This window comes from Fibrobacter sp. UWH6 (assembly GCF_900142465.1).
GTDB lineage: Bacteria > Fibrobacterota > Fibrobacteria > Fibrobacterales > Fibrobacteraceae > Fibrobacter.
The window spans coordinates 1-56639 of sequence record NZ_FRAX01000002.1; the positions used below are offsets into that span (position 1 = coordinate 1).

General features: G+C 50.4%; 57 protein-coding genes and 1 tRNA gene (1 of these 58 running past the window's edge). 21 read left to right on the plus strand and 37 right to left on the minus strand.

Features of this window, described 5'->3' with window-relative positions:
- Window positions 1–339: 339 nt before the first annotated feature.
- The 4 genes from BUB73_RS01885 to BUB73_RS01900 all read right to left on the minus strand — a co-directional run bounded on the left by BUB73_RS01885 (window position 340) and on the right by BUB73_RS01900 (window position 1937).
- On the minus strand, window positions 340–723 hold the full coding sequence (locus BUB73_RS01885) for a hypothetical protein (protein WP_073283188.1): 384 nt from the start codon (window positions 721–723) through the stop codon (window positions 340–342).
- 54 nt (window positions 724–777) lie between these two features.
- Entirely contained in the window at window positions 778–1290 is a 513-nt protein-coding gene (locus BUB73_RS01890; RefSeq protein ID WP_083539624.1) for a DUF3791 domain-containing protein, read from the minus strand.
- Between the two features lie 129 nt (window positions 1291–1419).
- Window positions 1420–1686, minus strand: coding sequence for a Txe/YoeB family addiction module toxin (locus BUB73_RS01895; protein ID WP_073283192.1), 267 nt, complete (start codon window positions 1684–1686; stop codon window positions 1420–1422).
- Complete coding sequence (locus tag BUB73_RS01900; protein ID WP_073283194.1) at window positions 1671–1937, minus strand: hypothetical protein; 267 nt, start codon at window positions 1935–1937, stop codon at window positions 1671–1673. The genes BUB73_RS01895 and BUB73_RS01900 overlap by 16 nt, the downstream gene beginning before the upstream one ends.
- 112 nt (window positions 1938–2049) lie before the next feature.
- On the opposite strand from BUB73_RS01900, the gene BUB73_RS01905 reads away from it, so the two are divergent.
- A complete protein-coding gene (locus BUB73_RS01905) occupies window positions 2050–2400 on the plus strand; it encodes a hypothetical protein (RefSeq protein ID WP_139259081.1) in 351 nt (116 codons plus the stop codon).
- 85 nt (window positions 2401–2485) lie between these two features.
- Here BUB73_RS01905 and BUB73_RS01910 read toward each other — a convergent pair whose 3' ends face one another.
- Window positions 2486–3913 (minus strand): sulfatase-like hydrolase/transferase, encoded by a 1428-nt coding sequence (locus BUB73_RS01910; protein ID WP_073283198.1) that lies wholly within the window; start codon window positions 3911–3913, stop codon window positions 2486–2488.
- 57 nt (window positions 3914–3970) lie between these two features.
- Window positions 3971–4453, minus strand: coding sequence for a type IV pilin protein (locus BUB73_RS01915; RefSeq protein WP_073283201.1), 483 nt, complete (start codon window positions 4451–4453; stop codon window positions 3971–3973).
- A gap of 354 nt (window positions 4454–4807) precedes the next feature.
- Here BUB73_RS01915 and BUB73_RS16775 point away from each other — a divergent pair, with 354 nt between their 5' ends.
- Window positions 4808–5089, plus strand: coding sequence for a hypothetical protein (locus BUB73_RS16775; protein ID WP_139259082.1), 282 nt, complete (start codon window positions 4808–4810; stop codon window positions 5087–5089).
- 135 nt (window positions 5090–5224) lie between these two features.
- Here the strand turns inward: BUB73_RS16775 and BUB73_RS16780 are convergent, their stop codons facing one another.
- Complete coding sequence (locus BUB73_RS16780) at window positions 5225–5470, minus strand: hypothetical protein (RefSeq protein ID WP_139259083.1); 246 nt, start codon at window positions 5468–5470, stop codon at window positions 5225–5227.
- Window positions 5471–5565: 95 nt separating this feature from the next.
- Here BUB73_RS16780 and BUB73_RS01930 point away from each other — a divergent pair, with 95 nt between their 5' ends.
- From BUB73_RS01930 to panB, 3 genes are read left to right on the plus strand one after another with little or no spacing between them, the layout of a single operon-like run.
- Window positions 5566–5922, plus strand: a complete 357-nt coding sequence (locus BUB73_RS01930) for a histidine triad nucleotide-binding protein (RefSeq protein WP_073155514.1) — start codon at window positions 5566–5568, stop codon at window positions 5920–5922.
- A gap of 30 nt (window positions 5923–5952) precedes the next feature.
- The gene (gene recO, locus BUB73_RS01935) at window positions 5953–6795 is read left to right on the plus strand and encodes a DNA repair protein RecO (RefSeq protein ID WP_254794992.1); all 843 of its coding nucleotides are present in this window, start codon (window positions 5953–5955) and stop codon (window positions 6793–6795) included.
- Window positions 6795–7517, plus strand: a complete 723-nt coding sequence (gene panB / locus BUB73_RS01940; protein ID WP_254794993.1) for a 3-methyl-2-oxobutanoate hydroxymethyltransferase — start codon at window positions 6795–6797, stop codon at window positions 7515–7517. Before recO ends, panB begins: the two co-directional genes overlap by 1 nt.
- Before the next feature lie 101 nt (window positions 7518–7618).
- On the opposite strand, the gene BUB73_RS01945 is transcribed toward panB, so the two are convergent.
- Window positions 7619–9853, minus strand: coding sequence for an OmpA family protein (locus BUB73_RS01945; RefSeq protein ID WP_139259084.1), 2235 nt, complete (start codon window positions 9851–9853; stop codon window positions 7619–7621).
- Between the two features lie 141 nt (window positions 9854–9994).
- Here BUB73_RS01945 and BUB73_RS01950 point away from each other — a divergent pair, with 141 nt between their 5' ends.
- The 5 genes from BUB73_RS01950 to BUB73_RS01970 all read left to right on the plus strand — a co-directional run bounded on the left by BUB73_RS01950 (window position 9995) and on the right by BUB73_RS01970 (window position 16966).
- Window positions 9995–11128, plus strand: a complete 1134-nt coding sequence (locus BUB73_RS01950) for a dTDP-glucose 4,6-dehydratase (protein WP_073283211.1) — start codon at window positions 9995–9997, stop codon at window positions 11126–11128.
- 193 nt (window positions 11129–11321) lie between these two features.
- Window positions 11322–13727, plus strand: coding sequence for a Tex family protein (locus BUB73_RS01955; RefSeq protein WP_073233469.1), 2406 nt, complete (start codon window positions 11322–11324; stop codon window positions 13725–13727).
- Window positions 13728–13967: 240 nt separating this feature from the next.
- Window positions 13968–14561: an AgmX/PglI C-terminal domain-containing protein gene (locus tag BUB73_RS01960; protein ID WP_139259085.1), complete on the plus strand. Its 594-nt coding sequence runs from the start codon at window positions 13968–13970 to the stop codon at window positions 14559–14561.
- Between the two features lie 120 nt (window positions 14562–14681).
- On the plus strand, window positions 14682–15542 hold the full coding sequence (locus tag BUB73_RS01965; RefSeq protein ID WP_073155497.1) for a TIGR02147 family protein: 861 nt from the start codon (window positions 14682–14684) through the stop codon (window positions 15540–15542).
- Complete coding sequence (locus BUB73_RS01970) at window positions 15542–16966, plus strand: LamG-like jellyroll fold domain-containing protein (RefSeq protein ID WP_073283217.1); 1425 nt, start codon at window positions 15542–15544, stop codon at window positions 16964–16966. The genes BUB73_RS01965 and BUB73_RS01970 overlap by 1 nt, the downstream gene beginning before the upstream one ends.
- A 351-nt stretch (window positions 16967–17317) precedes the next feature.
- On the opposite strand, the gene BUB73_RS01975 is transcribed toward BUB73_RS01970, so the two are convergent.
- A complete protein-coding gene (locus BUB73_RS01975; protein WP_073155492.1) occupies window positions 17318–17521 on the minus strand; it encodes a ferredoxin in 204 nt (67 codons plus the stop codon).
- A gap of 181 nt (window positions 17522–17702) precedes the next feature.
- On the opposite strand from BUB73_RS01975, the gene argB reads away from it, so the two are divergent.
- From argB to BUB73_RS01990, 3 genes are all read left to right on the plus strand, one after another.
- Entirely contained in the window at window positions 17703–18494 is a 792-nt protein-coding gene (gene argB, locus BUB73_RS01980) for an acetylglutamate kinase (protein WP_073155489.1), read from the plus strand.
- Window positions 18495–18594: 100 nt separating this feature from the next.
- Complete coding sequence (locus BUB73_RS01985; RefSeq protein WP_073283220.1) at window positions 18595–19788, plus strand: aspartate aminotransferase family protein; 1194 nt, start codon at window positions 18595–18597, stop codon at window positions 19786–19788.
- A 438-nt stretch (window positions 19789–20226) separates the two neighbouring features.
- Complete coding sequence (locus BUB73_RS01990) at window positions 20227–21090, plus strand: hypothetical protein (RefSeq protein ID WP_073155484.1); 864 nt, start codon at window positions 20227–20229, stop codon at window positions 21088–21090.
- A 279-nt stretch (window positions 21091–21369) separates the two neighbouring features.
- Here the strand turns inward: BUB73_RS01990 and BUB73_RS01995 are convergent, their stop codons facing one another.
- Window positions 21370–22881, minus strand: a complete 1512-nt coding sequence (locus tag BUB73_RS01995; RefSeq protein WP_073283223.1) for a B12-binding domain-containing radical SAM protein — start codon at window positions 22879–22881, stop codon at window positions 21370–21372.
- Between the two features lie 78 nt (window positions 22882–22959).
- Between BUB73_RS01995 and BUB73_RS02000 the strand changes: the two genes are divergently transcribed.
- Complete coding sequence (locus tag BUB73_RS02000; RefSeq protein ID WP_083537958.1) at window positions 22960–23577, plus strand: toxin-antitoxin system YwqK family antitoxin; 618 nt, start codon at window positions 22960–22962, stop codon at window positions 23575–23577.
- 30 nt (window positions 23578–23607) lie between these two features.
- Here BUB73_RS02000 and BUB73_RS02005 read toward each other — a convergent pair whose 3' ends face one another.
- The 12 genes from BUB73_RS02005 to BUB73_RS02055 form a co-directional block, all read right to left on the minus strand.
- Window positions 23608–24441 (minus strand): metallophosphoesterase, encoded by an 834-nt coding sequence (locus BUB73_RS02005; protein ID WP_073155477.1) that lies wholly within the window; start codon window positions 24439–24441, stop codon window positions 23608–23610.
- Complete coding sequence (locus tag BUB73_RS02010; RefSeq protein ID WP_073155475.1) at window positions 24438–25157, minus strand: pseudouridine synthase; 720 nt, start codon at window positions 25155–25157, stop codon at window positions 24438–24440. Before BUB73_RS02010 ends, BUB73_RS02005 begins: the two co-directional genes overlap by 4 nt.
- A 27-nt stretch (window positions 25158–25184) precedes the next feature.
- Window positions 25185–26363, minus strand: coding sequence for a Ppx/GppA phosphatase family protein (locus tag BUB73_RS02015; RefSeq protein WP_073283226.1), 1179 nt, complete (start codon window positions 26361–26363; stop codon window positions 25185–25187).
- A gap of 13 nt (window positions 26364–26376) precedes the next feature.
- Window positions 26377–26802: a hypothetical protein gene (locus BUB73_RS02020; RefSeq protein WP_073233457.1), complete on the minus strand. Its 426-nt coding sequence runs from the start codon at window positions 26800–26802 to the stop codon at window positions 26377–26379.
- A gap of 84 nt (window positions 26803–26886) precedes the next feature.
- Entirely contained in the window at window positions 26887–27441 is a 555-nt protein-coding gene (locus BUB73_RS02025) for a hypothetical protein (RefSeq protein WP_175552182.1), read from the minus strand.
- A gap of 375 nt (window positions 27442–27816) precedes the next feature.
- Window positions 27817–30117: an NADP-dependent malic enzyme gene (locus BUB73_RS02030; RefSeq protein WP_073283228.1), complete on the minus strand. Its 2301-nt coding sequence runs from the start codon at window positions 30115–30117 to the stop codon at window positions 27817–27819.
- A 107-nt stretch (window positions 30118–30224) separates the two neighbouring features.
- A complete protein-coding gene (locus BUB73_RS17145; RefSeq protein WP_158236558.1) occupies window positions 30225–30392 on the minus strand; it encodes a hypothetical protein in 168 nt (55 codons plus the stop codon).
- Window positions 30393–30494: 102 nt separating this feature from the next.
- Window positions 30495–30800, minus strand: coding sequence for an HU family DNA-binding protein (locus tag BUB73_RS02035; protein ID WP_073155467.1), 306 nt, complete (start codon window positions 30798–30800; stop codon window positions 30495–30497).
- Window positions 30801–30918: 118 nt separating this feature from the next.
- A complete protein-coding gene (locus tag BUB73_RS02040) occupies window positions 30919–32046 on the minus strand; it encodes an AI-2E family transporter (RefSeq protein WP_073155465.1) in 1128 nt (375 codons plus the stop codon).
- A gap of 11 nt (window positions 32047–32057) precedes the next feature.
- Window positions 32058–32825: a hypothetical protein gene (locus tag BUB73_RS02045; RefSeq protein ID WP_073233451.1), complete on the minus strand. Its 768-nt coding sequence runs from the start codon at window positions 32823–32825 to the stop codon at window positions 32058–32060.
- Window positions 32818–33540 carry a hypothetical protein gene (locus tag BUB73_RS02050; protein ID WP_073283231.1) on the minus strand — a complete coding sequence of 241 codons (723 nt, stop codon included), beginning with the start codon at window positions 33538–33540 and terminating at the stop codon, window positions 32818–32820. The genes BUB73_RS02045 and BUB73_RS02050 overlap by 8 nt, the downstream gene beginning before the upstream one ends.
- 29 nt (window positions 33541–33569) lie before the next feature.
- Window positions 33570–34085, minus strand: a complete 516-nt coding sequence (locus BUB73_RS02055) for a hypothetical protein (RefSeq protein WP_101478675.1) — start codon at window positions 34083–34085, stop codon at window positions 33570–33572.
- Between the two features lie 72 nt (window positions 34086–34157).
- Between BUB73_RS02055 and BUB73_RS02060 the strand changes: the two genes are divergently transcribed.
- Complete coding sequence (locus BUB73_RS02060; protein WP_073283234.1) at window positions 34158–34982, plus strand: tetratricopeptide repeat protein; 825 nt, start codon at window positions 34158–34160, stop codon at window positions 34980–34982.
- A gap of 16 nt (window positions 34983–34998) precedes the next feature.
- Here BUB73_RS02060 and BUB73_RS02065 read toward each other — a convergent pair whose 3' ends face one another.
- The gene (locus BUB73_RS02065) at window positions 34999–35679 is read right to left on the minus strand and encodes a hypothetical protein (RefSeq protein ID WP_073283237.1); all 681 of its coding nucleotides are present in this window, start codon (window positions 35677–35679) and stop codon (window positions 34999–35001) included.
- Window positions 35680–35706: 27 nt separating this feature from the next.
- On the opposite strand from BUB73_RS02065, the gene dusA reads away from it, so the two are divergent.
- Window positions 35707–36729: a tRNA dihydrouridine(20/20a) synthase DusA gene (gene dusA, locus BUB73_RS02070; RefSeq protein WP_073283240.1), complete on the plus strand. Its 1023-nt coding sequence runs from the start codon at window positions 35707–35709 to the stop codon at window positions 36727–36729.
- Between the two features lie 339 nt (window positions 36730–37068).
- Window positions 37069–38013 (plus strand): ornithine carbamoyltransferase, encoded by a 945-nt coding sequence (gene argF, locus BUB73_RS02075; protein ID WP_073155439.1) that lies wholly within the window; start codon window positions 37069–37071, stop codon window positions 38011–38013.
- 151 nt (window positions 38014–38164) lie between these two features.
- Here the strand turns inward: argF and BUB73_RS02080 are convergent, their stop codons facing one another.
- The 3 genes from BUB73_RS02080 to BUB73_RS02090 all read right to left on the minus strand — a co-directional run bounded on the left by BUB73_RS02080 (window position 38165) and on the right by BUB73_RS02090 (window position 41764).
- Entirely contained in the window at window positions 38165–39409 is a 1245-nt protein-coding gene (locus BUB73_RS02080; protein ID WP_073283242.1) for a carboxypeptidase-like regulatory domain-containing protein, read from the minus strand.
- An 8-nt stretch (window positions 39410–39417) separates the two neighbouring features.
- The gene (locus BUB73_RS02085; protein WP_083539604.1) at window positions 39418–40308 is read right to left on the minus strand and encodes a DUF4423 domain-containing protein; all 891 of its coding nucleotides are present in this window, start codon (window positions 40306–40308) and stop codon (window positions 39418–39420) included.
- 226 nt (window positions 40309–40534) lie between these two features.
- Window positions 40535–41764, minus strand: a complete 1230-nt coding sequence (locus BUB73_RS02090; protein ID WP_073283245.1) for a fibrobacter succinogenes major paralogous domain-containing protein — start codon at window positions 41762–41764, stop codon at window positions 40535–40537.
- A 94-nt stretch (window positions 41765–41858) separates the two neighbouring features.
- Here BUB73_RS02090 and BUB73_RS02095 point away from each other — a divergent pair, with 94 nt between their 5' ends.
- Entirely contained in the window at window positions 41859–42761 is a 903-nt protein-coding gene (locus BUB73_RS02095; protein ID WP_073233718.1) for a DMT family transporter, read from the plus strand.
- Window positions 42762–43072: 311 nt separating this feature from the next.
- Here the strand turns inward: BUB73_RS02095 and BUB73_RS02100 are convergent.
- The 4 genes from BUB73_RS02100 to BUB73_RS02115 form a co-directional block, all read right to left on the minus strand.
- Window positions 43073–43156: transfer RNA gene (locus tag BUB73_RS02100), tRNA-Leu, on the minus strand.
- 64 nt (window positions 43157–43220) lie between these two features.
- Window positions 43221–44000, minus strand: coding sequence for a hypothetical protein (locus BUB73_RS02105; protein WP_073155428.1), 780 nt, complete (start codon window positions 43998–44000; stop codon window positions 43221–43223).
- A gap of 3 nt (window positions 44001–44003) precedes the next feature.
- The gene (locus BUB73_RS02110; protein WP_073283248.1) at window positions 44004–44525 is read right to left on the minus strand and encodes a hypothetical protein; all 522 of its coding nucleotides are present in this window, start codon (window positions 44523–44525) and stop codon (window positions 44004–44006) included.
- A gap of 8 nt (window positions 44526–44533) precedes the next feature.
- Window positions 44534–45343 (minus strand): hypothetical protein, encoded by an 810-nt coding sequence (locus BUB73_RS02115; RefSeq protein WP_083537946.1) that lies wholly within the window; start codon window positions 45341–45343, stop codon window positions 44534–44536.
- 33 nt (window positions 45344–45376) lie between these two features.
- Between BUB73_RS02115 and BUB73_RS02120 the strand changes: the two genes are divergently transcribed.
- Together BUB73_RS02120 and pheS are read left to right on the plus strand one after the other, a co-directional pair.
- Complete coding sequence (locus BUB73_RS02120) at window positions 45377–46705, plus strand: toxin-antitoxin system YwqK family antitoxin (RefSeq protein ID WP_112132546.1); 1329 nt, start codon at window positions 45377–45379, stop codon at window positions 46703–46705.
- 77 nt (window positions 46706–46782) lie between these two features.
- Window positions 46783–47805 carry a phenylalanine--tRNA ligase subunit alpha gene (pheS, locus tag BUB73_RS02125; protein WP_073155423.1) on the plus strand — a complete coding sequence of 341 codons (1023 nt, stop codon included), beginning with the start codon at window positions 46783–46785 and terminating at the stop codon, window positions 47803–47805.
- Window positions 47806–47940: 135 nt separating this feature from the next.
- Here pheS and BUB73_RS02130 read toward each other — a convergent pair whose 3' ends face one another.
- The 7 genes from BUB73_RS02130 to BUB73_RS02160 all read right to left on the minus strand — a co-directional run bounded on the left by BUB73_RS02130 (window position 47941) and on the right by BUB73_RS02160 (window position 55245).
- Complete coding sequence (locus tag BUB73_RS02130; protein WP_073283251.1) at window positions 47941–48525, minus strand: outer membrane beta-barrel protein; 585 nt, start codon at window positions 48523–48525, stop codon at window positions 47941–47943.
- Window positions 48526–48635: 110 nt separating this feature from the next.
- Window positions 48636–50015, minus strand: a complete 1380-nt coding sequence (locus BUB73_RS02135; protein WP_073155417.1) for a mannose-1-phosphate guanylyltransferase/mannose-6-phosphate isomerase — start codon at window positions 50013–50015, stop codon at window positions 48636–48638.
- Window positions 50016–50050: 35 nt separating this feature from the next.
- Window positions 50051–51193, minus strand: a complete 1143-nt coding sequence (locus tag BUB73_RS02140; RefSeq protein ID WP_073155414.1) for a polysaccharide biosynthesis/export family protein — start codon at window positions 51191–51193, stop codon at window positions 50051–50053.
- Window positions 51194–51211: 18 nt separating this feature from the next.
- Window positions 51212–51658, minus strand: a complete 447-nt coding sequence (locus BUB73_RS02145) for a low molecular weight protein-tyrosine-phosphatase (protein WP_073155412.1) — start codon at window positions 51656–51658, stop codon at window positions 51212–51214.
- A gap of 28 nt (window positions 51659–51686) precedes the next feature.
- A complete protein-coding gene (gene rfbC, locus BUB73_RS02150; protein ID WP_073155408.1) occupies window positions 51687–52250 on the minus strand; it encodes a dTDP-4-dehydrorhamnose 3,5-epimerase in 564 nt (187 codons plus the stop codon).
- Window positions 52251–52258: 8 nt separating this feature from the next.
- The gene (gene rfbA / locus BUB73_RS02155) at window positions 52259–53146 is read right to left on the minus strand and encodes a glucose-1-phosphate thymidylyltransferase RfbA (RefSeq protein WP_073283254.1); all 888 of its coding nucleotides are present in this window, start codon (window positions 53144–53146) and stop codon (window positions 52259–52261) included.
- Window positions 53146–55245 (minus strand): polysaccharide biosynthesis tyrosine autokinase, encoded by a 2100-nt coding sequence (locus BUB73_RS02160; RefSeq protein ID WP_073155403.1) that lies wholly within the window; start codon window positions 55243–55245, stop codon window positions 53146–53148. The genes rfbA and BUB73_RS02160 overlap by 1 nt, the downstream gene beginning before the upstream one ends.
- Before the next feature lie 91 nt (window positions 55246–55336).
- Here BUB73_RS02160 and BUB73_RS02165 point away from each other — a divergent pair, with 91 nt between their 5' ends.
- Window positions 55337–56639, plus strand: partial view of a DEAD/DEAH box helicase gene (locus tag BUB73_RS02165; RefSeq protein ID WP_073283256.1) — the 5' portion only. 1292 nt of this gene lie beyond the right edge of the window; only the first 1303 of its 2595 coding nucleotides appear in the window; the start codon lies at window positions 55337–55339; the stop codon falls past the right edge of the window.

The following is a 56639-nucleotide window of genomic DNA, read 5'->3' on the forward strand; positions in this document are numbered from 1 at the left end:
TGTAGATGTACAGATAGCCTACGAATGGGAATCGGAATCGAGAGAATCATCTAGCAAGGCTGCCTAAATGCTTCCACACATGTTGATGATGCCTCTTTTATTTATACTATTTTGCTTTATTTTTGCGACGGCTCCTGGAATGCCTCATACGAAGATTCATTTTTTCAGGCTTGTGGAGACGTATACATGTTCTAGGCAATTCTCGTTCCGAGCATGGGCAGACTCTCTACTAAAACTAACAATGTAATCCAGACTTTGCAGTAATAGAAAGAACGTAAACAAAAAAGGCTGCTCCTTCGTAGGCGCGGCCTTTTTTACGCTGTAATAGTGATTTTATGCTTAGTTTGCAGTACCGAGGCTTTCAAAGTTCGGGGTCAAGCCCTTGCAGTCGGAAGCAGCAGTTGCGGTCCACTGGTATTCACCTGCAGAACTTCCACTAGCCTGAGAAACCTGAAGAACCCAGTTAGGAGTAGTTCCCTGAACGCAATCGTTAAGTTTAACCTTGTTATTTGCAGTCCAGACAGTTGTTGCTGTTGCAGACAGAGCAGCAGTGTGCTTGCTTGCATCGTAGGAACCAGCCTGTGCAAATTCGAAGTTATTGGTGGTACCAGTACAAGCGGAGTTGTCACAGGTAGCGCCCTTCTTGCCGATTGCATAGCCAATAACGTCCCAAGAACCATAGTATGCGCCAGTTTCTGCAGTGAAAGCGTCCTGCAACTTCACGTAGGTTTAGTGTGATTTCTGAAAATCATTCTGAAAAAACACAGGTTGCCTATATCAGATTTCTTCCTGAATAAACTTACCGTTTCTGATTTCCGAAGACAACAATTCGTAATCATAGGCAGAGCTTTCTTGATATAGGCTAGTCTGCGGATTCTGCAGTTTTTCAAAAGTTTGCGAATTATAAATAACGTTTAGTGCTTCTGATAATGATAGGGATCGATCCTGGATGAGCCACAGAGCCATTTCACTTACAATACATTCTGCGAGGTATTGTTGCTTCGGGTTCATATTGACAGCCCCATCACCTCGTCTGATCGAAATATTCAAACGCTCCGTTTTTTTCTCTATAAAGTCGAATTTGACAATTGATTCGTTTTGCGAACAGATTGCAATCAAATCTTCAACAGTATCATCAAAGGATAGCAGATGTTCTGCACCATAGTGCTTTTGCAGAAACTCTATTCCTTTGAACAAGTTTAGGTAATTAAAAGCCTGTTTGATTGTAAGTTTTTTCGCTTTTGCGAATTCGCTTATAGCAGCTACGGTCCAAGAAATTTGCTTTTCCATGGTTTGGAATACTAAAAAATATTGCCAATCGGACAATGCTTTGTACTTTAAAATACAGATTACTGCGTGAAACTGCAAAGGGCTCCGAACAGGAAGCAAACCGATAAGTAATAGTTCAACAGCTTGAATTTAGTAATGTCCGTAGACAGATATAACCAGAACTTGAACTACATCATCGTGGATTTGGTAGACAAGCCTGTGTTCTTTTGTTATGCGACGAGACCAAGTCTCTTCACTATAATGGCGCAGCTGTTCTACTTGGCCTGTTCCTGTTCGCGGATGTTCTCTTAGCTCATCGAGTAACTTCGCGAGTTTTTTTAAAGCTTGCGGAGCAGACCTTTGAAGATTTTGTAAATCTTCAGTAGCTTTGGGAGTAAAATTTACTTCGTATGGCATAGAATTCTATCCAAAAATTCCTGACCTGATTCATTTGAAAGCATGCGGACTGTTCTGCCACGCTTTGCTGACGCTACTGAATCATCAAGTTTTTTGAAAAATTCCTGCTGGGTCATACGAACCTTCGGTTTGTTGACAGTAACAGATGACACACCCTTTAGCATGGAAATCGCCTGTTTTATCGACTTCAAAAGCGAAGCGTCTTCCACATCGACCACCAATTGCTGAACTGCATTTGCTGAAGTTATCATAAAAAACCTCTTTCTTAAGGAATATACAATTTGAAAACAATCGTTTCAAGGGTAATTCTTCGCATGCTATCTGAAAAAAGACACTACCTACGTGAAGTTGCAGGACGCTTATGTGAGCGAAGTTGGTGTGTACGTTGGTAACTGGAAGGCTATTGGCTATAAGATGGACCCTTCCTCCAATTTCAATTACTCCGAACCCGCTGCAAATACTTCTTGGGATAAGAACACTACTACTCTCAACGCAACTCAGGTTCAGGGTTGGGAAGCAACAAATGTTGCCGCATTGAACGATTGCGGTAACGGTGCAAAGTGGCAGATCTATGTTGAACAGAATGGAACCACTGGTGGTGCAGCTCTGTATGACGCAAAGATTGTTGCTGGCGCAGCAGGCACTGCTTCTGACTGTGAAGTCTTGAATGCAAGCTTCGTCAAGATGGACACCAAAGATAAGTCCATTAATTAGAGGCGATTTCCCCAAAAATTGAAGAAGGCCTCCCATTGGGAGGCCTTCTTCAATTTTTTGAAATGCCTAAATAAAATTTTAAACTCTACCTGTTCAAAATAACCAAAGGCACCCATTTAAAATAGAATGACGCGACAAAACCAGATTCTTCCATAGACCCCATCGGGCGATGGTCTCCTTTTAGAATAAATCGATATTCAGGGTGATTTTTCGCTAATTTCTTTATGAATCTAATAGTATTGCTCTGCCTGGTTAAATAAACGCATTCCGTATTGCTTAAGGAGTTATTTTTGCAAATATTATTCTCGTCATTGACGTGTTGTCCTTCATAAGGTGGATGCGCATCAAGAGTTGTCCAATAAACAAATTTTGGTTTTCCGGACAAAAGAATTTTGTCCAACCAGTTCACAATGCTAGAATCACAAATTCCAGAGAAACCATAACTACACCCCTGCAAAGAAATGTTTAAAAAATGTTCCTTAAACATTAGCGAGTCGAATCCCATATTTCCATAGGAAGACTCTCGATGGTAAAAGTCCCCGTCATACCCATGAATGAACCAGGTTTCAAAACCACGGTCTTTAAATATTTGAGGAATCGTTTTATTTGAAGGATTATCTTTGTCAAAATCTTCCCATTCCGCACCTTGGGTAAATGAGCTAAACCTTGAAGATATGCCGACAAATTCGGCATTTTCATAGGAACCATCAAAACCATTAACAATAAGGTCTGTAAAAGAAATTTTTTGATTCACGCCCCAACTTTCCATAAGAATGAAAACAGTTGGCCGATTAAAATCAAAGATATTGTCTTCTAAATTCCAGATGTCAAAATGATCCTTTGTATCCTTATTCAGTAGTGAACTATGGCTAATCACACCTGGAGTGCAAACTCGCCAAAAAAATTTAGGCACGGAAAATTCCAAAATTGGCTGACGTTGCTGCATTTCATTTGCAACAAAATGTAATCCCAAAATTCCGATTAAAGCCGTTAACGCAAGCCTACATGATAAAAATTTAGGTTTGGATAGTAAAAATCTATAGGAAAAAAACACATTCAAGGCGACAACTATCAACGGAGTCCCAATAAATAGTAGAATTCCCCACCAATAGAAAGACGCAGAATCCCATACATTGCCTAAATCCATTGATAGTGTTGAAAACGAAAAATTTTCTGCAGCGAAAATGGACAACAGTAAATAAAAGAATATTGATAACAGGAATTTTACTTTTATGCAGCTGAAAATAATGGTGAGAATTAAAATAAATCCATAAAATAGGCTGCTTGCATAGGATTCTGGAGTACCGCAAATTAACATATATGCTAAAATTCCCCCAAAGAAAGGAAGCCTATAAGCAATTTTTCCTTGAGGCAAAAGAATCGTTAGCAAAAAGAGAAATACTTCTCCTGACGCCAATCCGTAAGACTCTGGTGAAGCGAATAGTTCCTGAACCAATAAAAGCGGAACAGAGAATAAGATTGCAAGAAATGATATGGAAAGAATGCGTTTCATAAATCAAAAAAGGGAACCCCGAAAGGTTCCCCTACTTTATATTCCCTAATACTTAAATTAGCGAGTCAGCTTCTTGAAGCTCGGAGTCAGAGGATCGCATTTGGATCCTGCGCTATAAACGGCTTCATAAGTAACTGCACCACCGGAAGAAGAGTTGCCAGAAACCTTGATGGACCAAGTAGCATCCTTCGGGCAATCATTCAAGGCTGCGATGGCCTTTGCCTGCCAACCAACTTTTCCAGAAAGACCCACAATGGAAGTTGTTCCATTGGTGCCGGTTTTGAGATCAATGTCATCGTAGGTAAACACGGTGGTATTACCCATCGTATAGCCAATCTTGGCCCAGTTACCAACGTACACGCCAGTTTCAGCAACGTATGCGTCCTGCAACTTCACGTATTCACCGGCTGCGGGGCCGACTTCGGAGGCCTTGGACTTTGCGATCATGCCGAACAGCTTAGGAACTGCAACAGCGGCCAGGATGCCCATGATAACGATCACGACCATCAATTCAATAAGGGTAAAACCTTGCTTCTTCATAGTGTACTCCTTGTTATTGTGACACATTCTTTTGAGATTCACAGCTCTTGAAGCGTTTGTGTTTCAGAGTGTTTACTCTCGTTTACATTGATAAATATACCTCAATTTTTTCGAAAGTCAATAGTTTTGTCAAACTTTTTTGCACTTTTGTCAAAGTTTTTTCACGTTTCTGTCATAGAACTGTCATGAAATTTTACTTTGTACCAAAAGAAGTCTTCCAAAACCGTCTAAATTTCTTAAAAAACGGGGGATTTCCTCAATTTTTTTGATGGACTTAAGTATACAAATATTTTTCATCTGTGTGAGGCATTCATAAAAAAAATGTGAGAAAAAGTTATTCTTATTTGGAATATTGTGAAGTTTTTCACACAATTCCCATTTTACGCTTTCGTTCAAAATGCACTCGATCCGATAAATAGCCCTCAAAAAGTTCTTTTAAACCGCCCTATATCCTGCGAATTCGCATCAAAATATCTTTTAATTTCCATCGGCACGATCGATAGCGCATCAAAATATCTTTTGATTGACTTTGTATCCGACAAAAGCGAATTAAAAGTTCTTTTTATCCACTTTGCATCCGGCAAAAGGGCTTTAAAAGTTCCTTTAATCGGCATCGGCACGATAAATACCGCCTAAAAATTTCTTTTGATTCGCCCTGCATCCGACAAAAGCGGGTTAAAAGCTCTTTTAACCGGCATCGGCACGATAAATAGCCCTCAAAAAGTTCCTTTTAAGCGCCTTGCATCCTGCGAATTCGCATCAAAATATCTTTTAATCCCCTTCGGTACGATAAATAGCGTTCCAGAAGTTCTTTTTAAGCGCCTTGCATCGGATTAATCGAATTTCAGCAATTCCCGGCAAGGGCATAGCCATCGACACCATCCAGCACGCCACATTTTTGACCGCAATTGCTTTCGATAATAAACAGCATGAAAGTTCACCCAGGAACAAATCATCGGATTCCTTGTTATTCCCCCATTCCCTTCTAGAACCAAGAAAAGCTCTTCTTGATTTCACACCAAGGCAATAGTCCGAAATTAGACGAGATTCCGAAACAAGTTCGGAATGATGTTTTACTGGAGTCCTCCTTTATTTTCTATTATATAGTCACTATGAGTGAAAACTGCCTTTTTTGCAAGATTATCAAGGGTGAAATCCCTTCCAAGAAGATTTACGAAGATGACGATGTGTTCGCCTTCTACGATATCGCCCCCCAGGCACCGGTTCATTTCCTGGTGATTCCCAAGAAGCATATTTCCAGCATCATGGATATGCAGGCCGAAGACTGCGAACTGGTGGGTAAGCTTTTGTTCCAGGCTCAGCGTATCGCCAAGGAGCTTGGTCTCGAAGAATCCGGCGCACGTTTCGTGTTCAACTGCAAGGCTGACGCAGGCCAGACCGTTTTCCACATCCATCTGCATGTGGTTGGCGGTCAGGTGATGGGCTGGCCTCCGTTCCCGGCTAAGTAGAATCCGGCCATTCGAGCGGGCTGCGCGATTATGATTGTCAAGTCCCGGGCCATTGTACTGCACCGGTTCCCTTATAGTGATTCCAGCTGGATCGTGAAGGTTTTAACCCAGGAATGCGGCGTGGTTTCGTTTATCGTAAAGGGAGGCAAACGCAAGGAGTCTCCTTTTAAGGGCGCTATGGATCCGCTGTCGCTGTGCGAGGTGGTTTTTAACCAGAATCCACAGAAGGCGGGTGGCGGGGACTTGCAGTTCATAAAGGAAGCGACGCTTCTTGACTGGCATGCGGGTTTAAGGGCGGACCTGATGAATCAGGCGGTGGCCCAGGTGATGACCGAGATTCTGCTGAGGTACGCTCCCCAGGGGGTGCCGCTGCAAGACGAGTTCGAACTGTTGGAACAGGCGCTTAGGGACTTGAATTCTGGCGAAGGCTCCAACGGCGCCGCGACGGAATCGCGGGAAGAACTGCAGCCGCGAAGGGTGCCTTCGGATGAGGTTTTCGCCCGGTGGCTGCTGGATACTTGCGACTTGTGGGGTTACCACCTGGATCTGGATGTCTGCAGCCGTTGCGAACGCCCTCTAGAAGAGCCGGCGGCGGACTTTCACCCGGAAACGGGCGGCTTGATTTGCAAGGCCTGCCTGGGCGTGGATTCTGCCAGGGCCAAGCCCGAAACTTTGCTGGGTTTATGGAAGCTTAGGGGCGGAACTTCCCCCAACTCCCCTGCCCTATCTTTAAAGTCTGCTGGGTTCGCCCGCGTATTCGTAGAAAATGCGCTCCTGGCCTACCTGCGGAATCATATCGGTTTCTTAAAAGAGATTCATTCACTAACGCATTTACAGGAGATTCGGAAATTATGCTCAGTCCAGTCGACATAATGGCAAAGAAAGCCCGTGGTGAAAAGGTTTCAATGATTACGTCTTACGACTACGCTTTCGCGCAAATGGCGGAGGCTGCAGGCGTAGACCAGATTCTTGTTGGCGATAGTCTGGCCAACACCATGTTAGGTTATAAGAAAACCAGCGAGATCGGTATGGCCGAGATGCTGATTTTCGTGGCGGCGGTTTGCCGTGGCGCGCCAAACACCCATGTGGTAGCCGACATGCCGTACCTGAGCGACAAGGATCCGCAAACGGCTTATGACAACGCCCGTCGATTCCTGGATCTGGGAGCCGCTTCGGTAAAGCTGGAAGGTACGCCCGAGGGCGTGATTGAATTTTTGCGTGCCCACGATGTTCCGGTGTGTGCCCATCACGGTTTGCTGCCCCAGACTGCGGCGAACTTCAAGCAGAAGGGTCAGACCGATGAAGAGGCTGCAGCCATCATGGCGGCGGCGAAGTTCACCGACGAACTGGGCTGTTTCGAGATGGTGCTGGAGCATATTCCCGAAGCCTTGGGTACGGCTATCACTCAGCAGGTGAAGGGCGTTACCATCGGCATTGGCGGCGGCAAGTTTACCGACGGACAGGTGCTGGTAATGCACGACGCCCTGGGCATGCACAGTCGCAAGAATCCCCCCTTCGCCCCGAAGTTCGTAGACATGTACACGCTGGGTGTAGAAGGCTTCAAGAAATACATTGACAGTGTGAACGGCAAGTAAGGCCGTCAAACGATTTTGTAACAAAGCAAAAAGCCCCGCTTTTAAAGCGAGGCTTTTCTGCTATTTAGCCGACCCCGAGAGTCTCGGGGTGAACAGCCAGATTACTTCTTCTTGCCCTTCTTAGCAGGCTTCTTTGCGGACTTCTTGGAAGCCTTAGCAGCCTTCTTGGACTTTGCGGGCTTTTCGGCAGCAGGAGCTTCTGCGGCAGGAGCGGCAGCAGGTTCTGCAGGAGCGGCTTCAGCAGCCGGAGCAGGAGCTGCAGGCTGAGCTGCGGGTGCCGGAGCGGCAGCGGGCTGAGCAGCCGGAGTCATTGCGGGTGCCGGAGCTGCTTCAGTCTTCTTGGGCTGCTTTACGTGAGAAGCAAATACAACGCGGTTGTTCTTCGGGTTGCTCTTGGCCTTCTTCTTACCCTTCTTGTCGGTCTTGGGGAGAACCAGGAGCTGAGTATCACCGAAAGCGGCGGCACGAACGTGCTTAGAGGGAACGCCCTTCTTAACCAGGTAGTCTACAACGGCGTCTGCACGCTTCTGAGACATATCCTTGTTCTTTTCAGAAGTTTTCTGGTCATCGGCGTGGCCCTGGATTTCAATGCGCAGGTTATCACGGTGGAGCATGATGCCAGCCAGCTGATCGAGAGCCTTGGTTGCACCCTTATTGAACTTGGCGGTCCCCTTCTTGAAGGTCACCAAAGACTGGAGGTATTCCAGGTCTTCATTCTTGTTAGTGGGGCAGCCATCGCCGTCAACGGCAGCTTCGCTAATGGTCCTGGGGCACAGGTCCTGAGCGTTAACAACGCCGTCACCGTCGTCGTCGAATTCGCAGCCGTTTGCGTCAACCGGAGCAGCTTCGTTAGATCCCGGGCACTTATCCTGAGAATCAACAACGCCATCGCCATCGGTATCCACTTCGCAACCATCTGCACCGACCTTCAGGCCAGGCAGAGTACCCGGGCACTTGTCGACCATGTTGGGAACGCCGTCCTTGTCATCGTCGCCAGAGAGCTTGGCCAGGGAGTCATTGACTGCGGCGACAGAATCAAGTCTTGCTCTGTTCACGGAGTCCGCCACCATGTCAATCACCTTGATGGTGTCAACAGTGGTAATTGTGTCGATCTTGGCGACGGTATCGACCTTGGCAATGGTATCAACCTTGGCAATAGTGTCGACCTTAGCAACAGTATCGATCTTGGTGGTAGTGTCGATGGTTGCCATGATAGAATCCACCTTCACCTTGGCCAGAGAATCGGCACGGACCTGGATCAGGGAGTCTACGTTAACTTCGGGCTTATCCACCTTGCTGCCAAAGCGCCAGACAAAGGAGAGAGAGCCAGAAACAATAGGAGTAGAGGAATACTTGTAGGTATAGACTTCACCATCGCCCACATCATTGCGAACGTCAAAGCCTTCCTTGCCCTTGAGATCCTTGTCAGCAGTAAAGTCCAGGTTCTTGAACATACGTCCGGCAATATCCACACCCAAAGCAATATCCATATTCTTGCCGGCATGGAAACGCACACCCGGTGTAATCAGGAGCGGATCAACCGTAGGATCAATGGGAGCTACGTCATCATCCAGGTGCATTTCGCCGGAGAGTTCCAGGAAGATGTCCAGGAGGCTGATGGGAGAAAAGTTAAAGCCGGTGCTATAGGAAAGAACATCAGACTCATTATGATCCACTACGCGGATATAGCTAGCCTGGGTATTCCAACGGAGAGGAGCACCAACGCTGTTAAAGTCAAAGGTGAAAACGAGACCACCACCAAAGGCAAAGTCACCTGCGGTGTAAGGCTTGGTATCGTGCTTGCTCAGGTACCAAGCGTGACGGGGACGTACACCGGCATCTTCGCTACCGGTGGGAGCATAGAGCTGACCCAGAATAGCGAGTTTGAACAGGGATTCGTCGTTACCGACAGCGCGAACCTTGAACCAGGCTTCCAAATCGCCCAGACCCGGAGAGCGCATATCGGAGTCGCTCAAACGGTCTTCGTGGTCGCCAACAATATCCATGTTAAAAGGAAGGACAACACCCAAGTCCAGCCAATTGGTAAAACCCATGGCCAGATTTACATTTCCGGAAAGAGCTACAGCTTCATCGTTAAGCACAAAACGGTCGCCGTTCTTGTCGTGCATTTCGCCACCGGCAGCCATGGACCAGCAGTCCAGAGATGCATTTCCGCCGAGACCGAACGACACATTCCATTGACCGAGGGTATTGGCACCAATCTGATGCAGACCATCCTGACCACCAGCCATACCGCTCTGTGCGGACGCCATACCGGCAGCCCCAAGCACAAGCAAGGAGCCCGCAAAAATTGAACGCAGTAAACTTGTCTTCATGTTTTCCACCTTAAATTTTTATTGATTGTAGCATAAAATTAACCTAAAAAATGGTTTTTGTCCAAACAGGCCGTCAAAATGTATAGGAAAATTGACAAAAGGTTGTCACAATAGACAATTCTCATTTTTATATTATAAGATATGAAGAATATTGTCATTACCGGCGGCGCAGGCTTTATCGGAAGCCATGTAGTACGCCTTTTCGTGAATAAGTACCCCGAATACAACATCATCAACCTGGACAAGTTGACTTACGCAGGCAATCTGGCCAACCTGAAGGACATCGAAGGCAAGCCTAACTACAAGTTCGTGAAGATGGATATCTGCGACTTCGACGCCTTCTACAAGCTGATGCAGGACGAAAAGATCGACGGTATTATTCACCTGGCCGCAGAAAGCCACGTGGACCGTTCCATCAAGGATCCGTTCACCTTCGCCCGCACAAACGTCATGGGCACCCTGGCTCTGCTCCAGGCCGCAAAGCTTTATTGGGAATCCCTGCCCGAAAAGTACGAGGGCAAGCGCTTCTACCATATTTCTACTGATGAAGTCTACGGTGCCCTCAAGATGAACCATCCGGAAGGTATCGAGCCGCCGTTTACCACCACTGCCTCCAGCTCTGAACACCATCTGGCATACGGTGACGACTTCTTCTACGAAACCACCAAGTATACTCCCCATTCTCCGTATAGTGCATCCAAGGCTGGCTCCGACCATTTCGTCCGCGCCTTCCACGACACCTACGGCATGCCTACCATCGTGACCAACTGCTCCAACAACTATGGCCCCTACCAGTTCCCGGAAAAGTTGATCCCGCTGTTCATCAACAACATTCGTCACAAGAAGCCGCTGCCGGTTTACGGCAAGGGCGAGAACGTTCGCGACTGGCTCTTTGTCGAAGATCACGCCCGCGCTATCGACGTTATCTTCCACAATGGCAAGATTGCCGAAACTTATAATATCGGCGGTTTCAACGAATGGAAGAACATCGACATCATCAAGGTGGTCATCAAGACTGTGGACCGTCTGCTGGGCCGCGCCGAGGGCGAAGACATGGACTTGATCACTTACGTTACCGACCGTCTTGGCCACGACGCCCGCTACGCCATTGATAGTAGTAAGTTGCAGCGCGAGCTCGGCTGGGAACCTTCCCTCCAGTTCGAGGAAGGTATCGAGAAGACCGTGAAGTGGTACTTGGACAACCAGGAATGGCTGGACAATATTACTAGCGGTGAATACGAAAAATATTACGAGAACATGTATAATAGAGTGTAAAGTGTAAAGGTTAAAGTGGAAAGACTTTAACCTTCAACCTTTAACCTTTAACCTAAAAATGACACTCCAGTGTCATTTTTTATTGTTATATTCTCCCTTACTCCCCTGATGGGAGCTGTTGTAAACCAGGGCCTAGGCCGAGACTCCTAGTTAAAGGCTGCCGGACCCTATAAATCAAACTGGAATTAGAATTATGGATTTTTCTGCTGTTATTGCTGAAGAACTGAACCTGGAAGTATGGCGTGTCTCCAAGGCACTTGAATTGATGGACCAGGGTGGTACCATCCCCTTTATCGCCCGCTACCGTAAAGACCAGACGGGCACCCTTAATGAAATTGAACTCCGCGACATCAGCCACCGTCGCGACTATCTGCAGGAACTGGTTGACCGCAAGGAAACCATCCTGAAGAGCATCGAAGAACAGGGCAAGCTTACACCGGAACTGAAGGCTCAGATCGAAGCCTGTAAGGACAAGACCCTGCTGGAAGATATTTACGCCCCCTACAAGCCCAAGAAGCGCACCCGCGCAACCATCGCAAAGGAACTGGGTCTTGAACCGTTGGCTCGCCTCATGTGGGCTCAGGAAGAAACCGGCAACACCGCCGAACAGATCGCCCTCATCTACCTGTCCGAAGAAAAGGGCCTGGCAGATCCGAAGGCTGCACTCAAGGGCGCTTGCGACATTCTGGCCGAAGAAGTTGCAGACAACACCGAATTCCGTCAGTACCTCCGTAGCAAGGTGGAAAAGACTGGCGTCATGATTTCCAAGGTGAAGAAGGACTTCGAAAAGGAAGAAACCAAGTTCAAGGACTACTACGACTTTAGCGAACAGGTGAGCAAGATTCCGTCTCACCGTATGCTGGCCCTGCGCCGCGGCGAAAAGGAAAAGGTGCTCCGTCTTTCCATCGAAGTTCCCAACGAAGAAATGGTTGGCTACCTGAAGGCAAACGTCATCAAGGGCAACACCACCTGGACCCCCTATCTTGAAGCTATGTGCCAGGATGCCTGGGACCGCCTGCTGGCTCCCAGCATGGAAAGCGAAGTCCGTCTGCTTTTGAAGGACGCCGCCGAAGAAGAAGCCTTCAAGGTGTTCTCCAAGAACCTGCAGGACGTTCTGCTGGCTGCTCCCGCCGGCCACAAGGCAGTTCTCGCTCTCGACCCGGGTTTCCGTACCGGCTGTAAGGTGGCAGTCCTTGACGAAAACGGCAAGTTCATGGACCACGGCATTATCAAGCCCCACGAACCCTGGAATGACAAGGCCGCCTCTGCAGTTTACCTCATGGGCCTTATCGACAAGTACAAGATTGACTTGATCGCTATCGGTAACGGTACCGCCAGCCGCGAAACCGACGCCTTCTGCGCCGAAATGGCAGCAAAGTTCAAGGGCAAGGTTCCGCCCCGCGTTATCGTTTCTGAAGCAGGTGCATCTGTCTATAGCGCAAGCATGATCGCTATCCAGGAATTCCCCAAGGAAGACGTTACTACCCGCGGCGCCATCTCTATCGGCCGCCGCCTGCAGGACCCGCTGGCAGAACTGGTGAAGGTTGACCCCCAGTCCATTGGCGTGGGCCAGTACCAGCACGACGTGAACCAGCGCGAACTGAAGAAGCGCCTGGACGAAGTGGTGGAATCCTGCGTGAACATGGTGGGTGTGGATGTGAACAGCGCTTCCGCCCCGCTGCTTTCTCACGTTGCAGGCCTCAGCAATACTCTTTCCGAAGCCATCGTCAAGCACCGCGAAGCTAACGGCGCCTACGCCAGCCGCGAAGACCTGAAGAAGGTGAAGGGCTTTGGCCCCAAGGCTTTCGAACAGGCTGCAGGCTTCATGCGCATCCCGGGTGCAGAAAACCCGCTGGACGATTCCGCAGTCCATCCCGAAAACTACGCCCTCATCGAAAAGATGGCCGAAAAGGCTGGCGTTCCGGTGAAGGAACTGGTGGGCAATGCCGATGCAGTCAAGGCCATCAACCTTGAAGAATTCCTTTCCGACGAAGTGGGTAAGGAAACCCTGCAGGACATCATGCGCGAACTTCAGAAGCCCAGCCGCGACCCCCGTAAGGAATTCCGTTACGCAAAGTTCGACGACAAGATCAAGGAAATCAACGACCTGATTACCGGTAGCTGGATGGAAGGTGTGGTTACCAACGTGGCTAACTTCGGTGCCTTCGTTGACATCGGCGTTCACCAGGACGGCCTTGTACACGTTTCCGAAATCAGCGACAAGTTCGTGGAAGACGCAAAGACCGTTCTTACCGTGGGCGACGTGGTGAAGGTACGTGTTGTTGCCGTTGACGCCAAGCTGAAACGTATCAGCCTTTCCATGAAGACCGAACAGGTTGATGGTGTGGCCGGTGCAGGCGTTAGCGGTCCTCGCGGCCAGCGCGTCGGTGGTCCCCGTGGTCAGGGCAATGGTCGTGGCGGCTTTGGCGGTCGCGACAATGGTCAGAACCGCGGCAGCCTCCAGGGTCACGCCACCATCGCAGATCTCAAGGCAAAGATTGCAGGCAAGGGCACTCCGGGACAGGGCAACCGCAACGCCCCCGCTCAGCCCGCCAAGGTCAACCCCCTCCTCAAGTCTATGATGAAAAAGATGAAATAGGTTATCAAGCGCAAGTGCTTGCACTTGCATTTGATAACCGCCACATCTAGCACTGCGAAGCTGTGCCAAGTTCAAATAGAGTCTAGTTCAAATAGCCGCAAGGCTGAGGTTGAAATTGAAAGTCCGGGAGTTTTGCTCCCGGGCTTTTATTTTGCCATTAAGTGAAATTTCTCACGTTCAATCTTGTCTTAAATATGTAAACTTGTTTTCACTATCTACACTTCCTATATTGTTGTAATAATGAATAAATTCGCTTTGAAATTCGCTTGTGGCCTAATCCTCATCACGGGACTCACCTTGCTGGTCCTGGCCATAACTGGAAATCATAAAAAACCCCGAAATATTGTTCGCGACTACTCTGTCGTACCTGAAGGCTTTGCGGAACAGCAGAAACTGGCCAACAGCAACTCTTCCGAATCCTTTACCGGTACAGTCATCATGCCCACCATCGACGAAATATCCGTCCACGGCAATATGGAAGGCGGCATGGCAGAAATCGAAAAGTTCATGAAGGACCGTACCAACGGCCTGAATTACATCTACAAGAAATTCCAGAAGCAGAACCCCGGCTTCGAAGGCAGCCTCTCCCTGGACGTTACGATCGACGTGTGTGGCGACGTAGTCGGCATGACCGAAATCGCCTCCACCACCGGCTACCCCAGATTCAATAACGAAGTCAAGAGTTCCCTCTCTAGGCAGAAGTACCCCAAGACGACCCAGGGGCACTACACCCTGTCATTCACCCTGAAGTTCGTGAACCAGGTTCCCGTTTCAGAAAAGGGCAATGTAAAGCCGTTGCCGCAGTCACCGGCGGATAGCGTTGCGGGAAATTGACGTAAGTTGTCAAAAACGTGTAAAACTTTTTATCAAAATTTAACGTTTTACACCCGACATTCCATAAAAATAACCGAAAAGAAATATTTCAGCGTGTAAAATTTGCTTATTTTACGGTTCATGAGTATTGCTCTTGAACGTTTGTTTGACTACGACGACTTCCGCAAGTTCCTGCAAGATTACTTCGAGGAACAGAAAAAGATGCGGGCCGTTTTCTCCCATCGTTTTTTTGCGGCAAAGGCCGGCTTCAGTAGCAGCTCCTACTGCCTGAACGTGATTCGTGGCCGGTTCAACCTGACCCAAAAATCCATCGAGAAGATCGCCAAGGCCATGGAATTCGAGCCCCTGCAGAAGTCCTACTTCGAGGCGCTGGTGCAGTACAACCAGGCCCATCAGGTAGACGAACGCGAAAACGCCTGGGAACAGATCCTGCAAATCCGCAAGCAGCTGGAATTTTCCCACATCACCACCCGAGAGCAAGTCTATTTTTCAAAATGGTACTACCCCATCGTCAGGGAACTGGCCGTTTCTTCTAACTGGAACGGCGACTATATGACCTTGGCCCGCCTGGTGGAACCCCAGATTACCACGGAAGAGGCACGGGAAGCCATCAAGAACTTGCAGGAAATGGGGATAATCAGACAGGTTGACGCAGACAATGGAGAAGTCCGTTTCGAGGAAACCGCCCAGATGCTGGATGCCACCCGCATCCCACCCATGGCCCTGCGACAGATCCGCCGCGAATATATGCAGCACGCCATCGGCGCCGTGGAATCCAAGCCCAAGCAGGAACGGTTCGCCGCATTCACCACGCTGGCCATGAGCGAAAGTTCCTACGACTACGCAGTCGAAGTTCTGGAAGAAGCCCGCAAGAAGATCATCACCCGCGCCGCCAACGACCCCAACGTGGAGCGAGTCTATGAAATGATGCTGGTAGCATTCCCCATGAGCAAGAAGGTTTCAAAGGAGGACAAGGTCTAATGAACATGCCGAATTTGAAATTCTTGCTGATTGGCGCTGCCATCGCCTCCTTCGTATTTAGCGTCACCGTACTTACCGGATGCTCCGATTCTAACGATGTGGCCGGCGGCGTTACCGACATTGGAAACTCCGTAGCTACAGGCATTGTCCTTGACGTGGCGGGAACCCCCGTGGCCCGCGCCCGTGTTGTAGCCTACTATGACAGCTGGCAACAAGATGGCATCGAGGATTCCGTAGAAACTGTAACCGACGCAGAGGGCAAGTTCGAACTGAACCTGGATGGCAACAAGGCCGCAGTATTGTTCGCCTCTGCCGGAGACAGCAGCGGTTTTGCAAAGCTGGTTCAACCCAAGATTAGCGCAAGATCCACTGAACAGCAGACTGTCACCATCGCCCAGCACAAGATTTACTCCGGCCAGATTGCCGACCGTAACACCGGCATAGTCCGCATCGTAGGCAGCAACGCCACCACCAAGCTGGACGCAGACGGTTACTTTATCTTCTACGACATGCCCTCTGGCGATATCACCCTGACCTACTCCGACACCAGCGCCACCTCTGACAACGGTCAGTTGCAATCCCACCTGGAATTCAACACCTACGGCGAAAAGCAGATTTACGTATTGCCCAAGATGAACTTCTGGGAAGCAGACACAAGCTGGCTCACCGTAAGCAGGATGGAATACTATAGCGAAAAGGGGCACGACGGCATTATAATCGCCGCCCCGGAATCCGAAGATTGGACGCCCGCAAGTTCAGCAAGCGCCCCCGCATCTTCCGATAGCGCCATCAACTTACTCTTAACCATGGACGGCTCCGAATCCGTCTATGACAATGACACCACTCCCGCAACCAAGGTCGAATACGTCGAAGGCGTCTCGGGCAAGGCCATCCTGCTGAAGCCGGGCCAGTTCATTAGCCTGGATTCCCTGGACCCCACCGGCGGCAACTTCACCCTGTCGCTCTGGACCAAGTGGAACGGTACCAACGGAAAGCACCAGATCCTATTCAGCCAGCGCGCCTACTGGAGCGACAGTACCTCCAGATTCCAGTGGCACTTCGAACATTGCACCGGCTGGTTCACTGCCATGAAGAGCACCCCCGGCGATCCCTATGCCATCTACTTCGGCGACTCCTCCATCGTTCCCGTTGGCAAGTGGTCCCACCTGGCTTTGATTTCCAGGAACAAGAAAGTCAGCATGTATGTGAACGGCGAAGTCATGCACTTCAAGGATGAAAAAGGAGACGACTACACCGAGTGGAAGTTTGTTCCCAACGACCTAAAGCGCAAGGTTCCCTTCCGTGTCGGCGGCGATGAAGTCAGCACCGAAACCTGGAACGGGGCAATTGACGAAGTCCTAATCGAGACCGTCGCCCACGACGCCAACTGGGTTAAGGAACAGTACAAGAAATACACCAAATAAAAAAACTCCCCCGAAAAAATTAAGGCGAGCCACAAGCCCGCCTTTTGCATCTAAAAAAAGAAATCCTCCCCTGCGATGGGGAGGAATCAGAAGCCACCCGCGAAGGGGTGGGGTCCAGGGCGGACAGCACTTGGCAACTTGTTGCCTTAGTGCGCATGGTCCCCGAATGGGGAGGAGGGTGCGTAACCCTCCTTTGCATCTAAAAAAGAAATCCTCCCCTGCGATAGGGAGGAATCAGAAGCCACCCGCGAAGGGGTGGGGTCCAGGGCGGACAGCACTTGGCAACTTGTTGCCTTAGTGCGCATGGTCCCCGAATGGGGAGGAGGGTGCGTAACCCTCCCATGCATCTCATTAAGCTTCTTCGAACTTAATCACGCCAGCGGGGCAGCCTGCAGCTGCGTCCTTGATAGCGTCTTCGTTAGCAGCGAGATCAGCGTCAGCCTTAACCTGCATCTTTTCGGGAACGGTGAAAACTGCATCGCAAGTAGCTTCGCAAGCGCCGCAGGAAACGCATTCATCACTGGATTCGTCCAGCCAAACCTTAGTAATTGCCATAGTTATACCTCTTTGGGGTTGTTTGTAATTAAGTTTGGTTTAAATATAACAAAAAAAACATTGAGGGATGACAATGTTTTTCTAAATTTCCCACAACAGAATGAAGCCTGTGGCTTGCTATATATTGCGGGAGGTGCCCGCGACAGCCATATGCTTAAACTAAGTGAGGACATCACAAAAAATGAAAAAAGTGGTTGTTAAAATTGGTGGCAGCCTGGCTATTGACGAAGCCAAGTTGGCCGATTTTGTGGCAGCAGTTTCCAAGCTTCCGGCTATGGGCTGCCAGGTCGCCGTTGTGCACGGTGGTGGCAAGGACATTAACGAAAACATTTCCCTGCTGCGAGAACAGCCCACTTTTATCGATGGCCTCCGAGTAACTACACCCGGCATTATGAAGATGGTCGAAATGACCCTCTCCGGTCATGTGAACAAGAAGCTGGTCCGCATGCTTCTGAACAACGGCGTGAATTCCATCGGTCTTTCCGGTGTGGATGGCAAGCTGTTCGAAGTAGTCAAGAAGCAGGGCAAGGTAGACCTGGGTCTTGTGGGCGAAGTCAAGAAGGTGAACCAGAAGATCGTGGAAGACCTCTGGGCAGCCGGCTGGGTTCCTGTAGTTAGCCCCATTTCTTACGGTCCCGACGAAACTGGCGTAGGCGTCAGCTGGAACGTGAATGCCGACACTGCCGCAAGCGAACTGGCTGTGGCACTTCAGGCTGATCAGTTCGTGCTGGTGAGCGATGTTCCGGGCGTTATGGACGGCGAAAAGAATGTTATTCCTGAACTTTCTGAAAGTGATGCCGAAAAGCTCATTGAAGAAGGCGTTATCAGCGGTGGTATGATTCCCAAGGTCCGCGAAAGCTTCAAGTCTATCCGACGAGGCCTCAAGAGCATTCATATCGTAGGCTGGAAGGACGCCGAATCCTTCATCAAGCAAATCAACGGCGAACACAACTACGGAACTATTCAGCGCTAGAAGTGATTAGTAAACAGTGGTTAGTAATCAGTGAAAATAAGGCGGCTGCGCCGCGATTATAAAACTAACCACCAACCACTAACCACTACAAGGATTTTATATGTCTTTTATTGAACAAGATAAGAACGTCATTGCTCCGCTTTATGGCAAGGCTGACATTGAAATTGTAAAGGGCGAAGGATCTTACCTCATCGACTCCAAGGGCGACAAGTACCTGGACTTCGTTGCAGGTATCGCTGTAAATGCCCTGGGCCACCAGAACAAGGCCATCAAGGAAGCGGTTGCAAAGCAAATGGATTGCTTCAACCACATCTCCAACCTTTATGTGAATATGCCTCAGGTTGAACTGGGCAAGAAGCTTTTGGAAATCACTGGTTTCGACAAGGCTTTCTTCTGCAACTCCGGTACCGAAGCTAACGAAGGCGCAATCAAGTTTGCACGTAAGTACTTCGATCGCAAGGGTGAAGCCAACAGGCAGAAGATCATCACCTTCGTGAACAGTTTCCACGGCAGAACTTTCGCAGCTCTTTCTGCAACCGGTCAGCCGGCGCTCCGTCAGGGCTTCGGCAACATGCCGGGCGACTTCGTGCATGTGGCTTGGAACGATTGCGCAGCACTTAAGGCTGAAGTCAACAAGGACACCTGCGCCATCATGCTGGAATCCCTGGCTGCTGAAGGCGGCGTCATGACCTTGTCTGCAGAAATGGTGGAAACCATCAACAGCCTCCAGAAGGAATTCGGCGTGCTGGTGATTGTCGACGAAGTCCAGGCAGGCTGCGGCCGTCTCGGAACCTTCCTCGGCTTTGAAAAGTACGGCTTGAATCCGGACCTGGTCTCCCTGGCCAAGGGTATCGGTGGCGGCCTCCCCCTGGGTGGCGTGCTGCTCCGTCAGAAGATTGCCGATGAACTGAAGGCCGGCGACCACGGTACCACTTTCGGTGGCAATCCCATCGCTTGCGCTGCAGGTCTCGCTGTAGTGAACCAGGTTGCAGAACCCGCTTTACTTCAGAATGTTGTGGATAGGGCTGTGCAGATCCGCACCGCTCTGGCTGACATCAAGGCCAAGTACAGTGCCATCAAGGAAATCCGTGGTGAAGGCCTTATCGTCGGCCTTGCTCTGGATGAATCCTTGCCGGTGGGTAACGTTGTGGCTGCCGCCCGCGCCGAAAAGCTCATGGTGCTCAGCGCCAAGGGCAACGTGCTGCGTATGCTTCCGCCGCTGAACATCAGCGCTGCTGAAGTGGACGAAGCCATGGCAAAGCTCGCAGCCGCATTCGCAAAGGTCGCTGACTAATCCGCGCCTCGCGAATCAAATCGCCTCCCCTAAAAAAGGCGGTGGAAATTGACTAAATCAGGTCTTTTCCACCGCCTTTTTATTATGTTATATTAAATCACACCATAAAAATCAACCGTTCGCCAACCATATTGGGTGATTTAAGGACAAAATCACGTTCCAAAACACCTCTGCACCCCCTATTCTCGCCGCCAACCACAAACAAAATAAAGAAAAGGCAGTGGAGACCTCGCTAAAATAGCCGTTTCCACCGCCTTTTTTGCACACAGTCCAAGCTTTTCGCGCAGCCGCGCCTTATTTTCTATATTTTCATTCGCATTATTATACATTCCCTATCTGATTACTCAGATTTTTTATTATATCGTCCCCCTAAATTTTCGCTACAACCAGACTTTAGAATTCTGGTTTTCATCAAAAGCGTCATAACAAAGGATTATCATGGAAAATGTATTAATACATTTGTCCAAAGACAGTGTGCTGTCTTCACTTCAGAAAAGAGTTGAAGAACTTGACTCCGCAATAAGACAACTCGGGATTTGTTTAAAAAATTCTCCAACAGAAAAACTCAAGGTTTCACCACACAATGGAACATATCAGTATTATCTCATATCCTCAGAAACCGGTAAAAAAGGAAAATTCATTTCAAAAAAAGAATGGAACATTGCAGAACGAATCGCCCAACGCGATTACGATACCAAACTACTAGAGCAATTAATCAACCAACGAACGGCATTACAGACATGCATCGCTACATATCACCCAGAAATTGCTGAAACTTTTTGGTCTGAACAACATCCAGGACGTCAAAAGCTAACACAACCCAGAATCATTTCTGATGATGAATACGCCAATGAATGGCAACTTAAAGAATTCTGCGGTCGTCCTTTTGACAAGACGGATCATGAGCTAAAAACTGCTAGAGGTGAACGGGTCCGATCCAAGTCAGAAGTCATCATCGCAAACGCCCTAGATCATTTCAATGTGCCATATCGATATGAATTCCCGCATAAGTTGAAAATCACCCAACAATCTATCAAAGGAAAGTACAATTCAAAACGCATCAATATCTTTCCGGACTTCACCTGCCTCAACAAAAAAACTCGAAAAGAAATCATATGGGAACACTTCGGGTTAATTGATGACAGCTCCTATGCACAGACAATGGCCTTGAAGCTAGAGGAATATCAGCAGAATGGTTTCTTCCTTGGAGATAATTTCATCATGACCACAGAAACTAGTGAACATCCCTTAAGTTATGAAACCGTTGAAAAGCTTATCCGGCGATATCTATGCGAATCGTGAGATTGTAAGACGTTTTACCGCAAAAAAGGCGGTGGAAATTGACCAAATCAGGTCTTTTCCACCGCCTTTTTGTTACGTTATATTAAACTGTGTCACGAAAACCAACCGATCGCCAACCATATTGGGTGATTTAAGGGCAAAATCACGTTCCAAAACACCTCTGCACCCCCTATTCTCGCCGCCAACCACAAACAAAATAAAGGAAAGGCAGTGGAAACCTCGCTAAAATAGCCGTTTCCACCGCCTTTTTCCCACTCAAATTCCAACTTTTCGTGGAATCTACTGCTTGATCGTAGGGGCTTGTCTTGCCACGGGGGCCAGTTCGCCGTGCTTGCGGAACAGGTGTTTGACCAGGGTGTTGAAGCCGCGGAACACGCGATAGCGTTCACGGGGATTCTTGATGGCCATGATGCCCTGACGCAGGATGTAGCTGGGGCGCAGGTAGAACTCGCGGCGAGCCTTGTCGCAGAAGTCCACCAGAGCCTGGCTGGTCAGTTCACCACGCTGGATGGTAGTACGGTGGAAGCCGTCCTTGTCCAACCACTGGTTGTAATCCTTGGTCTGCAAGGCGCCACTTTCCAGAGCTTCCTTGTAGGCTTCGGTGCCGGGGTATGCCATGATCGGGTAGAACTGAGCCGTATTGGGATTCAACTTCTTGGCGTAGTCCAGAGTCATGCGGAGAGTCTGGGGAGTATCGCCGGGGTTACCCACCATAAAGCAACCGTGAACCAGGAGACCAGCCTTGCGGGCATTCTTGGTAAACTCGATAGCCTTGTCGGTATTCTTGATACCCTTGCGGATATTCTGGAGTACTTCGGGAGATGCGCTTTCGAAGCCGACGCACATTTCACGGCAGCCAGCCTTCTTCATCAGCTTAAGCAATTCCAGGGGAACGTCTGCACGGGCATTGCAGCTCCAGGTAATCTTGAGACCGCGTTCCAGAATCAGGTTGCAGATGTCGCGAACATGCTGGTGGTTAGCGGTAAAGGTATCGTCTTCAAAGAAGACTTCACCCAGATCTTCAAAATTTTCCTTGATGTACTGCAGTTCGTCCACCACATCCTTGGGGTCGCGCATACGGAACACATGACCGTTCAGAGTCTGGGGGATAACGCAGTAGCTACAGCGGTTGGGGCAACCACGACCGCTCAAGATAACAATCAGCGGGTTCAGGTTGGCGCCGTAGAAATACTTCTTGTAGCAGCTGTAAAGGTACTTGCGATAGACCTTGGAAACCCAGGGCAGTTCGTTCAAGTTTTCAATCTTCGGGCCTTCGGGCTGGAAGTCGGTAGTTCCGTCTTCCTTGCGGTAGGCAAGACCAGCAATCTGACCTACAGGGGCAGCACCTTCGTCACCACGGAGAGCGCGGGCCAGGTTGCGGCAAGTGTAGTCCGCTTCACCGATGACCACGTAATCCAGACTGGGTTCCATTTCCAGGGATTCCAGAGGTTCTGCGGTGGCGTGGGTACCCATGATGGCAACCTTGGCACCAGGCATAGCTTCCTTGATGGCGTGAACTACCTTAAGATCATTTAAAATACTGGGGGTACTGGTGCTGCAAATAACCAGCTCCGGGGCAAACTTCTTCATGCCTTCCAGAGTCTGTTGCAGATCAAGTTCCATGGCGGGGCTGTCGATGAGCTGGATTTCGTTTCCGTCGGCTTCTGCGGTGCCGGCGGCATAGCTCAGGAACATGGGCCAATAGAGAGTACTAGACTTCGTTACACACGGGCTGCGAGATTCGCGGCTGAACATGGGGTGGAACGGAGGATTTAAAAAAGTAATACGCATAAGCCTTCGCAAAATACAAAAATATAGCGGTATTAGCTACATTTTAAGTAATTGATAAGGGTTTTTCTTGTGTACAGAATGAAATATTTGATCCTCTTAACATTAATGCTGACTTTTAACGAGGCAATCGCCCAGGATTCGCCTTCTAACCCCGAAGTCAGTACCGTTCTGGACACAATCCGCGAAGCCTATCCCGACGGCTCCCCCTCCAGAATCTACACCGTGCAGCACGGCACCACAATCCGCCAAGGCACGGCCATCAGCTACCACCCCAACGGCAAAGTGGCCGTAGAAGCACCCTATGTAGACGGCAAACTGGACGGTGTATTCCACAGCTATTTTGAAAACGGTAAAACCTGGCAGACCATCGGTTACCGAAAAGGCATCGAAGAGGGCATCACTACCACCTACTTTGAAAACGGTTTCAAGAAGAGCAAGGAAGTCTACCGCAGCGGCATCCTTCATGGTGACGTAGAAGAATATTACGAAAGCGGAAAGCTTCGCAGGCGCCTCCCCTACATTTTAGGACAGCTCCACGGTACCGCCAAGGTGTTTGACGAACTGGGGGCAGCCACCGAAGAGATGACCTTTGAAAAAGGTTTAAGGCACGGCCCCTACCGCAAATTCAACAAGGGCATCAAAACCTTCGAAGCAAAGTTTGCAAACAACCGCTGCGTAGAAAACTGCGACTTCTAATCCAGTCTAATACCCGCTCTAAAATTCGGCCTAGTATCCGGCCCACTCGGCTGCAATGCTGGGGCTTGATTCGCGGAGTTTCTTCGCCTCGGGGGAATCGTCGGCAACGGCGATATCGCCGCTGGCAATACGTTCCTTAATATCGGTAAAAGTCTTGGGGCGTTCCGCCTCGGGCAACTTGTCGCCAGGCACCATGCAAGGGGCATCAATGGCGGTCTTCGCCTTGTCCTTAACCGGAGAATACTCGCGGGCGGCAGGAACCACGTAGAACTTGTCTTCTTCGGGGCACCAGGCAGTTAGCTTCTTGCCATAGACGCATCCAGAATCCAGGCCCACAAAACCGGGGCGACGATCCACGAAACCCATCTTGGCCCAATGCCCAAACACAACCGTCTTGTGCCAGTTCACTTGTTCGAACCAGGGAATATCATTCCAGTAGCGGACAGAAAGAATAACCTTGGGATCCATATCTTCGAGGCGGAACTTGCCCGGTTCAAGACCGGCATGTACCAGCAAGGCATGAGGCGTATCGCGCCACAGGGGCCAAGTCTTCACCTCGTCAAGGATGTAACGCCAGTCCTCAAGAGGGAGGCGGGAAAAACGGGCGCGCTGCTTTTCGGTCCATTCGCTTTCGTCGGTTGCCATCATGCGGATCAGATGTTCCTCGTGATTACCGCGAACCGTCAGAATCCCATTTTTCTGGATAAACTTGAGAGCCCTCAACATATCGGGTCCCTTGTTGATAATATCGCCGGTCTGGTACAGCGTATCCTTACCGCGGACAAAACCGAAAGCATCTACAATGCGTTCCAGTTCATCGGCGCAGCCATGGACATCCCCGATGTAGAGTGTGCGGGAACTCATACGTGAACTGCCTGACGGACCTTGTTCATTTCGTCGGCGGTCAGTTCGCGGAACTCGCCTGCAGGCAAGTCGCCCAGCTGAAGGCGGCAATAGCTAACGCGCTTCAAGTCGCGGATTTCATAACCCACGGCGCGCATCATACGACGGATTTCGCGGTTCTTGCCTTCAATAAGCACCAGTTCCACAAAACCCTTTTCCAGATAGACATCCGTTGCGAAAGCGATTTCTTCAACGTCGGAATCTTCATCGCGAATATCCACGCCGTCTACCAGGCGCTGGGCGGCATGTTCGCTGAGGGGGCGATCCGTCCACACGAAATAGCTGCGGGGTACTTCAAAACTGGGATGAGTCAGACGATGGAGCAGTTCACCATCATCGGTAAAAAGCAGCAGGCCGCGGCTCTGCAAGTCCAGTCGACCCACATACTTCAAGGACTGGTAAGCCGGCGGCAAATAGTCGTAAACGGTGCGGCGACCCTGAGGATCGTCCTTGGTGCAAACGCAACCGGCCGGCTTATGGAACATGATGGTGGTGGTCTTCTTTGGAAGCTTGGCAACCTTGCCATCCACCAGGACCTGGTCCACATTTTCATCGATCTGATGACCCAAATCATCAATGACCTGACCATTCACTTCTACACGGCCATCGGCAATGAGAGCATCTGCAGCACGGCGGCTGGCAATTCCACAAAGAGAAATAAACTTGTTTATACGCATAACGAGAAATCAGTGAATAGTGAACGGTTAACTGTTATTCTTCTTCAGCCAGGGAGGTGTACGCTTGGCCTTGGTTTTTTGTTCTGGTTCTACTTCGGGCGGGTACAGCAAACCGAACCTAAGTCCCGCAGTACTGATGCGGAAACTTTCAACGCGGAGTTTTTCAAGCAGGGACTTCAGCCAGAACAAACCGCAAATGATAATGTCATGACGACCGTTTTCGAGGCCCGGCAACATGGCGCGCAGTTCCTTGGACAGGTTGCTGATACGGGTCGTTACCGCATCCAGATCGCTAATGGAAAGTTCCAGTCCTTCGATAGCCTTGTAGTCGAACACCTGCTTGTTCAGGAACACCATGGCCAGGGCAAGGCCCGTCCCACCAATCAGGTAAACAGGCTTCTTGGTCATACCCTTGAAGCTTACATCCTTGAAGGCTTCCTTCACAAACTTCTTGTACTCGGGTCCGGGAATGGGGCCCATCTCCTTGAACATCTTCAAGGCGCCCACCGGAATAGAGAAAGCCGTTTCGCCGTTGGACAGTTCCGTCGAACCGCCACCGATATCGATGGTCACCAGATCCTTGCCGTGCCATTCACGGACAGAACGGAAGGTGAGCTTGGCTTCTTCTTCGCCAGAAATAATGCGGGGGCGAACCCAGATCGCCTTTTCGACGGCAGCGATCACTTCTTCGGAGTTGCTGGCCTTGCGCATAGCCTCGGTCATGACAACAGCCTGCAGGTCTGCACCCAAGGCATGCAAGTCCATACGGAACTTGGTCATGATGGAAACCAGTTCAGCGATTTTCTTTTCGCTAATGGGGCGCTTGCCCTCTTCATCTTCGGCATCGCCATCGTAGACATCGTCGCCCAGGCGACATACTTCAATTTTCTGGAGCTTTGGGACAAGAATCTTGCGAGGCGCAGTTGATGCGGCAGGTTCACTGGGGGCAGCCGGTTCGCTGACGGGTTCGGCGGCAGCAGGGTCTGCAGTTTCGGCAGATTCGGCGGAGGCTGCGGATTCCCCATGTTCAGACGATTCAGCGGATTCATTAGCGGCAGATTCACTGGACTCGGCAGACTCAACGGCCTCTCCAGCCATTCCGCCAGCCATTTCGGCGACCTGCGCGGGAGCCTCTTCAAAAGCTGCAATCAGCATGATGCAGCTATGGCTTCCTATATCCACTGTAGCTAAAAGCTTGTTTTTCATGACAATCTCGACGCTAACCGTTCTGTTCTGATTCGGCTACACGGCCATCGGCGGGAGTTTCGGCAGAGGCGGCGGGCGCAGAGTCAGCAGCATTGGCGGCTTCGGCAGCCTTGGCTTCAGCCTCTTCGGCCTTCTTCTTGAAGCCAGCCTTGATCTTTTCGGCAAGGGCGGCGGGATTCGTCAAAAATTCCTTTGCGGAAGCAATAGCCTCTTCCACAGTCCATTCAGAATACTTGCCCACCCAACTGGCCACCAGGTCGCCGGATTCGGAACCAAGTTCCTTTCCCTGGCGAAGTTCCTGACCCATCTTAAGGGCCAGAAGCAAACCCAATTCAAAAGGACGGGGTTCGGACTTTCCTTCCAAAAGCTTTTCTACACGGGAAATGCGTTCCTCGTAAGGAACACCCTCAAACTCAGCAAGATCTTTCTCTGAAATCATAGGGATAAAGATAGAAAAATGCGTTCATACAAAAAGGGCCCTGGAACACGTCCAGGGTCCATAACAAGGAGGTAAATACAACGATTACTTCTTCTTGGAAGCCTTCTTTGCAGCAGGCTTGGCGGCAGCCTTCTTGGCGACCGGCTTTGCGGCGGGCTTGGCGGCAGCCTTCTTGGCGACCGGCTTGGCGGCGGGCTTGGCGGCAGCCTTCTTGGCGACCGGCTTTGCAGCGGGCTTGGCAGCAGCCTTCTTGGCGGCCGGCTTTGCAGCAGGCTTGGCGGCAGCCTTCTTGGCGACCGGCTTTGCAGCGGGCTTGGCGGCAGCCTTCTTGGCGGCCGGCTTTGCGGCGGGCTTGGCGGCAGCCTTCTTGGCAGCCGGCTTTGCAGCGGGCTTGGCGGCAGCCTTCTTGGCGGCGGGCTTTGCAGCAGGCTTGGCGGCAGCCTTCTTGGCGACCGGCTTTGCAGCAGGCTTGGCGGCAGCCTTCTTGGCGGCCGGCTTTGCAGCGGGCTTGGCGGCAGCCTTCTTGGCAGCCGGCTTTGCGGCAGCCTTCTTGGCAGCCGGCTTTGCGGCGGGCTTGGCAGCAGCCTTCTTGGCGGCGGGCTTGGCAGCAGGCTTTGCAATTACAGTTTTTGTAGCCATTTTTTCCTTCCTTATGGTGAGTTATTGTGAATTTATTGTTTATAAAATAAACTTCAATTCACAAATAATCAACACTTATTTAAACATTTTTTGTAAAAAAGTATTTCAGGCGACATTCATCACATTTTTTTATAAAAAATCAGCATAAACTATCGGCGTTAAAAACAAAAAAAAGAGCTGCACCTTCTAGGTACAGCCCTTAAATTTTCGAGGCGTTTCAAACAACGACGGCGACGAACTTATCAATAACGAACTTGTCAGCGACAAATTCGCCGCACCACCTCAGATTACTTCTTCAGTACGCTTCGAGCCTTGTCGAGACGTTGCACTCTTACGAGTGCTAGGCTGTCGGCTCGGCAATAAAATAGGCTACGCCTATTTTGCTGCACTCGCCTTATCAAGCCTTTCCTGAACGATAGCGTCGATAACGGCGGCAACGGTCAGGTTGAAGATGTCGTGGACAGAAGCTTCGGAGTCGGTGAAGTGAACCGGCTTCTTCAAGCCCATCTGTACAGGACCGATGGATTCGCCAACGCCCATTTCCAGGAGCATTCTGTAGGTGGTGTTTGCAGAAGAGAGGCAGGGGAAGATGAGGGTATTCACGTCCTGGCCCTTAATGGTATTGAAGGGGAACTTCTTGTCGCGGAGTTCCTTGTTCAAGGCCACGTTCACCTGCATTTCGCCATCCACGGCGTAGTCCGGATACTGTTCGTGAAGGATCTTCACGGCATCACGGACGCTACCAGCGGTACCCAGGCTTGCGTTCTTGTCGGCACCGAAGTTACCGTAGCTGAGCATAGCCATCACCGGTTCATGAGCAAAGAACTTCACGGCATCGTGAGTGAGCTTTGCAATGTCCACCAGAGTTTCGGTATCCGGGTCGCGATTCACCAGAGTATCTGCCAGGAAGAAAGTACCCTTCTTGGTAGAGAGGATGTGCAGAGCGCCGAAGTGCTTGTAATCTTCGCGGATACCGATCATCTTCTTGGCCAGACCGATGTTGGTAGCGAAGGAGCTGTTGGAACCGGAAATCAGAGCGTCTGCGTCGCCGGTCTTCACCATCATCATACCGAAGTGGTTGTGTTCCGGCATTTCGTAGGCGGCCTTTTCGAAGGTTTCGCCGTTACGGCCGTTTTCGGCAGCGTACATTTCGGCAAACTTCATGCGGCGCTGGTATTCTTCCGGAGAACGGGGGTTCACAATTTCAATACCGGTAACATCCAGCTTTTCAGAAGCGGCCAGTTCCTTGATGCGTTCCGGGTTGCCCAACAGGATGGGGAATGCGATTCCTTCGTCCTTGGCCTGGATTGCAGCCTTGATCATGTTGACGCTGAGGCCTTCGGTGAATACCACGCGCTTGGGGTTGGAACGAGCCATGTTTTCGTATTCACGAATCAGCTTGTTGTCGTAACCCATCATGTCGCGGAGGCTATCGGCGTAGGCATCCCAGTCGGTAATGGGCTTGCGGGCCACGCCACTTTCGATAGCGGCTTTGGCAACGGCGATAGAAACGTCGGTCAACAGGCGCGGATCCAGCGGCTTGGGAATGATGTACTTGGGGCCGAAGCTGAAGCGTTCGGAGTTGTAGGCAATGTTCACTACATCGGGCACCGGCTTGCGGGCAAGAGCGGCAATGGCGCGGACGGCGGCATGCTTCATGTGTTCGTTGATGGCAGTGGCGCGAACGTCCAGAGCACCGCGGAAGATGTAGGGGAAGCCGATAACGTTATTCACCTGGTTGGGATAGTCGGAACGGCCAGTAGCGAAGATGATGTCTTCACGGGCGCTGACGGCTACATCGTAGGAAACTTCCGGAGTGGGGTTTGCAAGGGCAAACACGATAGGCTTGCTTGCCATGGACTGGATCATTTCCTTGGTGAGGATGTTGGGCTTGGAAAGGCCAAGGAACATGTCTGCACCCTTGATGGCTTCTTCCAGAGTCTTGACGTCGGTACGATCGGTAGCAAAGAATTCCTTTTCGGGAGTGAGCTTGCCGCGACCCTTGTAGATAACGCCCTTGGAGTCCAGCATGACCACGTTTTCTTTCTTGACGCCCAGGGAGAGGTACAGCTTGGTGCAAGCCACAGCAGCAGCACCGGCACCATTCACCACCAGCTTGATCTTGTCGATTTCCTTGCCGGCGATTTCGAGAGCGTTAACGAGAGCGGCACTGGAAATAATGGCGGTACCGTGCTGGTCATCGTGCATCACGGGGATGTCCAGTTCCTTCTTCAGGGTTTCTTCGATTTCGAAGCATTCCGGAGCCTTGATGTCTTCCAGGTTGATGCCGCCGAATGTGGGAGCGATACCCTTAACGATTTCGATGAACTTCTTCGGATCCTTTTCGTTCACTTCGATGTCGAAAACGTCGACACCTGCGTAGATCTTGAACAGAAGGCCCTTACCTTCCATCACAGGCTTGCCGGCCATGGCGCCAATATCGCCCAGGCCAAGAACGGCGGTACCGTTAGAAATAACAGCGACCAGGTTGCCCTTACCAGTATAGTCGTAAGCGGTTTCCGGGTTCTTTTCAATTTCGAGACAGGGAACTGCTACGCCCGGGGTGTATGCCAGGCCAAGGTCGGTCTGAGTGCTATGGGGCTTGGTCGGAACAACTTCAATCTTACCCGGCTTGCCGTTAGCATGGTATGCAAGTGCCTTTTCTTCGAAGGTCATCTTTTACTCCTTGAGAGCCTGTGCAACAGATCCATTCAGCTAGATCACCCTTTAGGCTCAATTTTCGGCGCGCAAGATAGAAATTTTCACAAAATTTGTAAAGTTTTTTATTCAGCAGTTTCGCCGTTCAAATCCTCAATTCCGGTAGAGCAATTCTCGGAGCTAGGATCCAGAAGGCATTCGTCTTCTTCTTCGGCATTAGCGGAGCCACCGCAGGCAGAGAAAGCGGCAACAATAGAGAGCAACAGGAACAGACCCAGGAATTTACGTTTCATAAGAACCTCTTCTAATTCAATAACAGTCAACAAAATACAAAAAAAATGCCAGGCTGAAAGCCAGGCATTTTCAAAAGCTCTAAATCAAGCCAGCAAGAAGGATTACTTCTTCTTGGAGTTCTTCTTAGCAGCAGCGGTAGCCTTGAGGCCAGCACCAACCTTGAAGGAAACAGTCTTGGAAGCCTTGATCTTGATGGTAGCGCCAGTCTGCGGATTGCGACCGGTACGTGCTGCACGTTCCTTAACCTGGAAGGTACCGAAACCGATCAGCTGAACGAGACCGTCCTTCTTGATACCAGCGGTGATACCGTCGAGCACAGCGTCAACAGCGCGGCCAGCAGCAGCCTTGGATTCAATGCCAGCTTCCTTGTTGGCGAGAATTGCTTCGATGAGATCTTGCTTGTTCATTATATAACTCCTTGAGTTAGGTTGAGAATTTTTATGCGTATATTATACCTTTTTTTTGAAGCTCTGCGAGAGATTTTTCAAAAAGTTTTCAAAAAATTTTCACAAAACCCCAATAAAATCAAGCCTTCGGCGCCGTTTCGTCCCCGCGATCCACGATTTCATCGGCCTTGCGCTGGATTTTCTCCACGTAGACCAGGCACAGACAGGTAAAGGGAATGGCCACGATCAGCCCCAGGAATCCAAGCAACTTGCCCCAGATCGAAAGGGAAAGAAGGATTCCCACCGGCGGCAAATCCATAGAGGAACCCACAATTTTCGGCACCAGGAAAAAGTCCTGAATCACCTGCACCACGGCGTAGACCACCAGCACGATAATCGCCACTTCCCAGAAAGGCATGCCCGTATCCAGGGCGTAAACCACCGCCAGCAAGAGTGCCACGGGAATGGTGGTCAGCTGCAGGTAGGGCACCATGTTCAAGGCTCCCGAGAACAAACCGAAAGCTACACCCATAGGCAAGCCCACAATGCTAAAGCCGATGGCGTAAAGCACACCAACACTCAAGGCCACCAGGGACTGGGCGCGGAAATAGTTACCCATGAAGCGGTCCATTTCCTTGCCCACGGAACTGGCCGTATGCTTGAACCTGGAAGGCAAAACGCTCACCGCCGCACGACGCAGCTTAGGCATATCCAGCATGATAAACACCAGGTACATGATTACCGCAATCACGCCAGAAATTCCCAGGAAGATGCTGGAGGTCTTCGAAAGCACACCCCAGGCGCCGGGCAAGATCTTTCCGGCCGCAGACTGCACTGCATTCCAGAAATCCAATGTCTTCATGGCATCGGCCACCTGGTCCCAGGAAATCAGGGAACGGGCAGTCCTCCACATATCAGCAGGCACGAAAGCCGTTAGACGACTACTCCAGGCAGAGTCACTGAACATGCGCGGGATCAGTTCCCCCAGGTGCCGCACTTCGTTCACCACCATCGGAATAAAGATCCACAGGGCTCCGGTTATAAGAAGCAACGCCACCAGCAGCACAATGATTACGGCCACGATACGATGTTTTACCTTTGTCTGCAATTTACAGACCAGCGGGTCCAGAATATATGCCATAAGGAAGGCGGCAAAGAACGGAGACAGCACCCCACTCAGGTAGTTCAAGACCCACAGGAGCGCCACCGCCCCGAGCACCATGATCAAAAACCGCATAATGCGGTCCAGCGTCCAGATTTTCGTCATTTTTCTTCTTCCTAGTTTTTGGAAGTACGGGCCACGGGCTTGCGAACAGAGAGGTACACGGAAAGTGCAAAACCAATAAGGGCGAGACCGAGGGCCAGGTACATCAAACTTTTAAAGGGGCGATTCTCGCCCCACAGACGGATGGAGCGCAGAATGATTTCGTCAGGAATTCCGCGGAGGGTTCCTTCCCCATTATAGACTTCAAACAAAACGCCACGTTGCATATAACGTAAGCCATCATCTTCTTCAAGCCCCAGACCAGCCAACCACCACTCGGGCACCTTGAAATCAGACAAGGCGATACGGGCTTCCTGGTCAGCCTTCGCCGGAACAGGCACCGAGGCCACCAGCGGACGATAGCTGGCATAGGACCCCTGACGGCTGTACACCGGGTCGTTGTTCATAAAGCGGAACGAAACCTTGGCCATTCTCCCTGTTTCAACCAAGACAGCCATGGAATCAAAACGGGTAAAGTCAAAGAAATCCGCAGCAGGGCGATTATCTACCGAAAGCAAGTTCAGCCCCATACCCGCATAAGGGTAAGCCATGCCCGAACGGATATTCACCCGGGCGCTAACCACAGAATCTGTACGAGAAAGTTCAGATGTTGAAAATCCGCCTACCACGCCATCGGTCAAGGCATAAACTTCGTGATGTCCCGTAGGGAACAGCACCATGTGATTTTCGTGGAACTTTCCAAAAACAAAAATCCAAGCTACCAGGAACACCACCAGGCAGCCTACGGAAACAAGAACTTTCTTGAGGGCAGACTTAGTCATGATGTACCGAATGCTTGCGGCCCACAGCCACGATGGTCAAGACCAGCATAATGAACAGCACTCCGCCAAATACCTTGTTGCTCAGACCTTTGGCCTCGATCTTGTAAATCTTCAGGGAGAACGGCTTGCCATGGGGCTGGTTCCAGCCCGGAGCGATTTCAAGACGCACCATGGCCTCCTGATGACGGTCCACCAGAGAAGTATCCACGCGATTGTCGCTATACCAGAATTCGGGAGTGTAGAACTGATCCATGGGAATGGAAACACGCTGACGTCCCTGGACCAGAGGAAGTTCCTTCATGAGCAGACGGTAAGTCCTGGCCACATTGGTATCAGTAACCTCGGGATCGAAGGCCCACAACTTCAGCAGAATTTCAGAAGTGCCTTCGGCCTCCAGGTCAACGATAACGGAGTCTACAAAACTCCAGTCGCGATTGGCAAAACCAGCCTCATCCTTTTTGCGCAAGTCAAAAAGGATGCCGCACCAGCCGCCCTTTTCAGATTCGCCCAGGGCGCAGGTAAAGCGAATGCTGGATTCATCCGCTTCGGAAGAAACTACAGAGGCACCACCATCCGACCTATCATCATAAACAACGACAGAACCCTGGCATTCAAAGGGGAAAACACCATCTATAAAAAATCGTATGGGCAAATTGAAATACGCCACCAAGGTTGCGGCAGCAATTATCGCAAGAATGAAGCAAGTCTTTTTCATTATGCACCAAACAGCATTAGATTTTTCGGTTAGGTCTCATCAGGATCCACAACCGGCTTGATATGAAGATTGTACTGTACCAGGTCCAACGGATCTTCGTCGGGCAGCTTTTCACCAAAAAGCTTATCCACCACATTAAATAATGCCCGGATAAAGAAGAAGTGGTGTTTCCCTTCTTTCTGGGGAGTCTGGAACTTGAATTCCAAAGTTCTCTTTAAAAGTTGGACGGTCTGGGAAGGGGGCAAGTGGAACATCTTGCAACAATTGGTCACGTAGCCGTCAAATCCATAGTCGGGAACCTTGCCCCGTTCCAGCGGTTCACCATGATCAATGCACTTGGGATTTTCGATTACCGGATCCTGGACGTTTTTCTTGAGGAGCGCGTCTAACCACAGTTCGCGGGACTTGTCAGTCAGTTCGCCGCGAAAGGCCATGGTCTGGTCGCAAGGGAAAAAGGTGGAACAGCACTTGGGGCAAATACGAAGATCCAAGTGGCGGAATTTAATTTCGGCTACCTGGGAATTACAAAAGGGGCAATTACTCATGTTATGCAATATAAAAAATGAACAAAGAACATTGCCCGAAAAAAGCGCTCCCGCTTTACTATATTGCACCCCATGGCAAAAGTTGTACAGATTACCGCAGAAAATTTTGAAACAGAAGTTGCACAGGCTTCTGAAACCCGTCCCGTTGCAGTCCTCTTCTCCTCCGCCGAGTATCCGGATTGCGCCCCCTATTCCCAGCTGGTGGGAAAGTTCAGCACCGAACTTGACTTTACCCTGGGCGTCGTCAGTTGCGACGATCGCGCCAACATGCAGCTGATCCAGGCATTCCGCGTACGTTCCGTTCCCGAAATCCACGTGGTGGACAAAGGCCAGATTGCAGACGTTATCGCAGGTGTGCTGCCCGAAGACGAACTGAAGAAGCGTCTCGAAAAGTTCTACACCAGCGACGAATCCCGCTTTATGGAAGCCCTCGAAATCGCCATCGCCAGCAAGAACTACGAGGTCGCCCTGCCCATGCTCAACGAAGCCTTGCAGAAGACTCCCGACGACAAGAAGCTTTTGCTCCTGTGGGCCAAGGCCAGTCTCGGCATGGGCGATACCGAAAAGGCAAAGGAAATTCTGAAGAAGTTCAACGAAGCCGACGACCAGTATAAGGAAGCCAAGTCCCTGCTGGAACTTCTGGATTTCCATGCGGAAGCCGCCAAGAAGGATGTTCAGGGCAAGGAAGCCATCGTTTATCACGAAGCCTGCTGCATGGCCGCCGCCGAAAATTTTGAAAGCGCCCTCCAGGCATTCCTTAATTTGTACGTAGAAGCCCCGGAATGGAACGACAGCGCAGCAAAGAAGGCTATGCTCACGCTATTCGGCGTTCTGGGACCCAAGCACGAACTGACTTGGAAGTACCGCGCCAAGCTGAACACGATCATGTTCATCTAGTTTAATATTTTTTAGATTAATGTTTAAAGCAAAGATGGGATTCTAGGAATTCCGTCTTTTCTTTTTCAGTGAGATCGCCACGACAGACTCTAATTCCGTCAGCGTAATTAATCCCCATGCCAACCAGGCCTGCGGTTCCACCAACAACTGTACCAACAGAGGCTCCAACAGCAAAACCAATGGGCAACATGGCAAACATCAAGGAGCCTACAACAGGATTAGCGACAAAGGCATTCTCAGCTACGTTAAAAAAGAAATATCCTCCCCAATAGAGCCCCTTTTGGGCGCCCCCGGACAAATGATCAAGGAAAACCTTTCCATTACTTTTGGGAGTCCAAATTTCCGTTCCGCCTTCACAAATCTGAATTTTTTCTACCGGTATGGAAATGACGCTTTTCGAATCATTCGTCACGAACTTTAGGGCATCCTCTCCATAGCTGTAACAGTATCTGCTGGCTTCGAAAAAAGTCACCTGAGAACCGTACTCGTACCGGAAAGTCCTCTCATCACCATGCTGAACTGCAGACTGGTAGGCTTTCAGATCTCTTTCATCTATGGGCTCTGCTTCCGAAAGTTTTTCTGAATTATCACTAATCGAACCAACCTTTGATGAGCTGGAACAGCCCAAAAGCACAGCGGAGCACACAATCAGAATCAAATTTAGACTTTTCATAATCAGACCTTCTAACCATTCCAAATCTACATTTTTTCTACATTTGATTTTATGAATATTGATTTCAACCGCAGATTGTCTATCGCCCCGATGCTGGATTGCACCGACCGCCACGAACGTTATTTCTTGCGTTTGATTTCAAAGCACGTGCTGCTGTACAGCGAAATGGTGGTGACTCACGCCCTGCTCCACGCCAAGCCCGAGATGTTCCTGGGGCACGAGGAATTCGAATACCCCGCCGTGCTGCAGCTGGGCGGAAGCAATCCCGCCGATTTGGCCAAGTGCAGCAAGATGGTGGAAGCCGCAGGTTTCCAGGAAGTGAACCTGAATTGCGGCTGCCCCTCGGATCGCGTCCAGAGCGGAAGTTTCGGAGCCTGCCTCATGAAGGACAAGAACCTGGTGGCCGACTGCTTCAAGTCCATGCAGGATGCCGTAAGCATTCCCGTTTCCATCAAGTGCCGCATCGGCGTAGATGAATTCGACAGTTGGGATTTTTTCCGGGATTTCGTGGGCACCATCGCTGATGCAGGCTGCAAGTACTTTATTATTCACGCCCGCAAGGCCTGGCTGAAGGGGCTTTCGCCCAAGGAGAACCGCGAGGTTCCTCCCCTGCATTATGAGTTTGTTCATAAGTTGAAGACAGAAATGCCCCAGCTGAATATTGCCATCAATGGCGGCATCCGCAGCATGGACCAGGTGCTTGCCCACCTGAATGGCGACCCCACTTCTGCTGGAACGGGTGTGGCGCTAGACGGCGTCATGGTGGGCCGCGAACCCTACGAAAACCCCTGGTTCCTGCACGACGCCGACGAACGTGTTTTCGGAGATACCGCTCCCGCCACCAAGTCCCGCAAGGCCGTCCTTGAAGCATACCTACCCTATGTAGAAAAGCAGTTCGCCGAAGGCTGCCCCGCCACCATCCTGGTGAAGCACATCTACGGCCTTTTCGCAGGCCTCCCTGGGGCCAGAAAGTTCCGCCAGATGCTTAGCGAAGGCGCTCCCAGAGCCAAAAATTACGGCGGACCCGCGGAATTAATCCGCAAGGCCATGGAATTTGTGGTGGAAGAAGTATAAAAACAGCTTACTTTAACCCGATTTTTCCCAAAAATTCCAAAACCCCTTGACAAACACCCCGAAATTTGCTCTATTTGGGGGCACAATTTTAAGTTTAACCTTTAACGGAGATACAATATGCCTTGCGGAAAGAAAAGAAAGCGCAGGAAGATTGCGACCCACAAGCGTAAGAAGCGCCGTCGTCGTGACCGTCACAAGAAGAAACTTCGCTAATATCCGTTAGCATCTTTTGTGATTTTCCTGTAAAGGATATAGAAAGACGGAGTGTTAAGCTCCGTTTTTCGTTTTTTCGTTTTTTAACCGAGCAGTTCCTGAGCTCACCAAAATAAGGAATAGAAAATGATCGATCGCAGCAAGCACTTCCTCCGCCTCGCCGACTGGAGCGAAGAAAGAATTCTCGAAACCGTAGCCATCGCTTCCCGCCTCAAGAAGGAAGTCCATGCAGGCCAGGTCTCCGACCGTCTCCACGGCCAGAACATCGGCATGTTCTTCGAAAAGCCGTCTCTGCGAACCATCACTACTTTCCAGGTGGGCATGAACCAGCTGGGTGGCCACGCCGTGCTGCTCTCCCCGGACTCCATCGGTCTTGGCAAGCGCGAATCCATCAAGGATGTGGCCCGCTGCCTTTCCCGCTGGGTAAACGCTCTCGTTGTCCGCTGCTTCAAGCAGGACCTGGTGGAACAGCTGGCTGAATACGGTTCCATTCCCGTTGTGAACGCCCTGACCGACGACTACCACCCCTGCCAGGCTATCGCTTTCGCCCAGATGATCGAAGAAAATCTCGGTGGCATGAAGGGCAAGACTGTGGCCTTCATCGGCGACGGCAACAACGTTGCTAACTCTTTCCTCGCCCTCTGCTCCAAGGTGGGCATGAACTTTACTTTGGCTTGCCCCAAGGGTTTTGAACAGCCGGCTCACGTGATCGAAGAAGCCCAGGCTGACTTCAAGCGCCACGGCTGCCAGTACCGCGTATTCAACGACCCGAAGGAAGCTGTCAAGGACGCCGACATCCTTTATAGCGACGTATGGGTCTCCATGGGTCAGGAAGGCCAGAAGGAATCCAAGCAGAACCACTTCTTGCCGTTCCGCATCGACGCAGACCTTTTGAAGTACGCTCCGTCCCATGTTAAGGTTTCCCACTGCCTGCCCGCTCACCGCGGCGACGAAATCACCGACGAAGTGATGGACAACCTTGACCTGAACATGAGCTACGAAGAAGCCGAAAACCGCCTCCACGCCCACAAGGCCGTGCTGTGGCAGGTCATGCCCCCGTTCAACAAGTAATTGAACAGCGTAGACTTTTTAAAAAGGCTCCCTCTGGGGGCCTTTTTTCGTTTCCGTTAGAGTACAAAAGGCTGGCTCCCGCGAGAGCCTGCCTTTCTAACCACCAAATTCACTTTAGCTGTTCCGCACTCCGGCGCGTTCAGAACAGTCCTTACCTTAAGTCCTTTTCATTAACTCCATAAAATTTGATGTCATCAATCCAGATTTCCGTATCAAAATATGCGGAAACTGCGATGTTCGTAGCCTGCTTACTAACGTAATCCCAGCCCATGTTTCCATAGGTGCTGTCGCCCACCATAAAGTCGGAAGGTTTCACCACCACACGCTCCCATTCATCCGCACCACCAAGGGTGTCCAGGAACACTGCCTTGCCAGAAGTTCCGTCAACAATGGCTTCAAGATTGAAGGAATAGGAGCCCATGCCACGAACGAAGTATTCCACGGAATCAATGCCGCTGAAGTCACAAGGATCGGAACTGGAGCAAATCCACAGGCCCATGAAAGACCAATGTCCCTGCATTCCAGAAGTTGTCCAGTGGAATGCCTTGCCCTCGCGACCTGCACCGGCATCTACAACGGCCAGGGCGGCGCTATCTTCAACAGGAGACATGACCACCGTGGTGTCCGTAGGCTTCAAATAAAGTTCGCTAGAATCTCCGGCAAACAGGACGTTAGACTTCAATCCGTTTTCGAAATCCAGGACATTTAGGTATCCCAGGGGCGCGGAGGAACCCGGTTCCTCGTCGGATGAGGATTCCGACTCATCGCTGGAGGAACTTTCGGCAATCTGACCACTAGACGAACTTTCAGGAGCCGCCAGAGGAACAGTCACCAGGTCCTCGACAATAGAATCGCCGGCGACGATTCGAACGCGGTAATCTGCAGGAGCAAGGCCCTCAATCTTATAGAAGCCTTCGCTATCGGTCTTGACCTTCCGATCGGTACCGTAAACCTGGATCCAGACGCCATCGCTGCCTTCGGGCAAGTCGATCCTACCCGACATGACACTCAGGGGGCTAACGGCAATTTCAGAGGAATCCCCCATCTTGATCTGATTGGCCAGGAGCAGGGCAAATGCGCCACGGCCTTCATCCATCACCTCGAGGGTCATGGAATCTGCAAACAATGTATCGACGCGGACAATGCCGACGGAATCCGAGGTAAAGATCCTGACGGCAGTTTCCTTCTTCAAGACTTCCAAGGCAGGCAGATAGTTCGCAGCCCTCAAGACTGCAGTGGCGTTGGCCACAGGGGCGCCACCTTCGTCCACCACCTGGACCACATAGGCGTTTTCTGTTTCGACAGTACTGACACCTGCCACCTCGCTATCCGTGGAACAGGCCACAAGCCAGCCGCCCACAAGCCCGGCAACAATGCACTTAAACATCTTAACCATACCACACCTCATTTTTTTACCCCTTTGGTGGCAGCGGCCTTGCCCGCCACACCTCCATTCTTGACAGCGGTCTTGCCCGCCACCGCGTCCATGTCGGCCACCGGGAACAGCGAGAACATGAACTGCATCACCTTGGTAGGCTTCTGCACCTCTTCTACGCGTTTCTGCACCTGGCGGCGGAATTCCAAGGTCATTTCCTTCAGGTCGTTAAAGCAATCTTCATCTACGCCCACCAGCAGCGACGACATATTTCGCCGGTCAGGTTCGATGGTAGCCAGGGCATTCTGAGCCAGAGCCAGCAACTGGTTCTGGTAGCTGCGAATGGCAGTCACCTTGGCGGTACCCGACGAGGTAAAGTTAGCCTGCCCCACCGCAAACCGTTCCGACGCCAGGGGCGTAATCAGTTTTAGTTCCTTCAAGACGCGGATGGCTTCTTCCACCTGTTCCTTGGAAACCACAGGCGTAATCTGCTTCACCAGCTGGGACACCACCGCCGAGCCGTTGTTCATCTCGATCAGGGTTCGCACCACCGGAATCCACCACTTGCCTAAAAACAGAAGCTCGTTGGTATTGAGTTGGCGCATCTTGACGTCCTTCAGGGACAGCGCCATCTTATAAAGCTTATCCTTCTTGGCGGGGGATTTCGTCTTGGAAGCCGCCACCAGGATTTCAAAAAGTTCGCCACTTCGGCCCTTCAGATCCAGCAGGTCCTTGACCAGGGGGATGCTGCGATTGGGCAAGTGAAGTTCCTTGTTCAGTACGCGGAACATCTGACTGGTTTCAAGGCCAAGTTTCTGCCCCATCATCTTATAGGAATACAGGGGCAACTCCAGCTTGCGCTGGGCATAGTAATTCTTCAGCAGATCCCTGTAATCACCAATTTCGTCGATATTCAGCATAGGCCCTTCTTAATTCTATATAATTTCCCATCTATAAGATAGATTCGCCTCCTGATTTTTTGCCCCCGTTAAAAAATGCCCTTTGCAAAAATTGCAAAGGATTTGTTGGATCAAGGGGTTACCGCAGACGGTCAAGAAGCTAACTTAAAGGTATCGTAAAACCACACCACAAAAAGCCCCGGGAAGGTCCCGGGGCTTTTTTTAAACAGTCAGAATTCCCTACGGCTTACGGAGCGCTGTAATCAAACCAGTCGTAGTATTCCAGGTCTTCGTCATAGGTGCAGACCACCACTACATCAAGATCTGCTATGTAGGCGGTAGTACCCTCCATATCTTCATCGCAAGCATACACACCCAAGTCGTCAACCTCATCCAGCACGAGATCATAGCTTCCGGAATCGCCACTAGAGCTGGCAGGAGTTACGCTGGAGCTAGAAGGCAGAGTGCTGGAGCTGGAAAGATTGCCGTCATCATCGTCGTCATCATCGTCGTCATCATCGCTGGAAGAAGAGCTAGGCGGAGTAATATCTTCTTCGTCCATCCACATGTAGTCTTCCAGGTCATAATCGTAAGCGCAGATCAATTCCTGCTCCACGTCCTTGATGTAGGCAGTCTGACCCTTGGTCTTTTCGGAGCAGGCATACTTAGAAAGATCAGAGGATGTCATCACTTCTACATCGTACTTGGAATTGACAGACCTGTCATTGACACAACGCACGGAACGGTAGATGGACTTTTCCAGGGTATTCTTCCTGACACCGCCATCGGTGCTGGTAAAGCGCCAGCTGATAGCGTTTTTCAGGTCAAATTCATCGGAACTCCAGAAGGAGGCGTAATCATCCTGCTCCAAAAACTCGTTACCCTTCTTGTAGCCGGAAGCCAACACGCGGAAACCATACTTGTCGGTTCCGTTACCGTCATCATCCCAGCTAAAGGTTGCCTTCAACTTCTTGCCGGGGTCACTTCCCACAGCGTCAAACAATTCCTGCCATTCATCCTTAGAAGGCAAATGCCACCCATCGGGGCAGACATCCTGGGCATCGCCCCAGTAATACAGGGCGCCGTAATCTTCACAGTTGTCTGTCTTGTCATCATAGCAGAAAGAATTGGAGGACTTGTAGTTCAGGTTTTCCGCCATCCAGAGCTGATTACCGATAGTCACGGTCTTGTAACGTTTATTATCGCGGCTGTCCTTAAAGTCACTGTAGGAAATGGCCGGATTGAATTCTTCAAAATCAACCTCTTCGGAAGAGGAACTCGCGCGCACGGAACTGCTGGATTCCAGATCGTCATCAGCTTCGTTGTCAATCTTGGCGCTGGAAGAAGAAAGGATTTCTTCCTGTTCTTCGCTCGCACTACCGTTACCGCTATCGCCGCAAGCCACAAGGCCAAAAGTGAGGGCACTGCAAACGCCGGCCACACAGCCAACATAAAGAGCATTCTTCAAGATAGTCATAAAACCTCCTAATGATATCGCAAAGATAAAAAAATTTTTTGAGTCCTCCGTAAAAATGGATCCAACGACCTTTTTTTCTATCTTTTTTATCGCTATGGCTAACATCGGATATAGTTTTCTGCTTATTCTGGCGGCCTTCATCTGGGGAACGACCTTTGTGGCCCAGGCAGAAGGCAATTCTGCAGGCCCCTTCGTTTTCACCTGCACCCGCAATCTCATTGCCGCCGCACTGCTTTTCGGCCTAGCCAAGACCCTTGATGCCACTGGCAAAAGCCCTCGGCGTCCCGCCACTCCTGCCCAGCGCAAGAAACTCTGGAAGGCAGGCATTCTCTGTGGCATCGCCCTAACCTTCGGAACCAACTTCCAACAGCTGGGACTGTACCTAGGGACTTCCGCCGGAAAATCCGGATTCCTGACCACCTGCTACATTATCCTCGTGCCGGTCTTAAGCGTATTCATCGGGAAAAAAATCAACTTAAAGTCCTGGATTTGCGTAGGCATCACATTGGTGGGCCTCTATATGCTCTGCATCAAGGACGGCTTCACAGTCGAAGTTTCTGATGGGGTGCTGTTGCTGTGCGCGCTATCTTTCGCCATCCAGATCCTATTCGTAGACAAGTACGGCCCCGACGTAGATAACGTCCGCCTTTCTGCCATACAGTGTCTAGTGGCCTGCGTCCTTAGTGCCGCCCCCATGTTCCTAGTGGATATGGAATGTTCGGCTGCGGGCATGGTCCGTGCCGTAGAAATTTACTCCCACGGATCCGCCTGGATTCCGCTGCTTTATGCCGCCGTACTTTCTAGCGGTGTGGCCTTTACCTTGCAAATTGTGGCCCAGAATAAAATCAAGCCCACCATCGCCTCGTTGCTCATGAGCCTGGAATCGGTGTTTGCGGTTCTGGGAGGCTGGGCCGTGCTGGGAGAACAGCTGACCCTTCGCGAGGGCCTTGGCTGCATCATCATGATGGTAGCCGTCATTCTCAGCATCAAGAAATAGCTCGTCCGAAAGGACAGGGGGCAAAAAGGCAGTGGAAAAGAGAAATTCCACTCCATTTCCACCGCCTTTCTTTTAATTTGTATCAAACAAACTCTCAAAACAAGACAAATTTTACCTCAAACAGGGGTAAAAATGCAGAAAAACACAGCCTTACCCCACCTCTGGCCCCCAATTTTGCGAACGAACAAACAAAAAGGCAGTGGAAAATCGGTTCATACGCCCTTTTCCACCGCCTTTTTTCATTACCTCCGCGAGGCATCTCCATCTCCAAGCATAAAAAAAAGACCTCTCTTTCGAGAGGTCTTTTTCAGTGCGGATGAGAGGACTTGAACCTCCACAACCTTGCGATTACTAGAACCTGAATCTAGCGCGTCTACCAGTTCCGCCACATCCGCATGTTCGTGTGCCCAAATTTTGAAAATTATTTGCGATTTGTCAAGGGTAAAGGGCAAATTTTATTCATTTTTCATTAAAAATTTCCAAAATCCAGTCTTTTTGATGACTTTTCCAGTAACTCCAGTCATGTTCACCGGCCGGATCGAACTTCATATCGCACTGAAGAGAGGAATTTGCCTCCGCTCCCTGGTCCAGGGAATTGCAAAAGCGGGTAATCCAGGGAACTGTCACATCGGCAGGATACAGCCGGTCGGAACCGCCCTGAATAAAACGCCAACGTCCGGTTTGCAGACGACGTTCCCGGGCAATTTCTGCGGCATCGCCAAAGGCGGCCCCATAGGAACTGATCAGCAGTCTGGATTTCACCTGTCGACGGCCCCACAGGGAATAAGCCATTACACCCAGCGCCCCGTCTGAAATTCCCACCAGGTAGATGTTATCGATAGGGTAACCACGACGCCCCGCAATGGAATCCAGGGCCGCATCCACCCAACCAACAGCCACGGGAGTTACCCAATGGTCCTGCTTACAGGCAGACGCACTCATTACGATAAAACCGGGAAGCAGCTCCGCCATATCGCCGCCTGCAACCAACCCCTTTTCACAATTGCCGCTAGTCATACCGCCGTGGAACCACACGGCAACAGAACGGTGATCATTGCCCTTGTTTTGTCCGTTAGACTTTAAATTCCAGACGCCCACCAATCCCTTTTTAGGAGCAGACATGCCCGAAGCTGAGCCATAGGCGACCACGTTCAAGGTATCTTCGGCGGAGGATCCCCAGCACGAAGCCGCAAGGCCCACCACAAGAAATAGCGCCCAGACGGACTTAAAAAATTTCATTGGCTATGCCCGCTTTTTAACAAGCCACATGATCAAGAGCACCAGCGCAGCCAGGGCCATCGACCCCACAATGCCGCAACCGATAAAGGCATAATAGACCTGGTAATCCATCACCAGTTCATCAAAGCTCAGTTCCCCATCCATAGACGAAATGGAGTGTACTACAAACAAATTGCTTTTTACTCGTACAGCCGTAATCTGCAACGGAATATCCCCAGCATCCATAGCGGCAAAACTGTACCATTCAGCCATATCATCCATCATGTCCTTGGAAGCATACAGCACGAAATTCACATTGTCGTCACCGTTAATCTGGAAGTTGGTCTTGTCAAAAAAGGGAATGTCCGTTCCGCCAAAGATGCTTGGAATCGAGGCGTGGGTCACCGTACCATAGAAAAGCTTGTCTTCTTCCGTAAATCCCTTGAGGGCAGGCATCATATAGGAAAGCAGCCAGCCCGCCAAGAACAGCAGCAGGAAGGCGAAATGCAAATAGGCCGGTTTACGGGAGGTATAGAAACAGAACATAAAACCCACTAGTCAATATTTTTAGAACGGAAGATAAAGAAAAATGTAGAAAGCAAAAGCACCAGACTCAAGAAATAGAAGGCCATGGGAATCCTGGATTTCAGGGAAAGCTCATCCATATTCTGGGACTGGAAGAACTGGATCATGTCTTCACAATACATAGCCGCCATGGAATTGTCGAAACGGCTCCAGGCCAGGGCAAGTTCCTCGTTTTCACGAGACAGCTTGATAAAGTCCGTCTTCAAGTTCTGGGGCAAGCGGGCAATTTCATCTTCACTTAGAGATCCCAAGCCCACCAGGTATCCGGCACGCATGGAATCCAGGGACATCACCATCTTTTGATGAAGGGAGCCTTCCAATTCCATAACCTGGGACCGCACCCCTTCCAGCTGATGATTCCAGGCCATTCGACCGGTCGTATAGCGGCGCATTCCCGCCACCTTGCTCAGCACTTCCTTTTCAAAGCGGGACACGGACTCGTAGGACGGGACCTTTACACCAAGACCGCGAATGTTATCCATTTCCCTTGAAAAGGAAACGGCCATTTCCCGCAGGTTCATGGTCTGGGCCTGCACAAAAACAGAATCCGCTCCAAAGCCGATGCGGACACGTTCCATGCCGCGCATGGTAAAAGCTTCCTGCAGCTGGTAATCCGTCAGAGATTTCAGATGACGGGAGTAGATAACCAGTTGCGGCTTCTGGGAAAAATAGAACAGCGCCGTAAGCCCAACCGTAATGGCCAGGACAAGCCAGACCCAGGGCGTACGGACCCGCGTATTGAAGGTATCGGCAAGCTGTTTATTCTTAATATCTAACACAACACGAAATTACCTTTTTCTACTTTAGTTCGTATGAGAGCTTTTCGATTTACAGCTGTTTTTCGGGTCATTTCCCGCTTTTCTGCAACCTTTGCCGTCTGCGGAGCACTCTGCAGTTGCACAATCGAACGAGCCGAAGAAACCATTCTGGCCACCCATGCCAATGGCGCCAAGAAAACTTCCATCTGGGTTTACCCCAATGGCGAAATTCTAAAGCGCAACGAATGGTACTCCGACGGAATCAAGGAATACGAAATTCCCTACAAGGATAACGAGCCCGACGGTGAATTCAAGCGCTGGACGGGCTACGGTGACCTGGTTCTCGAAGGGGAATACAAGAAGGGCTTACGCCACGGAAAATGGATCAGCTATTACGGCGGACATTTCAACAAGAAGAAGGAAGCCATCCGTTACTACAAGGAAGACCACCCTGTAGGCGACTGGGAAGGCTGGCACTTTAATGGTGAAAAAGCATTTGAAGAACATTATAACGAGAACGGAGATTCCGTTGGCGTCTGGAAGAAATGGGACGAAAACCGAACCTTGGTTGAAGAAAATAGCTGTTTTGGAAATTCAGGAAAGGACATTGAAACTATCGGGCCGCAGAGTTTCTTCAAAAGATATCGTCCCGACGGGACCCTGGAAATGTTCTACACATGCAAGCACGGCAACAAAAACGGCATCAGCTATAGCTATTACTCCGACGGCAAGAAAGTGGAAATCTCCGAAACCTGGAAAGACGGCAGACTGAACGGGCCTCGTACTCTTTATTATGGCAATGGACAAGTTCAAAAACAGGAATATTGGAAACACGGTATTCGAGATTCCCTTTGGATTTGGTTCGACATAGACGGAAATCGAATTGCAAGCAGTATAGTCCACAACGGCGATCGTTACTCACCCTATCGTGTAGATTACGGAATTTGCGGAAGCGAAATTTGCGCAGAATCCACATTTGTAAAGGTATGGACAGAAAATCATGAATTACGCAACTTGAACGTACACCATGAATTCGTTCTGAACAGGACATTGTGGTTCGTAAAAGAAAACAAATCTCTGCGCTACGAAGAGATTTGGGATAAGGGCGTCTTACGGCAGAGTCGCAGCTTTTTTCCTGACACGACAAATAGCGGCGTGGAATACACGAAACTCGCCAATGAAGGTTTCTGGGAAGGAGGAAAGCGAAACGGCATCTGGCGCAACTGGTACAAGAACGGCGTGCTGAAGGATTCCCTCACCTACGTCAACGGCGAGCGCGTTGGCGAGCAATTCGGCTACGATTCCACCGGCAAGCTGACCATCCACAAGACCGAGAACGGGAAGAACAGGCCCGTTATCATGCACATTCCAGGAGTCAATTAAAAAATACTCCGTACGCGCAGAACTTTTTCATTATCAATCATCAATCATCCATTATCAATTTCTAAATTTTTTGCACTATGAGTGAAGCTATTAATAACGTAAAACAGGCATTTGACGCAGAACTTGCTCAAACTGACCTCACTAATCAAGAAGCCGTTAACAACCTCCGCGTGAAGTACCTTGGCAAGAAGGGCATGGTAACCGACCTGATGAAGCAGATGGGTTCCCTTTCCGCAGAAGAAAAGCCGGCTTTCGGCAAGCTCGTCAACGAACTTAAGGTGGCCGTCTCCGAAGAAATCGAAAAGGCCATTGCTACCGCCAACGAAGCCGCCCTCCAGAAGAAACTTTCCAGCGGCAGCGTCGACGTATCCCTCCCCGGCGCAGGCATTCCGTCTGGCTCGACCCACCCGCTGTACGACGTCCGCGAAGAGATCATCGACTTCTTCAGCCAGATGGGCTTTGAAGTGGACTTCGGCCGCGACATCGAAACCGACTGGTACAACTTCGAAGCATTGAACACTCCTCCCGACCACCCGTCCCGCGACATGCAGGACACCTTCTACGTGGACGACAAGGTGATGCTCCGTACCCACACCAGCGGCACCCAGATTCATTACATGGAAACCCACAAGCCGCCTTTCCGCATGATCGCTCCGGGTCACGTATTCCGCGTCGATAACGATGCTACCCACGCCCCCATGTTCCAGCAGTGCGAAGGTCTGGTGGTAGACGAAAACATTTCCTTTGCAGACCTGAAGGGCGTCCTCCAGGTGTTCATGAACAAGCTCTTCGGTGAAGGCGTCAAGACCCGTTTCCGCCCCAGCTTCTTCCCCTTCACGGAACCTTCCGCTGAAATGGACGTGAGCTGCGTGTTCTGCGGTGGGGTCGGCTGCCGTCGTTGCAAGGGCACCGGTTGGATGGAAATCGGTGGCTGCGGCTCCGTGGACCCCAACGTGTTCAAGAACTGCGGTATCGACGGTGAAAAGTACACCGGCTTTGCATTCGGCTTCGGTCTAGACCGTATCGCCATGCTCCGCCACGCTATCCCGGAAATCGGCTTGCTCACCGGCAACGACCAGCGTTTCCTGGACCAGTTCTAGTCCGAGCCAAAAGCTTTACAGGGCCTCGCCTTTGGCGAGGTCTTTTTTACGTACAAAATTACGAACAAGAAAGGCGGACCTTGCAAGGTCCGCCTTTCTTTAATAGTTTGCTATCTCGTTTAAGACGTCCAACAATTAGCGCTGCTTAAACCAGTAGCTAAGACCGATTTGGATACCGAAACGGTTTGAATCCACATTATCCAAATCAAAAACATTGGTCAAACCGTAGGTAATACGGCCATCAATGCCCAGACCGAACTTGAACACATAGCCCAAGCCTGCAGCGAAGTCTACGTTAAATCCACTGGCCTCATCTATGGATTCTGCATCGGTAGACCTACTTCCATATTCAGCCCAGCTCAAGGTAGTCAGGTTAAGGCCCAGGTTAACACCCAGATCCATGAAGAAACCCGGAGTAAAATTCAGACGGGCCAGTACGGGGATACTCATGTCAACATACATGATGTATCTATGGTAGTCATCATAATCATCCACATCAAAGTCATATATGGCGTATTCAATACCTGCACCGGTATGAATGCCGAAATTTTCGTTAACCGGGAAGAGCATTTCGAAAGTGAAAGCATCACCGGTACCGATGTTACCATCGGCATCACCCATCAGGGAACCAACGATAAAAGCATCTCGGAGACCGAGACCCACAGCAAAGCTCTGCACGGCGGCAAAAGCAACGAAAGCAAGAACGATTAGTTTTTTCATGTTTCCTCCATATTTAATTTAAGGCGGAGCAAATATAAAAACTTATCCATAAAAAAAAGGCCACGAAAGAAAATCTTTCGCGGCCCATTATTGCTAAACAAACAGCTATGTTACTTTACACGATGGAAGTCATCTTCGACGCGGATGATATCGTCTTCGCCGGTGTATTCGCCCACCTGGATTTCGACGATGACCAGCGGAAGCTTGCCTTCGTTCTGCAGGCGGTGTACTTCGCCAACAGGAATGTAGGTTGATTCGTTGGGACGGACGTAGAACACCTTGTCGCCCACGGTGACGGTTGCGGTACCGCTGACTACGACCCAGTGTTCAGAACGGTGCAAATGCTTCTGCAGGGAGAGGCGCTTGCCCGGCTTCACCACGATACGCTTCATCTTGTAGCGTTCGGAGGATTCCAGCACGGAGTAGGTACCCCAGGGGCGGTTCACCGTCTGAGGCACGCTGATCAGGTCAGAGCCGCGGACTTTCAGTTCTTCCACCACCTGCTTTACCTTCTGGCTGCTGCTGAGAGGAGCAACGAGAAGTGCGTCGGGAGTATCCACGATGAGCATCTTATCGAGATCGATGGTTGCGATGGCACGCTGGGAACCCATGACCAGGGAGTTCTTGGAACCCACTGCAATGTGGCGGGGGTTTACGTTGTTACCATTTTCGTCGTGGGGATATTCGCCATAGAGGCTGTCGAAGGAACCGAGATCGCTCCAGCCGATATCGCTGGGAACCACCTTCACCTTGTCGGACTTTTCCATGACGGCGTAGTCGATGGAATTGGAAGGAATGGCCATCATGTCATCCATAGAAACGCGGATGGGTTCCTTTTCTTCAATGGCGGTATTGGCCAGAGCCTTCTTGGAAGCGGCCAAAATATCCGGAGAATGCTTCTGGAGTTCGTCGAGGAAGGTCTTTGCCTTGAAGCAGAAGATACCGGAATTCCAGTAGAAGTTACCTGCCAGCAAATACTTTTCGGCAGTGGCACGGTCCGGCTTTTCTACAAAACGCTTTACGTTTTCGCCATCGGCTTCGATGTAGCCGTAGCCAGTTTCGGGGCTGGTGGGAGTGATACCGAAAGTGACCAGGTTGCCTTCCTTGGCAAGTTCCTGGGCGCGGAGCAAAACAGCCTTGTATTCATCCTTCTTGCGGATCACATGGTCGGACGGAGAAACCAGGACGATTTCTTCGGGATCCAGGGTCAAGCAGGCCAGGGCGATGGCAGGGGCGGTATTACGGCCCACCGGTTCCAGCAGGAACTTGCCGCCCTTCTTGCCTTCGGCTTCCAGCTGGTCCTTAGCCAGGAAGAACTGGTCGGCGTTGGAAACGATGAACTGGGCTTCGCAGACTGCGGAGTTGGTCACCACGGTCTTGCGGAAGAGGGACTGTCCGTCAAAGAGCGGAGCAAACTGTTTCGGCATCAGGGAACGGCTTACGGGCCAGAGGCGAGTGCCGTTACCACCACAAAGGATAAGGTTGATCATTGAGTTACACCCTATAAATTAAACTTAGAGAATTATTACCGTCCCCACTGACCGCTGGACATCAACTGGATATTACGTCCAGTACTTGCAGCATTGTTAAGCAGAGCACCGGTCGGAGCAATCAAAGAAATGATACGGTTCCAGGTTGCAAGGCCAGAAGCGTCCACATAGACCACGTCATGAGAAGACAGGTTGAAGCGTTCTGCCATAGCAAGGGCCATGGCATTCTTGGCATTCAGCAGATAGACATCGATTGTCGTCTCATTGGAATTGCGAATCACATACACGGAACGGGAATCCGCATTCAAGGCATTCAGACCACCGGAAGAAGCCAAAGCTTCTACAAGGCTCAGCTTGCCATTGTTCACATCTACGGTTCCTACACGGCCAACTTCGCCAAGAACGTAAACCTTGTTGCTCTTCTGAGTTTCCTTCAGAGCGGGAACAAAGATCTGGTCACCGGGGCGGAGCAGAATCTTTTCAAGAGCTAGATTGTTCTGGAAAGCATCCAGATAGTTGATACTATAAACCTTGCCATCGCGGCGGAACTGCATGGCGGAAGGATCGGCATATTCATCAAATCCACCCACAAGGGAAATAGCGTCGGGCAAAGTCATGGGCTTTTCATCAAAGCCTACAGCACCGGGCTTGTTCACGGCGCCAGAAACAAAAGCCTTGCGACCATTGTAACCCGTCACACGCACGTCCACCTGGGGATCGTTCAAAATCTTATCGGAGAGGCGCTTTGTAATTTCTAAACGAAGTTCCTGTGCAGTCAAGCCAGCGACATTCAATTCACCGGCATAGGGGTAGAACAGCTTACCATCGGTAGTGACCTTCTGACCGGCAGGCTGGTACTGACCCATAGGAGAAGTCAGTTCCGGATGTTCCCAAACCACGATCTGGACCATATCCAGAGGTCCAATATGGTATTCCAGCTGAGGCAGGGAATCCACCATCAAATCCTTGAGATTGCCTGCGGCAGATTCTTCTTCAGCAGAGGCGGCGGCAACGTTTGCCTTGCCCAGATCGCCCTGATCAATGTAGTGAACACGAACGGTATAACCATTATACTCGGCAGAATCGCCAGGCAGAGCCATCTGCATCTGGGGACCAGCGGCGCATCCAGACAAGAGGGCTGCAGCAACACCGCAAAGTCCCAAACAAATCTTCTTCATAAATTCCTCACACCAGGCCTAGGCCTGGCCCTCACTCTGTTTAATTTTTTCGACCCAGTAGGGTGTCAGCTTGGAGATGTAATTCCATGCAAGAACAAATGCATTTTCCGGACGGCGATAGGGGTCAGGTACGTCGACCCTCATGTTTTCGCCATAACGGAAAACCTTGCCTTCCATAAAGGGATAGCGGGCAAGAATATCCATCTTCTGACCGTTTTCCATAGTTAGAATCAAGTCGGCCCACTTTACAATATCCAGGTTGATCTGACGTGCACGATGGGCACTCATATCTACACCATGTTCCAGGGCAATCTTCTGGCTGATTTCGTGAGCAGGGTGATCCACCAGGGCACCCAGACCAGCACTCATCACATTATAATCGGGGCCGAGTTCCTTCTTGAGAAGGTATTCGCCCGTGGGGCTACGGCAAATATTGCCGGTACATACAACAAGAATATTTTTCATCAGGTCAATAATAAAAAAATTAGGCCGATTACAATTCAAAAGCGAAGCCAAGATCCTTCAACAGAGGGTTCTTGGTGTCCTTTTCGCTGAGAAGCGGTTCAAAACCATTTCCCACAGGCCACTCGATTCCGATGGCCGGGTCATTCCAGAACAGACCGCCTTCATCCTTGGGATCATAAAGGCGTGTACATTTGTACACAAAGGTTGCAGTTTCACTCAAAACCACAAAACCGTGAGCAAAGCCTTCGGGAATGTAGAACTGGCGCTTGTTTTCGGCAGAAAGCACCACACCTTCGTACTTGCCGAAAGTGGGGCTGCCCTTGCGCAGGTCCACAGCCACGTCATAAACTTCACCTTCCAACACGCGGACAAGCTTGCCCTGGGGATTCTTTTTCTGGAAATGAAGGCCGCGAAGGACACCCTTCTTGGAGCGGGATTCATTATCCTGAACAAAAACCATATCAAGACCGGCTTCATCAAATTCGGCCTTGTTATAGGTCTCCATGAAGTAACCGCGATGATCACCATAGACGGTGGGTTCAACGATAGTTACGCCTTCAATACTGGTCTTTATAAAATTGAACTTTCCCATATGATTACCTAATATCTAATCTTTCCTTCGGCGACTTTACGCAGGTGCTGGCCATAGGGGCTCTTACCATATTTGGCAGCAGATTCCAGCAACTTGTCCTTGCTGATCCAGCCATTGATGTAGGCAATTTCTTCTATGGCGCTGATCTGGATGCCCTGGCGATTTTCCACCATACGAACAAAGTCTCCAGCCTCGATCAGGCTGTCCATGGTACCGGTATCCAGCCAGGCAAAACCGCGACCCAGCAACTTCACATCCAAGTCACCCTGATCCAGGTAGGTCTTGTTCAGGTCCGTAATTTCCAGTTCTCCGCGAGCGCTGGGTTTCTGGGACTTGGCATATTCGACCACGCGGTTGTCATAGAAATACAAGCCGGTAATGGCATAATTGCTCTTGGGTTCCTTGGGCTTTTCTTCTACAGAAATCACCTTTCCGGCTTCGTCAAATTCCACAACACCGAAACGTTCGGGATCATCCACATAGTAACCGAACACACTGGCGCGACTGTTCTGTTCGGCGTTCTTGACGGCAGCCTTCAGAAGGGGACTAAAGCCGTTGCCGTAGAAAATATTGTCGCCGAGAACCATGGCGCAGCAATCATTTCCAATAAATTCCTCACCCAGAATAAAAGCCTGGGCTAGGCCATCAGGGCTGGGCTGAACCTTATAGCTAAGGTTGAGACCCATCGAGGAACCATCACCCAACAGACGTTCAAAATTGGGAAGGTCCGTCGGAGTGGAAATAATCAAAATATCACGGATTCCCGCCAACATCAAGGTAGACAGCGGGTAATAGATCATGGGCTTGTCGTAAACAGGCAACAGCTGTTTCGAAGTCACCATGGTCAGGGGATAAAGTCTAGTACCGGAACCACCGGCGAGCACAATACCTTTCATTAGTATTTCCCGTACTTGTAGCCGTAACCTTCGGTGCGGCTATGTTCATACTTGTTGATGACAATAGAAGCATGTGCAGTACTGTTGCCCTTGAGGATCTGACTCATACCTTCCTGAATGGCTTCAATAGAATGCCTATTGTATTCGATGACCATAACGATCTGGGCAGCCAGGCGGCAAGCCAGGGCAGCATCCGTCACCAGCATGATCGGCGGAGTATCCACAATCACCAGATCATACTCAGACTTAAATCTTTCAATCAAATCGGCATAATGCCTGGAGCCAAGAAGTTCAGCCGGGTTGGCAGGGACATTGCCGCAGGGGATCACAAACATGTTTTCCACTTCGGTGGGGTGAATAACTTCTTCCACCTGGACTTCACGGAGCAGCACCTGGGAAAGACCGTTGCCGCGCTTGATTCCGAATTCCTTATGGAGGCGACCCTTACGGAGATCCGCATCAATGAGCAAGACCTTCTTGCCCAGACCTGCAAACAAGGCTGCCAAGTTCACAGAAATAAAGCTCTTGCCTACGCCGGGAATCAGGCCGCTAACACCAATGACAGAACCATTATCGTCCATCATAGAGAATTCCAGGGAAGAACGGAGAGCACGGAGGGATTCCACGGCCACGTCGTCGGGTTCCACCACGGCCAGCGGTCTTGTGCCCTTGGTTCCCTGGGGATTGCCCTTGGGCACCTTTGCATAAACCGTAAAACCAGTTTCCTTTTCGATAAAGCTAGCGCTCTTTACACCGCTGCTGAACTTGGTCTTCAGAGAAATAATCAAAGTACCAAACAGGAAGCCAAGGAACAGGGCGACAGCAACAATCAGCTTGGGCTTGGGCTTAGTGGGTCTGAGAGCCTTTTCAGCAAAGTCCACAATACGCACGGAGCCCACTTCACCGGCAGAAACAAGACGCAGCTGCTGGATATTGTTCAGCATGGTGGTGTAGAGAATCTTGCTCTGTTCCACTTCGTTTGTCAGTTTTAGCACTTCCTGCTGAGTGGTGGGAAGTTTCTTTACCTGGCTGGCGGTTCCTGCCAGTTCACGCTTCAAGGCATCTTCCTGATCTTCCAGAGTCTTTACAGTAGGATGTTCAGAATGGAAAAGTCGAATCGCTTCCTGCTTACGCTGTTGCAAGGCAAGAATGTCCTGTTGCAACTTCATGCGGCGCTGAAGCACCAACTGAGTTTCTGCATTCACGTCTACAGAACCCACGCGGTTACGATAGGCGTTCAAGTTCATGAGAGAGGAATCCATCTGGGCCTTCACATCAGGCAGCTGCTTTTCCAGGAATTCCAACGTCTTCTGGGCTTCAGCATTACGTTCTTCCACATTCTGACGTAAATAAGAAGAGGCTACCTCATTCAATACGGCCATGCCACGATCCGGATAGATATCCTGATAGGTAAATTCCAGGATTCCAGTCTTTTTACCCTTTTCCTTTACGTCAAAGGCGCTACGGAACGAACTGATGGCATCGAGACGCTTACGCTTACGGACGACAAAACGCTGACCCGGGCGAACATCGCAGCTGATAATGCCAAATGCGGCAGAATCACCGGCATAGGGAAACTTGTAGGTATGGCCAGGTTCACCCGATAGAACAACTTTATCAAGGTGGTCATACAGGTCAAAACGACCAGTACTGTCCTTGATTTCCACTTCCCATTCCTTAATCTTGTCAGTCTTGGGGACGCTATCCCAGGGGACTTCAATCTGCGCAAGGTCAAGTCTGCCTTCCCTATGGAGAAGACGGTCCAGGAAATTCAAGGGTTCAGCCTCGTACTGCAGGCGCATCTTTTCGACAGCGGCACCCATCACCTGACGGCTACGAATCAACTCAATTTCTGTTTCGGCAGGAGAAGCGTTGGAGAAAAGGGCTCCAAGTCCACCCATCATACCCATAGAGTTCTTGCTGTTTTTCGATTCAATCTGAAGAAGAGCATCTACCTGGTAAACAGGCCTAATCCACAAGGAGACAAAGACACCTACAATGCCAGCAACCACTAAGCAAGGCAGCATGATATACCAATTTTTGGCAACATCCTTAAGCAATTCAGTCAAGTCGGTTTCTTCTTTCTTTTTCGATGCCATAAAGACCCTTATCTAGAACGAGTTTAAATTCACACCAATGAACTCAAATTTAAAAAATCAGACGTTCCCTCAAAAAACTATCTTTACTTTTATGACTGAAAAAGCCCCCGTTTCTTTAAAAGACTACTTGACTAAAGCCGATTCCGATGTATCATCTGAAGCCCTGCTGGAAAACTTTCTGGCCTGGGCTGATGCCAAGGGTACTACGCTGTACCCCGCCCAGGAAGAGGCAATCCTTGAACTTTTAGACGGGAAAAACGTTATTCTAAATACGCCTACGGGTTCAGGAAAATCCATGGTAGCCCTGGCGCTCCATTTTGACAGTCTGGCCCACGGCCGACGCAGCGTCTACACCTGCCCCATCAAGGCCCTGGTCAACGAAAAGTGGATGGCCTTGTGCAAGGAGTTCGGTCCCGAAAATGTAGGACTTTCTACAGGAGACGCCACCGTCAACCGCGACGCCCCCATCATCTGCTGTACCGCAGAAATCCTTGCCAACATGGCCCTCTGCGAAGGGGAACAGTCCACCATTTCTGACGTGGTCATGGACGAATTCCATTACTATTCCGACAAGGAACGCGGTGTCGCCTGGCAGGTTCCTCTTTTAACCATGCCCAACACCCGCTTTTTGCTCATGAGCGCCACCGTAGGCGCCACGGAATTTTTCGAAAAGGAAATGACCAAGCATACGGGCAAGGAATCCGTCACCGTTCGCTCCACCCAGCGCCCCGTACCCCTGGATTTTACCTACTCCGAAACCGAAATTTCCAACACAGTTCAGCGACTGATCAACGAAGGGAAGGGCCCTGTTTACGTGGTTCACTTTACCCAGGCCGCAGCCGCTACCAACGCCCAGAACTTCATGAGTCTGGACCTTTGCACCAAGGAAGAAAAGGTGGCCATTAACGAGGCCATCAAGGAAATGCGTTTCAGCAGTCCTTACGGCCCCGAAGTAAAACGTTGGCTGAAGCAGGGCATTGGCATCCACCATGCGGGTCTACTTCCCAAGTACCGCATCCTGTGTGAAAAACTGGCCCAAAAAGGTCTGCTGAAGGTCATCTGCGGAACAGACACTCTTGGCGTAGGCGTGAACGTTCCCATTCGTTCCGTGCTGTTCACCCAGCTTTGCAAATATAGCGGCGACAAGACCGCTATTCTAACCGCTAGAGACTTCCACCAGATTGCAGGCCGCGCAGGCCGCAAGGGTTTTGACGACATCGGTTACGTTGTGGCCCAGGCCCCGGAACACGTCATCGAAAATCTGAAACTGGAAGCCAAGACAAAACAGACCGGCAAGAAATTCCAGAAGAAGAAACCGCCCGAACACGGCTACGTTCCCTTCGACAAGAACACCTACGAACGTTTGATCCAGGCCCAGCCGGAACCGCTGACCT

Excerpts from the sequence above, each read along its gene's own strand:
- BUB73_RS01890 (WP_083539624.1), bottom strand. The coding sequence starts at position 1,290 with ATGGAAAAGCAAATTTCTTGGACCGTAGCTGCTATAAGCGAATTCGCA.
- BUB73_RS01895 (WP_073283192.1), bottom strand. The coding sequence starts at position 1,686 with ATGCCATACGAAGTAAATTTTACTCCCAAAGCTACTGAAGATTTACAA.
- BUB73_RS01900 (WP_073283194.1), bottom strand. The coding sequence starts at position 1,937 with ATGATAACTTCAGCAAATGCAGTTCAGCAATTGGTGGTCGATGTGGAA.
- BUB73_RS01910 (WP_073283198.1), bottom strand. The coding sequence starts at position 3,913 with ATGAAACGCATTCTTTCCATATCATTTCTTGCAATCTTATTCTCTGTT.
- BUB73_RS01915 (WP_073283201.1), bottom strand. The coding sequence starts at position 4,453 with ATGAAGAAGCAAGGTTTTACCCTTATTGAATTGATGGTCGTGATCGTT.
- BUB73_RS01930 (WP_073155514.1), top strand. The coding sequence starts at position 5,566 with ATGAGTGAAAACTGCCTTTTTTGCAAGATTATCAAGGGTGAAATCCCT.
- recO (WP_254794992.1), top strand. The coding sequence starts at position 5,953 with ATGATTGTCAAGTCCCGGGCCATTGTACTGCACCGGTTCCCTTATAGT.
- panB (WP_254794993.1), top strand. The coding sequence starts at position 6,795 with ATGGCAAAGAAAGCCCGTGGTGAAAAGGTTTCAATGATTACGTCTTAC.
- BUB73_RS01945 (WP_139259084.1), bottom strand. The coding sequence starts at position 9,853 with ATGAAGACAAGTTTACTGCGTTCAATTTTTGCGGGCTCCTTGCTTGTG.
- BUB73_RS01950 (WP_073283211.1), top strand. The coding sequence starts at position 9,995 with ATGAAGAATATTGTCATTACCGGCGGCGCAGGCTTTATCGGAAGCCAT.
- BUB73_RS01955 (WP_073233469.1), top strand. The coding sequence starts at position 11,322 with ATGGATTTTTCTGCTGTTATTGCTGAAGAACTGAACCTGGAAGTATGG.
- BUB73_RS01960 (WP_139259085.1), top strand. The coding sequence starts at position 13,968 with ATGAATAAATTCGCTTTGAAATTCGCTTGTGGCCTAATCCTCATCACG.
- BUB73_RS01965 (WP_073155497.1), top strand. The coding sequence starts at position 14,682 with ATGAGTATTGCTCTTGAACGTTTGTTTGACTACGACGACTTCCGCAAG.
- BUB73_RS01970 (WP_073283217.1), top strand. The coding sequence starts at position 15,542 with ATGAACATGCCGAATTTGAAATTCTTGCTGATTGGCGCTGCCATCGCC.
- BUB73_RS01975 (WP_073155492.1), bottom strand. The coding sequence starts at position 17,521 with ATGGCAATTACTAAGGTTTGGCTGGACGAATCCAGTGATGAATGCGTT.
- argB (WP_073155489.1), top strand. The coding sequence starts at position 17,703 with ATGAAAAAAGTGGTTGTTAAAATTGGTGGCAGCCTGGCTATTGACGAA.
- BUB73_RS01985 (WP_073283220.1), top strand. The coding sequence starts at position 18,595 with ATGTCTTTTATTGAACAAGATAAGAACGTCATTGCTCCGCTTTATGGC.
- BUB73_RS01990 (WP_073155484.1), top strand. The coding sequence starts at position 20,227 with ATGGAAAATGTATTAATACATTTGTCCAAAGACAGTGTGCTGTCTTCA.
- BUB73_RS01995 (WP_073283223.1), bottom strand. The coding sequence starts at position 22,881 with ATGCGTATTACTTTTTTAAATCCTCCGTTCCACCCCATGTTCAGCCGC.
- BUB73_RS02000 (WP_083537958.1), top strand. The coding sequence starts at position 22,960 with ATGAAATATTTGATCCTCTTAACATTAATGCTGACTTTTAACGAGGCA.
- BUB73_RS02005 (WP_073155477.1), bottom strand. The coding sequence starts at position 24,441 with ATGAGTTCCCGCACACTCTACATCGGGGATGTCCATGGCTGCGCCGAT.
- BUB73_RS02010 (WP_073155475.1), bottom strand. The coding sequence starts at position 25,157 with ATGCGTATAAACAAGTTTATTTCTCTTTGTGGAATTGCCAGCCGCCGT.
- BUB73_RS02015 (WP_073283226.1), bottom strand. The coding sequence starts at position 26,363 with ATGAAAAACAAGCTTTTAGCTACAGTGGATATAGGAAGCCATAGCTGC.
- BUB73_RS02020 (WP_073233457.1), bottom strand. The coding sequence starts at position 26,802 with ATGATTTCAGAGAAAGATCTTGCTGAGTTTGAGGGTGTTCCTTACGAG.
- BUB73_RS02025 (WP_175552182.1), bottom strand. The coding sequence starts at position 27,441 with ATGGCTACAAAAACTGTAATTGCAAAGCCTGCTGCCAAGCCCGCCGCC.
- BUB73_RS02030 (WP_073283228.1), bottom strand. The coding sequence starts at position 30,117 with ATGACCTTCGAAGAAAAGGCACTTGCATACCATGCTAACGGCAAGCCG.
- BUB73_RS17145 (WP_158236558.1), bottom strand. The coding sequence starts at position 30,392 with ATGAAACGTAAATTCCTGGGTCTGTTCCTGTTGCTCTCTATTGTTGCC.
- BUB73_RS02035 (WP_073155467.1), bottom strand. The coding sequence starts at position 30,800 with ATGAACAAGCAAGATCTCATCGAAGCAATTCTCGCCAACAAGGAAGCT.
- BUB73_RS02040 (WP_073155465.1), bottom strand. The coding sequence starts at position 32,046 with ATGACGAAAATCTGGACGCTGGACCGCATTATGCGGTTTTTGATCATG.
- BUB73_RS02045 (WP_073233451.1), bottom strand. The coding sequence starts at position 32,825 with ATGACTAAGTCTGCCCTCAAGAAAGTTCTTGTTTCCGTAGGCTGCCTG.
- BUB73_RS02050 (WP_073283231.1), bottom strand. The coding sequence starts at position 33,540 with ATGAAAAAGACTTGCTTCATTCTTGCGATAATTGCTGCCGCAACCTTG.
- BUB73_RS02055 (WP_101478675.1), bottom strand. The coding sequence starts at position 34,085 with ATGAGTAATTGCCCCTTTTGTAATTCCCAGGTAGCCGAAATTAAATTC.
- BUB73_RS02060 (WP_073283234.1), top strand. The coding sequence starts at position 34,158 with ATGGCAAAAGTTGTACAGATTACCGCAGAAAATTTTGAAACAGAAGTT.
- dusA (WP_073283240.1), top strand. The coding sequence starts at position 35,707 with ATGAATATTGATTTCAACCGCAGATTGTCTATCGCCCCGATGCTGGAT.
- argF (WP_073155439.1), top strand. The coding sequence starts at position 37,069 with ATGATCGATCGCAGCAAGCACTTCCTCCGCCTCGCCGACTGGAGCGAA.
- BUB73_RS02080 (WP_073283242.1), bottom strand. The coding sequence starts at position 39,409 with ATGGTTAAGATGTTTAAGTGCATTGTTGCCGGGCTTGTGGGCGGCTGG.
- BUB73_RS02085 (WP_083539604.1), bottom strand. The coding sequence starts at position 40,308 with ATGCTGAATATCGACGAAATTGGTGATTACAGGGATCTGCTGAAGAAT.
- BUB73_RS02090 (WP_073283245.1), bottom strand. The coding sequence starts at position 41,764 with ATGACTATCTTGAAGAATGCTCTTTATGTTGGCTGTGTGGCCGGCGTT.
- BUB73_RS02095 (WP_073233718.1), top strand. The coding sequence starts at position 41,859 with ATGGCTAACATCGGATATAGTTTTCTGCTTATTCTGGCGGCCTTCATC.
- BUB73_RS02105 (WP_073155428.1), bottom strand. The coding sequence starts at position 44,000 with ATGAAATTTTTTAAGTCCGTCTGGGCGCTATTTCTTGTGGTGGGCCTT.
- BUB73_RS02110 (WP_073283248.1), bottom strand. The coding sequence starts at position 44,525 with ATGTTCTGTTTCTATACCTCCCGTAAACCGGCCTATTTGCATTTCGCC.
- BUB73_RS02120 (WP_112132546.1), top strand. The coding sequence starts at position 45,377 with ATGAGAGCTTTTCGATTTACAGCTGTTTTTCGGGTCATTTCCCGCTTT.
- pheS (WP_073155423.1), top strand. The coding sequence starts at position 46,783 with ATGAGTGAAGCTATTAATAACGTAAAACAGGCATTTGACGCAGAACTT.
- BUB73_RS02130 (WP_073283251.1), bottom strand. The coding sequence starts at position 48,525 with ATGAAAAAACTAATCGTTCTTGCTTTCGTTGCTTTTGCCGCCGTGCAG.
- BUB73_RS02135 (WP_073155417.1), bottom strand. The coding sequence starts at position 50,015 with ATGATCAACCTTATCCTTTGTGGTGGTAACGGCACTCGCCTCTGGCCC.
- BUB73_RS02140 (WP_073155414.1), bottom strand. The coding sequence starts at position 51,193 with ATGAAGAAGATTTGTTTGGGACTTTGCGGTGTTGCTGCAGCCCTCTTG.
- BUB73_RS02145 (WP_073155412.1), bottom strand. The coding sequence starts at position 51,658 with ATGAAAAATATTCTTGTTGTATGTACCGGCAATATTTGCCGTAGCCCC.
- rfbC (WP_073155408.1), bottom strand. The coding sequence starts at position 52,250 with ATGGGAAAGTTCAATTTTATAAAGACCAGTATTGAAGGCGTAACTATC.
- rfbA (WP_073283254.1), bottom strand. The coding sequence starts at position 53,146 with ATGAAAGGTATTGTGCTCGCCGGTGGTTCCGGTACTAGACTTTATCCC.
- BUB73_RS02160 (WP_073155403.1), bottom strand. The coding sequence starts at position 55,245 with ATGGCATCGAAAAAGAAAGAAGAAACCGACTTGACTGAATTGCTTAAG.